This window comes from Glaciimonas sp. GNP009, assembly GCF_054343755.1.
Genome location: NZ_JBTGUV010000004.1, coordinates 3,517,488 through 3,575,158, shown reverse-complemented (window position 1 = coordinate 3,575,158; position 57,671 = coordinate 3,517,488). Strand labels below are relative to the sequence as shown.

The window sequence follows — 57,671 nt, the reverse complement described above, 5'->3', positions numbered from 1 at the left end:
TACAACGGCAGCTTTAACGGCGGCTTTAACGGCAATCGGCTTGGCAACTTTGGTTTTCGCAGCAACTGGCTTTGGCGATATAGGCGCAGCAACCGCAGCAACCGTCTTTGCCGCTGCAGTTTTTCTGGCAACTGGCTTGGCAGCGACTGGCTCGGCAACCGCGGCCACAACCTTTGCCTTCGGGCTCGCTGCTTTCGCAGCGGAAGTTTTCTTGATGGCCGGTTTCGCGGCTGTTGATTTAGCGGTTACCTCCACCGTCGATGGTGCCTCAATGGGCGCCACTTTGCGCGCTCTCGGCTTTTTAGCCGGCTTCGACTCGGGGGTGGTAGCGGTAGCGTCGTTCATCGGCGCATCATTGGAACTAGGTGGATTCATTATTTAGATCGTCGTTGTACGGACCGGGCTTGACATCATCAGCTGACTCAGGCGTTGGGTCGTTGGTAAAAACTTCATTAGGTGCAACTGATAATTCAGCCGGCTGTATATGTGCGAGTTCATCTGAGATAACTTCCGTAACGCCCGCTTCTGCCGCATGTTTAGGAGTTGCTTCTTGTATTTCTATGACTGCCGCAATGTGGTTGCCAGACGCCTCGATCGGATCAATCAGTGCTATTGAGATGCTGTTCTGCTCAATATCGTTCACTAGATCATGCGAAAAGTTGTCTTGGTCGCCCTTAACTTCCGCAGATTCGACCACGCTCCCAGGCGCGCTGTTAATAACTGATTCAACGGTTTCAGCACGCACCGGTGCATCGCGGTTTGCTGCCAGATTTGCTTCAAGATCCGCTTCTAATGCCTGCAGTTCCAGCAAAGTGCCTTCCTGCATATCATTTTTAGCGACTTGTTGCAAAGGCGGCAATTGATCCAGGGATGTCAGCCCCAGATCATCCAAAAACTGTTTAGTCGTGGCAAATAAGCCGGGGCGGCCCGGTACATCACGGTAACCGATTGGCTCAATCCAACCACGCTCTTCGAGCATTTTCACAGTCTGAGAATTTACCGTCACTCCGCGAATCTCTTCAATATCGCCACGCGTCACTGGCTGACGATAGGCAATAATAGCTAGGGTTTCAAGGGCAGCACGTGAGTATTTGGGTGGCTTCTCCGGATTCATACGCTCCAGATAAATCTTCATCTCTGGTCGGCTTTGAAAACGCCAACCGGTTGACAGTGAAACTACTTCAATACCTTTATCAGACCAATCTGTGCGCAGTTCTTCCAGCATCAATTTGATCGTGTTTGCATCGACTTCACCGTCAACGTCGTCATGCACCACATAGAGCTTCTTCAAGTCATTAATTGACAAGGGCTCATGGGCACAGAGTAGCGCTGTCTCGAGGACTTTCTTGGCCTCAACAATATCCATGTACGACGTGTATTCGTTAAATTTGTTAATAAATGTGCAGAATGTAGGCTCAAAGACGGCAATGTGCCGTCTGCGTCCTGATCAAATCGAAACTCGTTGATACTGCCGTCCGGCGCCCGTTAGAGGAGGTACAGAATTGGGCGGGACTAGAAACTTGATGGTGAGGCGAGATCATCGCTTGCCTTGCATCAGTCTACTCTTTTCTTTCGGGTAGTCGGCAATTTTAAAACCTGCGGGACTATTTTTCCAAAAGATATTGCGCAGAGTTTAACACAAGCTTTTGTAAGAGGGTTGTTGAATTGCAGATGTTATTGGTTATTAGCATTGGTGACCACCCGCCTGAGCTAACATAGCAGGCAGAGAAAGCGGAATTGATATCGATGAAAGGCCTGATTCAATACCATGTACGCCCAAATATCAGGCATACATGGTCAATTCAATCAACTACCACGATAAGTTGAGTAGGACCACGGCGACACCACCAACGGTACGTGATAATTCTCATCAGGATTCGCAATCCCGAATGCCAACGTGACACGATCAACAAAGCGTGGAGTCGGCACAGTCACTCCTTGGGCGGCAAAGTAATCACCTGCTGAAAAAATTAACTCATATTGTCCAACTTGCATTTCTTCACCCTGCAACAACGGCACATCGCAGCGGCCATCGGTATTCGTGACGACATTTTTCAACAGTGTTTTATCATTATCGTTTACGAAATACAACGCAATGCTGACTCCTGCGCCGGGCTTTCCCTGTGTAATGTCCAAAACATGCGTGCTCAACTTCCCCATTATTTTTCCTTAGGTCGACGACGAAATATAAATTCAGATTAAATGATATACCGCAGGATGAAGGTCAATATACTATCCCGCATATATTAATCATGACATCAGGCCACATAATTCAAAATATTGTCTTCCATCGCTAACGAGCAATGGGACCGCCGTGCAACAATTGACGGGCGCGTGCAATAGAAGTGTAAAAAAAATTCGTCCAGGTTATTACAGGCCACCTAATAAAAGATATTTACAAAAAAACGCTATGAGTATGCCTAATAATTATCCTCGTGATCTGACCGGCTATGGTCGCACTCCCCCACACCCGCAATGGCCCGGTCAAGCCCGCGTCGCTTTGCAATTTGTTCTCAACTATGAAGAGGGCAGCGAAAATTGCGTACTGGACGGCGACGCAGGATCGGAAACGTTCCTCTCGGAAATCATTGGCGCACAAAGCTTTCCGGCGCGCCATATGAGCATGGAGTCTCTCTATGAATACGGTTCGCGCGCTGGATTATGGCGTTTGCTACGGTTATTTGAGGAGCGTAAGTTACCACTGACAATTTTTGGTGTCGCGCGTGCGCTACAGCGCAATCTGGAAGCAACCGCGGCTTTTCAAGAACTTGGCCATGAAATAGCCTGTCACGGCCTACGCTGGATCAGCTATCAAAATATGGATGAAGTCACTGAACGTGCCCATATAGCCGAAGCAGTCACCATCATCAAACAGTTGACCGGCGAAGCACCGCTGGGATGGTATACCGGACGCGACTCACCCAATACCCGTAGATTGGTCATAGAACATGGCGGTTTTAGCTATGACTCAGACAACTATGGCGATGATCTGCCCTTTTGGGAGCAAGTTACCATCGGCGGCCATGCTGGCGAAGCGACGACAAAACCTCAGCTCATCATTCCTTATACGTTGGATACCAACGACATGCGTTTTGCTGCCGCTCAAGGTTTTAATTCCGGAACGCAATTTTTTGACTATCTGAAGGACGCGTTCGACGTTCTCTATAGAGAAGGCGATCCTGAAGGATTAAACCAGCCCAAAATGCTATCAATCGGTTTACATTGCCGCATGGTTGGGCGCCCGGCTCGGGCTGCAGCGCTGGCACGTTTTTTAGATTATGTGCAATCCCACGACAAGGTCTGGATCACACGCCGCATTGACATCGCCAATCACTGGCGCGCTACACACCCCTTCTGAAGGCCACTTTTACAGGGCATTTAAATAGCCGAGCCCTTTCGCTCGTGGTCAGAAATATCCGCCATCGCTTCTGATCGCAGAATTTTTAGATAGCAACAAAGTAAAAAATCGTTATCGCACAGCGTTGTAAAACGCCATGCGGTAACGATTTTCTTGCTGGGTAGCTACACAAACGCCCCAATTTTCTCCACCACGGCATTACGTACCGATCCGGTGACCACAAACGACTGCGCCATCAGAATATCGTCATGGAACCAGCGGTCACCGTCCAGGCAGGCCGGAATCTGGCGGCGGATTTCCTCGTAGGCGGCTTGCGTGCCTTGGCCCAATACAAAGTCTGGAAGCAACGTTTCGGTCATCGTCAGGGCTTGTGCGGCTAACAACATTTCAACGCCGATAATATATTGCGTGTTTGCCACGACTGTGGCGGCCTTGCGGGCACACCAGGTTGAATTGGAAACGTGGTCTTCGCTGTTGCCTTTGGCCGGAATACTATCAACGCTGCCGGGCATGCACAAGGTGCGGTTTTCCATCACCAACGAACTCAACGAGCATTGCACCACCGGATAGCCGGTATTAACGCCACGCACGCCGCTCATCAGATTGCGCGGCAAGCCCCATGACAAGGTCGGATCGATCAGGCGGGCGACGCGACGTTCGCAAATACTACCCAAATCCGTCATCACCATCGCCATCAAATCCATCGCCTGCGCCAGATATTGGCCATGGAAATTGCCGCCGGAAATGATTTCAAAGCCGCCACCTTCTTTGCCGAATATCAAGGGATTATCGGTGGCCGAATTGATTTCCTTGTCGACGATGTTATCGATGTAATCGAGCGCATCGAACACCGGTCCGTACACTTGCGGTGCACAACGCAGTGAGTAGACATCCTGAATCCGCGCCGTGTACGGAATGTCAGTGCGGCGGGATTCTTCGGGAAACTGTACGGCGCGGGCTTCATGCGTGGTGCGGGTTGAACCTTTGAGTAATTTGCGCACGACCGCTGCCGTTTTGATTTGACCGGCATGGGGACGTGCCTGCTGAATACGTGGATCAAAGGCGGCCATTTCGGCCCGCATTGCTTCCAATGTCAGGCCTAATGACAGGCAGGCATCGGTTAAGAGATGACGGGCATCGTGGGCCACCAATACGGCAACAGCCAGCGAAGCGGTGCAACCATTAATGAGCGCCGACGCATCCTTGGCTTGCAAATCAAATTTGACCGGCGCGATACCCGCTGCGGTAATGGCTTGCGGTGCGCGCATGCGCTGGCCCTGATACATGACTTCGGCTTCATCGAAACCGGCAATGGCCGCCGCCAGATACGATAGCGGTGCCAGATCGCCGGACGCGCCGACCGATCCTTTTTGCGGCATGATCGGGTGAATACCGGCGTTCAGAAAAGCCAGCAGACGATCCACCACTTCAACCCGCGGGGCCGAATAATTACTCGCAAAAGCATTGGCGCGTAGCAACATCGTGGCGCGGCTGACTTCTTCCGAGAACGGTTCGCCGATCCCGGCGCAATGGGCCTTGATCAACTGGGTCTGAAACAAGGCGATATGTTCCACCTTGATACGGGTGTCTTTGAGCAAACCGACGCCGGTGTTGAAGCTATACATCATGGGCGCATCATCGTGCATCCAGGTCGCCTCGATAAAATCGCGGCTTTCTTTTAATGCCGTGCGGGAAGACTGCGCCAGCGTCACAGGCAGATGCGGCGCACGCGCCACGCTGACGACTTGCGCCGCGGTGAGGGTGAAACCGTCGATGGTGAGAGTGGTGGTGTTCGCCATAGTAAGCTTTCTAAAATGTGTTTTATCTGGGCAAAAGATCAACCACAACGGCGCGCAGCAGACAGCAGGAAGCCAGCAACGTCACAGTCGCTATGCTTCTTATTTACATCGCTGTTGAAGGTAATCTGGTGAAAAGCGCCATGAGATTTTCAGGCGCTGCTGAGCAGTTAATTTGTCGTTACGTGTGGCTTGTCAGCGCTCAACAGATGAACGCTGACAAGCCAACGATCAATTATTTCGCACCAGCTTGATACCACGCACCGATCAATGCACGCTCGGCATCGGTGATATTGGTCATATTTCCAAGTGGCATAGCTCTCAACTGTACTGCTTGCTGAAAGATTTTGTCAGCATGTTGACGAATCAAATCAGGCGTTTGCAGCATGACACCGGCAGGTGCCGTAGCGAAACCGGGCTGCGTTGGCTGTGCTGCATGACACTCAACACAACGCTGAGTAATGATCGCTTGCACGTGCGCCATATCTGCCACTGGTACATCGACCGCTGCGGTTGCCGTTGTGGAACCGGTAACGGCTTGCGCCACGGGAGCCTGGATCGGACGTGGTGCAATCGCGATCGCCACCACGACGAGGATTGCCACACCTGCTGCTGGATAACCCCAGGAAACACGACCAGCATGACGCAGGTTAAAAAAGTGACGAATCAACGCGCCAGCGGCAATAATTGCTGCCAACACCAACCAGTTATACGAATGACTGTAGGTCATTGCATAGTGATTGCTGATCATGATGAACAGCACTGGCAACGTGAAATAGTTATTGTGAACGCTACGTTGTTTGGCTTTTTTCCCGTAAATAGGATCCGGTGATTTACCGAGGCGCATGGCTTCCACCAATTTACGCTGGCCCGGAATAATGACCATCAATACGTTACCGACCATCATCGTACCGATCATGGCACCAATGTGGATATAAGCAGCACGACCGCTTAATAAATGACTCAACACATATGCCGCAGCGACGATGAACAGATACATAACAAGACCGAGCAACCCGTCGCGCTTACCAATTGGCGAGCGGCACAACAAATCATACACGGTCCAGCCAATCACCAGCGTGCCGAGGCCAACGCCAATTGCCTGCCATGAACTTAAATCGGCAACGTCTTTGTTGATCATCATCGCCGAGGCGTTGAAATAATAAACGATGAAAAGCATCGCAAAGCCGCTCAACCAGGTGGCGTAGGCTTCCCATTTAAACCAGTGCAGTTCTTCCGGCAACTCTGCCGGTGCGACCAGATATTTTTGAGGATTATAGAAGCCGCCGCCATGGACCGCCCACAATTCGCCAGAGACGCCTTTATTGGCCAGATCAGAACCTGGCTTTGGCGGACGGATTGAGTTGTCCAGCCAAACAAAGTAAAAGGACGCACCAATCCAGGCAATCCCGACAATCAGGTGAAGCCAGCGCACCAGCAGATTGAGCCATTCCACGCCATACGACACTAACATTGAATCCATGTCTTCCTCACGATTACACTCGTCCGCCACCGCGGGCACTGCAGACGAGAGAGGGCCACCCCCTCAAAACTAAGTCGCGAACTTAATAGTTAAAGCTCCGCTACGACCGCTGTGACTTTCGTCTTCTTTTTGTCTACGTTTTTTGCCTACGATTTTGCCTACGACTTGCATTCACTTTATGCGTACCGTCATGCCTTACATCGAGTATGCATCGACGCTTTTTATCTTATTACAACTGTATTTTGCATGGCATTTTGCACTATAGGCTGACGAAGTCACATTCTTTTGCCCTACGCAGTTTTGACCCTCAGTGCTGCAAGCTTGCAACACTGAAATTTAAAACAACTCGCATTTAAGAAAGATAAACGTGTTTGGCTTTAAAAATATTGAAATTGAAGTATATTTGACATATGACTATTCATATATAAAAATCGAATAAAAGTTATTTATCCTTAGATTTATACACAATAAGAGACATTAAGAGACTTATAAAATCATTGCCCGCAACGAAGCGTCGCTTCCTCTGACTCAATACTACGAGAGTGTTAACAGCGAGCGCTAACAGCAAACGAGGATGACCAGCACCGTCGGTCCGACAAAGTGCGGATGGCGACGCTAACTTACGGGCCACAATTCACGAAGAGACAAACCATTATGTCCAAGCTGCCAGACCATCTTGATATCCATTTGATCCGCATACTGTATCTTTTACTCTGTGAAAAGAACGTATCCCGCGTAGCACTCAAGTTAAATCAGCCACAACCCTCAATATCGGCATCATTACGTAAATTGCGCGAATTGACCGGCGATCCTCTTTTGGTGCGTGGCGCACGCGGTATGGTGCCGACCCAGCATGGCGAAAGTCTGTTGAAGCCAGCTAAACGGATACTGGATGAGACCGAACGTCTGTTCGTCCATAAGACGGCCTTTGTGCCGCAAGCCGAAGCCCGCACTTTTCATATTGCAGCGCCAGATTATATGAACACACCATTTTTTTTAGAAATCGTGGCAAGAATGCGACGCGAATCACCTAAAAGTCGCATCGTAATTCATGCGCTGGGACCTGAAACGGATTACGTACGCCAACTTTCCGATGGTGACCTCGATCTCGTCATTGCGAATTGGGACGAACCACCGCAGCATTTGCATTTATCGAAATTGTTTGATGACCCAATCGTCTGTCTGATGCGTGCCGATAGTGCGTATGCCAAGCGCACGGCACCGGATGCCATGACGGTGGAAGATTATTTGAGCTTGCCACACCTTGCTCCATGGCAAGTTCTTCCCGGCTATCACGGGATTATTGACTCCTTCCTTGATCGCCAAAATATGCGCCGTAACGTGGTGGTGGAATCAGCCTATTTTGGTATGCTTCCCTATATGGCAGCGCAAACCGATCTGGTACTCACTACCGGACGACAGTTTGCGCAGTTTTATGAAAAAACACTCGCGCTAAAAAGTTTTACGCTGCCGATCAAATTCCCACCAATGCGGTTTTATCAGCTGTGGCATGAACGCGTACATCAGGCAACGGAGCATAAATGGTTGCGCGAACAGGTCAGCCAGGTTGTCAAATCTATGATTGTTAAATAACATCCGTTATATGCATAGGCTGAAATCAACTATCAATTGATGCATATATACCTATCGATGGTTTTCTATAGTATCGGACATCACACACGACATACCGCACGCGGCGTTAAGAGAACGGTCAAAAACCCTTTCTTAACCTCGCTGGCATGAATTGTGCAAGACAAAATAATATCTAAAAATCCCAGACTCTGGAGACGCACAATGAACACCGCCACCGCCACAACAGCCACAACAACCGATCCCGTCGATGAAAAACTACCGATAGGCAAACTCGCCGCACTGGGCATGCAGCACGTCCTGGTCATGTACGCGGGCGCAATCGCCGTTCCATTGATCGTTGGAGGCGCGCTCCATCTGGCTAAAAGTGATATCGCCTTTCTGATTAGTGCCGATCTCTTCTGTTGCGGATTGGTGACACTTATCCAAAGCCTTGGCTTCTGGAACTTCGGTATCAAAATGCCCGTGATGATGGGCGTCACCTTTGCGGCAGTCGGGCCTATGGTTGCGATGGCTGGTAATCCAGAACTCAGCATCGTACATATTTACGGGGCCGTGATTGTTGCCGGTATTTTCTGCATGTTGGCCGCACCTTATATGAGCCGCCTGATGCGATTCTTCCCACCAGTAGTCACCGGAACCGTGATTACCGTGATCGGTATTTCGTTGATGGGTATCGGCATCAACTGGGCTGCTGGCGGCCAACCTGTCATCGGGAAACTGGTCGACGGCGTATTCATCAAGATACCGAATCCGGATTACGGCTCGCCAACCAGCCTTGGCATAGCATTGATCGTCTTAATATCGATTCTGCTGATTACCAAATACGTTAAAGGATTTATTGCCAATATCTCAGTGTTGGTCGGCATGATCATTGGCTTCATCATCGCTTTAGCAATGGGTAAAATTAGCTTCTACGGTCTCGGCGACGCTGATTGGTTTGCGCTCATTCGACCATTTCACTACGGCTGGCCCAAGTTTGACCTTGGCTCGATTATCAGTCTGTGTCTGGTCATGATCGTGACCATGATTGAATCGACCGGAATGTTTATTGCCTTAGGTGAAATCGTCGGTAAGAAAATCGATGACAAAACGCTTGCAAGAGGTCTGCGGGTCGACGGCCTTGGATCCATCATAGGCGGTGTCTTTAATACTTTTCCTTACACCTCTTTCTCGCAAAATATCGGCTTGGTCGGCGTCACGGGTGTACGGAGCCGGTATGTCTGCGCCACCGCTGGCGTGATTTTGATGGCATTTGGTTTATTTCCAAAAATGGCAAATGTTGCCGCTTCGATTCCGCAATTCGTATTGGGAGGCGCTGGTTTGGTGATGTTTGGTATGGTGGCTGCAACCGGTATCAAAATACTCGCCAAAGTTGATTTTGTTGGTAATCGGAATAATCTTTTCATCGTCGCAGTCAGTATCGGCGCCGGGATGATTCCCATTGTAGCTCCGAGTTTTTTCGACAAAATGCCCGCGTTCCTATCAACTATTTTACATAGCGGCATTCTCTTGGCGTCAGCGATGGCGGTATTACTCAATTTGTTCTTTAATGGCAAAGGCGATGCCCATCACGCACGCGAATATGCCGTTGCCGCGGCGCAAAGTTCTGATCATTAATGCCGTTGTACTTCGGCGGCATTGGGCTGCAATGAGTTGCCACTGAGTTGCTAATGAGTTGCCATTGAATATAGGCATGTAAAGGGCATTGAAGCCCAGGCGGGTCCCACCCGTTACTGAAATCATCTTTAAGGAGTACGCGGGTGGGACCCGCTGATACAGCAAATGACCACTTTGGAACAACTCAACGGCTGCGAAGCCACTACCTTCGTCTCGGCACTACAAGGCATCTACGAGCACTCGTCCTGGATACCTGAACGCGCGGCCCTCAATCGTCCTTTTTTAAATATTACTGCACTCAAATTAGCGCTTGAAGCGACCGTACGAGATGCGACCAGCGACGAGCAACTCGGCTTAATCCGCGCCCATCCCGAGTTGGCGGGGAAAGCCGCCATCTCGGGGCAACTAACGGCCGAGTCCACCGGCGAACAAGCCAAAGCGGGACTGAACAATTGCAGTCCGGAAGAATTTACCACGCTGCAAAATTTGAATGCGGCTTACAACGCTAGATTTACTTTCCCGTTCATCCTCGCAGTGAAAGGTGCAGACGGTCAGGGTTTATCACGCGAAGCAATCATCGCTGCTTTTAGCCGGCGTCTCAAAAATCAAATTGCTGACGAAAAAGCAGAGGCCCTGCGTCAGATCGGTCGTATCGCCGAAATGCGCATCAACGCGTTGCTCGACTACACCCCACAACTCGGCGAAACGATCATGCGTTGGGCGCAAATCATCGGCGCGTGGAGCGACGACGATACCGGCCTTACTTGCGCTTACATGACCGATGCCCATCGCCGCACCGCCGCGCAACTCGCCGCATGGATGCGCGAGGCTGGCATGGTCGCCGATATCGATGCAGTCGGTAATGTGGTTGGCCGTTATTTATCAGATAATCCGCATGCTAAGACACTCATTACCGGCTCCCATTACGACACCGTCCGCAATGGTGGCAAATACGATGGCCGTGAAGGTATCCTGCTACCAATCGCCATTAGTAAACTTTTGCATGAACGCGGCGAGAAGTTACCGTTCCATTTGGAAGTGATCGGTTTTTCAGAAGAAGAAGGCGTGCGTTTCAAAAGCACTTTCCTTGGCAGTAACGCAGTCATCGGTCAGTTCGACCTAGACTTATTGGATAATATTGACCGTGATGGCATCAGCATGCGTGACGCCTTAAAAAGCGCTGGCCATGACGCTAAGACCATTCCATCGCTGGCACGCAATCCGAATGACTTGCTAGGCTATGTCGAAGTCCATATCGAACAAGGACCGGTGTTGCTGCAGCGCGATCTGCCAGTTGGCATTGTGACGTCCATTGCGGGCAGTTGCCGCTATATGGTGCAGCTAAAAGGCGTGGCCAGTCACTCCGGCACCACACCGATGACTATGCGTAAAGATGCTGCCACCGCTGCCGCTGAGATATTGCTGTATGTCGAGCAACGCTGTGCACAAGATCAACAAGCGTCACTAGTCGGCACTGTCGGCCAACTACAAGTACCAAACGGCTCTACCAACGTGATTCCCGGTGCCTGCGTATTCTCGTTAGATATCCGCGCTGCCGATGACACAATCCGCGATGCGGCGGTGAATGATGTATTGCAATTTATTGACACCGTCTGCCAACGTCGTACCATCGAAAGCACCGTCGAAAAGATGGTCTCCGCGCCAGCTGTACCATGCGCGCCGTGGTTGATGGAGCAACTGACCGCGGCCACTGAACGCGCTGGCGTCCGTCCATTTAAACTTGCGTCCGGTGCTGGTCACGATGCGATGGCGGTTGCCAAGGTAACCGATGTCGCAATGTTATTTACGCGTTGCGGTAATGGTGGTATCAGCCACAATCCATTGGAGACAATGACCGCCGACGATGCTGAAGTATCCGCGCAAATCTTACTGGATTTCCTGCGCAACTTTACACCAAAGTACTGAACCAGAGCTGGTGATTCGTTAGGACTGCTTTGATGCGTCCGGAAAGCCGCACCTACTCCCGTGGTACTGATGAAAAACTTTTTGATATAAACACGATGACCAACACCTTACTAATAAAAAATGCCCGCGTACTAGTTACCATGGATGACCAGCGTCGCGAAATCAGCGACGGTGCCGTTTTCATTCGTGACAATGTTATCGAGCAAGTCGGCAATAGCGTCGATCTGCCACAAACTGCCGATGACGTCATCGATGCGACCGATCACGTCGTCATCCCCGGTCTGGTGAATACGCATCACCACATGTATCAAAGTCTGACGAGGGTGATTCCAGCGGCGCAGAATGGCGAACTGTTTAACTGGCTCACCAATCTCTATCCAATATGGGCCAATCTGACGCCGGAAATGATACAGGTTTCAACCCTGACGGCGATGGCAGAATTGATCCTGTCCGGCTGCACCACCAGCAGCGATCATTTGTATATTTATCCCAATGGATGCCGGTTGGATGACAGCATCGAAGCCGCCGGTCAAATCGGTATGCGTTTTCATGCAGCGCGGGGTTCGATGAGCGTCGGTCAATCCAAAGGTGGACTGCCACCCGACTGCGTGGTAGAAGACGAACAAGCCATCCTGAAGGATACGCAGCGCCTGATCGAGACGTATCACGATCATGAGCGCCATGCGATGCAGCGTATCGTGGTAGCGCCCTGCTCACCCTTTTCAGTATCACGCGACCTGATGCGCGAGTCGGCGATTTTGGCCCGTCATTATGGTGTCTCATTGCACACCCATCTGGCAGAAAATGTCAACGATATCGCTTATAGTCGTGAAAAATTTAATATGACGCCAGCACAATATGCAGAAGATTGCGGCTGGGTCGGGCACGATGTCTGGCACGCCCACTGCGTGCAGCTCGACGACGACGGTATTTATATGTTTGCGCGCACCGGCACTGGCATTGCGCACTGTCCCTGTTCAAACATGCGCCTTGCATCTGGTATCGCGCCTGTTCGCAAAATGATTGATGCCGGTGTTTCAGTTGGGCTTGGCGTCGATGGCTCTGCGTCTAATGACGGTGCTCACATGCTGGGTGAGACTCGACAAGCCATGCTATTACAACGGGTAGGTTTTGGCCCAGACGCCATGACTGCGCGACAGGCATTGGAAATTGCCACCATTGGCGGTGCCAAAGTATTGAATCGCGACGACATCGGCGCGCTGAAACCGGGCATGTCAGCCGACCTCGTTATGTTTGATCTGAACCAGGTTGGCTACGCTGGCGCGTGGCACGACCCGGTTGCTGCACTGGTATTCTGCACGCCTTCAAATGTTGCTTACAGCGTCATCAATGGTCGCGTTGTCGTGCGTAACGGTCAGTTGACGACGGTAAATTTGAGGAATGTGCTGGCGCGGCATAACAAGCTGGCCCAGAGTCTGGCCGAAGCTGCACGCTAAATGAGATCTTATAAATGAAGATGGCGCTCGAAAAACGAACGCCATCGTTGCACTCACTTCTTACTGCATGCTTTACCTTAATTTCACCTAACAATTTGGCCTGTTGCGGTATACCTTTCGATGCCTAAATAAAGAAGTACATTTCAGTCATTATCAAGGCAATCCATATAAAACTCGAACGCTGCTGCTTCCGGTGTCATCTGTCTAAAACGATGAAACAATAGCTCTGCCGCTTCCTTGGTCGTCTTGTCGTCCGCCTGCCCTGTCACATTTCGTTGCGATGCGATAACCTCCTCCATCGACTTCCCCTGATCCCGCGCCGCCGCAATCGCCTGCGCTCTCGCGCCCACGCTCCGACAAACGACCTCTTTGGTTTCAGTGCCCGTCGCACTGCCGCAGATAGTCATAACAAGAAACAAAAAAAGGCAACAGCGCCCTAATGTGGGCGCCGCTGCCTTGGTTCGATAAGAATGTTTCAATGAAACCTTCACTGCTTCTTAACAACGATTTCGATACCACTAAAATACGCTGCCAGTTGATCAATTTCCGCATCCGAAAGGTTCTTCGCCATCAGCGACATCACTTCATGTATGCGCGCACCGGAGCGATAATCCTTGAGAGCCTTGACCAGATACATCTCGTTTTGGCCCGCAAGATTTGGCGCATCCGGCACTTTAGAAATACCGTCGCTACCATGACATGCGAAACATTGCCCTGCTTTCGCCGGGACAGCGTGAACATCGGCTGCCAGCACTGGCGCGCTGGCAAATCCAACGGCCAGCGCGGCAATACCTAACCGCATACGCAAAAACAATTTATTGCGCGGCATAAGAAACGCGATAGATGGCACCGGCATAATCATCCGAGACCAACAAAGAACCATCCGGTAGTGTAGCGATATCGACCGGACGCCCCAGGTATTCATGATTAGGCGTCAACCAACCATCAGCAAACACTTCAGTCTTAGCAGCATTACCATCAGCCTTCAGCGACGTAAACATCACACGTGCACCGACCGGCGTAGTGCGGTTCCATGAGCCATGTTGCGCGCTAAAAATCCCACCCTGATATTTTGCTGGGAACATCTTGCCAGAATAAAAATTCATGCCAAGATCTGCAGCATGCGCGGCCATTTCAATCTGTGGGAATACCACGTCTTTAGGTATGGTGTCGTTTTTGTATTCAACCGTACGGACGTTGCCGCCGCCGTACCAAGGGAAACCAAAGTTTTGTCCGATTTTGGTGGCACGATTGAGTTCGCCCGGCGGGATATCATCACCCATGCCATCAACCTGATTATCGGTAAACCAAAGCGTCTTGTCTTTTGGATTGAAATCCATACCGACCGAATTGCGTACGCCATGCGCATAGACTTCACGATTTTTACCATCGCGGTCCATACGGATGATGCCCATCATGCCGATCTTGTTATACAGCGCAATTTTTTCCTTGGCAGGAACGTTGAAAGGATTGCCCAGCGTGATGTAGAGCTTGTTATCCGGTCCAATGCGGCAAGTACGCGCACCGTGATTGTAGCTTTCTTCATCAACCGGAATCAGCTGGCCTTGCGGGACAACCTGGCCTGCAGCGACGTCTGGGCCTTCATAGAAAAATTCGGCCGCAGGATAACTCATCACGCGGTTTTGCTCGACGACATACAACACACCGTCCGGGGAGAAACAGACGCCGTTAGGCACTTTTTGATTGACGGATGGAGCGAAGACTGTGACCTCATCAGCAACACGGGTTTTGGTGCGATCAGTGACAGCCCATATGCGCGTCTTGCGCGTACCGACAAACACAATCCCGGTCGATGGACCTACTGCCATGTGGCGTGCGTCCGGAACAATCGCGTACAGCTCAATCTTAAAGCCGGGCGGCAGTTTGACACTTTTCAGGTTGGATCTGATCGCATCGGCTTTAGTACCAGTTTGCGCCACGGACTCCAGTTTCAGTGAGGCACCCGTAGTCTGCGCATTTTCAAGCCTTGTTACAGCATCTTCAGTGGCTGCGGATGCGGCTAGCGGATAAGCAATTACGAGCGTCATTAAGGTTAACACTGTCAGATTTTTCAATTGCATCATTTCTCAATCTCCCTGTTTATATGTATTTTTTGTTTTTGATTATTTGTTGCAACAACGCTGGCCGTACCTGATTACTCTCTTTTTACATCTGGTAAATATTGTGTGGTGAGACCACTTTACATTTTTCTATCATGCAAAACGACTGACTGCGACCGTCCTGCTCACGGAGGCATTAACGCCATAAACGAAAGACTTTTTTTACATCTAAACAGCTCACAAATGCAAGATTGCTGATTTTGTCTGGGTTCGCTCTTTACCGTATCATTTGCAGCACGACTGCGTCCGGTTGACGCACTTTGCGGCCCGCCTTCGGTTGATCCTCTAGAGGCGCATCCACCACATCGCGCCTACCCAACAACAGCGATTCCTTATCCTGCTGCAACGCAACACTGGACAGATAGCGCATACAACTAACCCGCAGAAAAGCACAAAAATTACCGATTTTTCCTTGCTGCTGGATAACTTCCGAATATAACTGACTAATCAATTGATTAGTCGTCATATCGTCTTTGCGTGCAATTCGCGCCAAAATATCCCAACAAAGATTTTCTAGTCGGACGCTCGTAACAACACCATGGATACGGATTGATCGGGTCCGTAGTTCATACTGAATAGGATCGGCCTTCAAATAGATTTCGCACATGCTTCGTCTCCTTCTTTTTTGTAGTCTTACCATTCCATACTACCCGGAATGTTGTTTAGTTGGTAGCACGCCTCCTAATGTAACGTTTTTAGGTAATTTATGATTGCCTGACGCTTTTCTGGATCATCCTGTTTGTACATCATGAGCGTATCCGGCACCACGTTTTGCGGATCTTCCAGCCATTTATTCAAAAGCGTCTCAGTCCATGGCTTGCCGTCGAGCACCTTTCTAAACGCCGCAGAATACGCCATACCGGGTGCTGCTCCGGCTGGCCTTCCCACAACGCCGTAAAGGTTGGGACCTTGACGATTTGGACTACCCTCCGCGGCGGAATGGCAGGTTGCACATTGCGACTTGAATAGTTGCTCTCCGGACAGCGTCTCGGCAGCAACGCCGCGCCCGCTTAAGAGACACACCAGTGTCGTGGCAGATAAAACCAGGCTTAGTGTGCGACATTGCATTACAGCTCCTTCCTCGACATTGATTGCGCGATGAAATCTGCCTGACGGATCGCCAATGCAACGATCGTCAGAGTCGGATTTTCCGATGCACCGCTCGTGAATTGACTACCATCCGAAACAAACAGGTTCTTTATATCATGCGTCTGGCCCCATTTGTTGACGACGCCATCTTTCGCTTTGGCGCTCATCCGGTTAGTACCAAGGTTATGTGTTGACGGATACGGTGGCGTCAAGACGGTGCGTTTTGCACCGATCGACGTGTATAGCGCGGCACCTTGCTGAAAGGCGTGTTTGCGCATCGCCAGATCATTTTCATGGTCGCTGAATTGCACGTTTGGAATAGGTAATCCAAATTGGTCTTTTTCAGTCGCATGGAGCGTGACGCCATTAGATTCTTGCGCCAAATCCTCACCAATCACCCACATTCCCGCCATGTTGTCGTATGACTCCATGGCCGAAGAAAAGTCACGTCCCCAAGCGCCGGGATCAAGAAATGCCGCCATGAACGGCACGCCAAGAGACAACGTTTCCATTTCATAACCCCCAACAAAACCGCGTTTGGTGTCATGCCGTGACTCATCGCGCACAATCCCCGCCATAGTAGTACCGCGGAACATATGCACCGGCTTATCGAATACGGCGTACACAGAACCAGTCATGTGGCGCATATAATTTTGTCCGACCTGACGCGATGAATTCGCCAGACCATTCGGGAACATTGAAGAGGCCGAATTGAGCAGAAGACGCGGTGATTCGATTGAATTGCCAGCGACACACACAACGCGTGCTTTCTGAAAACTGCGATTGCCCTTTGAATCGCTATACAGGACACCGGTTACCAGGCCCGCAGCGTTATGCTCAATCTTCAATACCTGCGCATCAGAACGCACTTCAAGATGACCGGTACGTTCACCCTTCGGAATTTCAGTGTATAGCGTCGACCATTTCGCGCCAGACTTACAACCCTGAAAACAAAATCCGATCTGTTGGCATGAGCCACGACCGTCCCGTGGCTGGGAATTGATTGCCATATTACCGCTATGGAATTCTTTATATCCCATTTTTTTGGCACCGGCTGCCAATACTTTATAGTTATTATTACCCGGCAGACGCGGGATACCATTCGTACCTGTTACACCCATTTTGAACTCGGCACGTTCATAATACGGCGTCAGATCCTTCAGGGTAATTGGCCAGTCAAGTATATTCGCTCCCTTGATATCGCCATACACAGTCCGCGTTTTGAATTCATGCTCCTGAAAGCGCAACGATGCCCCAGCCCAGTGTACGGTAGACCCACCGACCGCCTTGACGATCCATGTCGGCAAGTTCGGAAAATCCTTGGCAACGCGCCAAGTACCGGAAGTTGTACGCTTGTCGAGCCACGAAATTTTGTTGAACATCGGCCATTCATCATTTTCGAAGTCGCTGATTTCATGCCGTTTACCGGCCTCCAATATCACCACGTTGATGCCTTTTTGGGCCAGTTCATTACCAAGCGTACCGCCACCGGCACCAGAACCAACGATCACTACCAATTCTTCATTCAGATTAAATTTTGCAGCCACGACAGTCTCCTCATTATTTTTCTAAGAGTGTATTTTTTGTGCAGCAACGAGTCTTCGACTTTTTATGACTGGCTTTAAGTCAATTCCATCCAGTTCTGATCATTGAAACCGCGACTGATGTAACCACCGAGCTCAGCCGAAGGTCCCTGATAACCTAACTTTCCCCAGACCGCAGGTTGGTTGTAAAGGCTTACCACCAGATCACCACGAATCTTCAGGAAGAAAGGCGTAGTCTGCATTGCCGTCAAAATCACCACCCGGGATTTTTCATCCGGTATCTGTGCATAGGGTTTGCCAAATTGTTTCTTTGCGGCCTCATCTGCGGCGGCAACGCCATTGATCAGCAGCATACGAAGGTTTGGATCAGCCTTAACCTGGTCGCCGTAGATAGCGACGGCTTTGGTATACAGGCCATCGTCGAAACCATCATGCGGAAAGATATCGCGCGCTATTTTGGTCAACGTAACAAAGGTATCGTTGCCCAGCATTTCCTCTGCCGCAGCCTGATTGGATACAAATAAGCTTGGAATGCCGCCAGCGACACCGGCAATGGAACCGGCAGAGGCGATCTTGAGGAATTTCCGACGTTTCGGTTGTTCAGGTAATTGCATTTTGTCTCCTATAATTATTTTGGGAAAGACGCTTTCAAGCAAGTAAATAACAATGCCAACAATGCGGGAGAAAATTAGTGATAGTGACCCCACTTCTCCAAAACTTCGATCTTGTAACCATCCGGATCGACCACAAAGAAAAACCGCGCCAGCAGCGCCTCATCTTGCTTGAATTCTTTAATTGCCGCAGGCGCATGGCCCAATGCGGTTAATTTTGCGTGCATCGACGCAAGGTCGTCCGTCACAAACGCATAATGCCCGTAGCCATCCCCGTGGGTATAAGGTTCCGTGCGGTCATGATTGTGCGTTAGCTCAATCTCAAAATCATTTTCCGGACTACGCAGATAGACCAACGTGAAATCGGGGAAATCAAGCTGATGCGATACCGCGAATCCAAAACCTTCGCGATAGAAATTCTTGGAGCGTTCGGGATCGAGAACCCGAATCATCGTATGGATAATTTTTGGCATCTGCGGACCAGTATTTTATTGTAATAAAACCTTATTATTCCCCTCCGCGCCGCTGCCGTGGTAACACTACAATACTACTTTTAATGCTGCCAAACGATGTATCGCTAAGCCTATTGCGAAATTAATCGTCCCCGTTCAATCACTCCCGAACACAATATGGACATGTTGCGCTGCCGCAAAATTTGCGGTCCACGAAATCATTCAAGCCACCCTCCAACGTTTAACAATTACTTTTTTTAAAGCGCGATTCAAATCGTCGCTGCATTTATTTTTCAAATTGGCCTTCACTTTAAGAATGTTCCTACATCTTTTTTTCCGTAAGACGTTTAGTATTTAGGCAGAGTTTTTCACCTCCACGATTGCATTAAATCGTCCTCACGTTCGTAGCGGAAGGTCTTTCCCCCATGTCCAGCAGTCGCACTCTCAGCGCATCTAGCAGCGCTATTCCAACACGCTTGAACCAACCTGCGCTGGTGCCGATTAGTCTCTCTGGCACGGAAGGCATGAACGCATTATTCGATTACACCGTCGTACTGATGACACCCGAATCCTTGATCCATCTGAGTGAAGATATCGGCAATGTCAATCTTGACGATTTCATTGGTCGCGAGTTAACCATCATGATTGCATTGGATGGCAGCGGTGGATTTATCGACAGCGCATTTGCTGACAATCTGCTTGGCAACATCGGTGCTGGGACGCGTGAAATCTCCGGCTTGATTACCGCTGCCCGCGTGCTGCGTCAGGAAGGACGTCACGCGCTGTACGAAGTGACATTGCGCCCGTGGTTGCATCTGGCCACGTTGACCACCGACTGCAAGATATTTCAGGATCAAAGCGTGATCGAGATCATTGATCTGCTGTTTGCCGACTACGCCTTTCCGCTCGACAAGCGTCTCATCGAGACTTATCCCAAACGCGACTATCAGACCCAATACAACGAAAGCGACTTTACGTTCTTTAGCCGATTGTGCGAAGAATGGGGAATCAACTATTTCTTCAAGCATGATAATGGCGTCCATCGACTGGTCTTAATCGACAGCATCGGCGCGCATAAGAATTCGCCCAGCAGCGCCTATCACGTGGTGCAGTTTCATACGGAAGGCAAACATATCGATGAAGCGTGTATTCATGCCTTTTCACCCGTACATCAACTTACCTCCGGCCAGTACACCACGCGGGATTATGACTACACAAGGCCCAAGGCCAATCTCACCGCCAACCGCTACGATCCCCGCCCCACCGCACACAATCAGCAAGCCGTCTATCAATGGCATGCCGACGCGCATTATAGCCAGCCGAAGGCAGGTTCCGGTTCAGCAAGCACCAACCCGGAAAGCCAGAATGATCCGTTTGCCGAAGGCGATTTCATCGCCCGTTTGCGCATGCAAGCCTTACACAGCGTCGGCCAACGAGCGCAAGGCCAAGGCCATCTACGCGGCATGGTGCCCGGCTGCATCTTTACGCTGGCGCGTCATCCGCATACCGCCGCCAATGCCGAGTATGTGATCCTATCGACCACACTGAGGATCGACGAAGCCGCGCAAGAAACACAGGCCTCCGATAATGCACACCGGCAACGGTATCGCGTCCACGTCGACTTTACCGTCCAACCGACGAGCCAGAACGGGCGACCGGAACGGTCCACACCCAAACCGTTGACCCACGGCCCCGCCACCGCCATCGTGGTCGGTCCGCAGGGACAAAATATCTGGACCGATGCACTCGGCCGCATCAAGATCCAGTTTCCATGGGACCGCCTCGGCCAACACAATCATCAGAGCAGTTGCTGGGTCCGCGTCGTCGCACCGTGGGCTGGCAATCAACTGGGCGGTATGCATATTCCGCGCATCGGTCAGGAAGTCATCGTCGACTTTCTCGGTGGCGACCCCGACTTGCCGCTATGTACCGGACGGGTGTACAACCAACTCAATACGCCACCGTGGGCATTGCCGAGCCAGAGTGCGCTATCCGGATTTCGCTCACGGGAACTGACACCTGACGGCGGCAATGCGGCCAGCGGACGCAGCAACCATCTGGTCATGGATGACACCGCTGGCAAAATCCAGAGCCAGCTCAAAAGCGATCATCAGCATAGCCAATTAAGTTTAGGCCACATTACACGCATCGAAGACCACGCCGGTCGCAAGGAAGCCCGCGGACAAGGATTTGAACTGCGCACTGACGGACATGGCGCAATCCGTGCTAAAAACGGTCTGCTGATCAGCACCGAAAGCCGTACTCATGCCAGTCACCACATCACCGATCTGGGCGAGACGGCACAGCGCCTGATCGATGCGCACGGTCAACAGCAAAGCTTTGGTGAACTGGCGCAGCAACATGGTGCGCTTGAAGCCGATGAGCACAAAGCGGTCACCACTTCACTCACCGATCAGAACGATGCGATTCAAGGGACCGTTGGCGAGGCCAAAGACGGCAGCTTTCCCGAATTAACCTCACCGCATCTAGTACTCGCCAGTCCGGCGGGAATCGCTACCACGACGCCGCAATCGACCCATATTGCCAGCGGTGAACATGTGGCGATCACTAGCGGACAGGATATGAGTTTGTCGGTAGGACAACGGCTTATAGCCAATGTGCGTAACGGCATCCGCCTGTTTGCCTACAACGCGGGTATAAAATGATCGCCAGCAGCGCCGACATCGATGTGAAGGCATTAAAGAGCAGCCTCAACATTTTAGCCAAACTCAACATTACCCACACCGCCAATACCATCTCCATCAATGCCACCGAAGAAGTCATGATCAATGGCGGCGGTAGTTATACCAAATACAACGCCGATAGCATTGAGAGCGGAACCAAGGGTGAACATCTGATACGGACGGCGAGCAGCGATGTGGCCGGGCCAAAAGGCTTACCAGTAGTAACGCCATCTTTCCTGCAATCCGATTTCAAACGTGAACTGGATGTGGCATATCACGATAACGATGCTGTGCAAGATGGCTCTTTCAGTATCAATTTTGACAGCGGAAAAAACTATCAGGGTCAACTCGATCATTCGGGAAAGGCAAATCTACCCGACGCACCCGATGGCGTCGGCCAGCTCATACTTGGCGAAGATCAGCGTGCGTTTATCGGCAAAGCGATCCATCAGAAATCTTCAGCATATGAAATGCTTTGGACACAGGGCGACATGCACGATTCCATTAAAAAAAGGGGAGATGCGCCATGAGTGCAGAAATCGAACTGACCGTATTCGAGGTCGCCGATGATATCTGGGAGCGCGCGCATCGGGTAGGCAATCAGGCCGTGAACCAGATCGGCAACGGTGCACAGTGGATCGGCGGGGCATTAAAAGGAGAGTTTAAAACCAAGCCAACGGTGGGCCAAATTGTCGTCGACGCAGTGGTCAGCATGTTTCCTGTAGCGGGCGAAATCACGGCTGCCCGCGATGCCATTGCGATTAGCTTGCGCATGGCCGATAGCGATAAAGAGGCGAAAGACATCTGGAACTGGGTCGCATTGGTATTGTGTTTGCTCGCTGTGATACCAGTGTTGGGTGGCATCTTGAAAGGTGTCGGCAGATTGTTGCTACAGGCGGCATATGACTCCGCCAAACTATCACACATAGGCGAACAGATATTAGCCTTCCTGCGCAAAATGGGCTACGGAAATACACGCGTTTTTTTTAACACGCTGGACTTTACAGCGTATCAGGCACCCGTCACGTCAGCTTATTATGTCTTGATGCGCCGTCTACGCGACACGAGTATTTTTACGGCCCGTGAGTTGGGCGCGGTATTGCCCGCCCCGGTCAAAAGCTGGTTGCAAGCCTTGCCGCCAAAGCTCGACAAATTGCAGCTTCTGGCCGACAAAATGATTCCACAAGCTTTTAAAGAACTGAACGCTTTACTCAATAAAGTGCGCAGCAATTTGATTGAGGGTAATGTTTTTCCCATCACAGTCGGTGCGGGTCCAATCAAAATTCGCACCACCGAGGCGCGGATTGGCGAGGTGTCACCTATTCATATTGCGAGTAAAGGGCATACAGCGGCGACGCGGGCGCATTACAAGCATAAGGAAGGATGGCCTCGGTTGGATGGGTATAAAAAGGAAATTGACGAAGTTAATACTATTTATCCGAATTTATATTCCTTCAGTAGTAAAGCATCAATAGAGCCGGTATTGCTTCCCGCCGGAAAGAAGGTCTATCTACCAAGAATCATTGACACTGAAGAGCCCAGAAAAACTGGAAATTTTTGGGCAGAAAAAATTCCGGTAAATGGCAAAGCATGGCGGTTGGATTACGCGGTCAAGCAAGATTGGAGTAAAAACGGCGCTTATCTGGTGCTGGAACACATACCATCGGCAGACGACATGCGCAAATTAGGTATTCATGTCGATGACAGTTGGGAAGGTATTCGTGCATGGCGCGGGAAAGTAGCCGAGCAAGTCGATTCTCAAGGCGCGAAAGCCACCGGTATCTTATTGCCAGGTGGCGAAATCCAGCTGTATATCGACTTCCATGATGCCTATCATAAACCGCTGCGTGAATACGTTGAAAAACATGTACCGGTAAAGCCGACCAACTGGACCGACGCAAACATTCCACATCATGTGCGGCCAACCGCCGTCTTTTTGGCCCCTAACGAACGCTCCGCCAAGATCGTCCAGGAAGGTTATCTATTACGCGGTGCGGCCACGGCGGGTAAGCAAACAAATAACTAACAGATAGGGAAATAATATGCAAAACCGACAAACCATGACACCAGAGCAGGAACAGCAAGCACGGAATCAGGCGTTTTACTTACTTAAAAAATATACCAGTTTTACTTTTCTGGATCAGGTCAGATTGCGGTATCAAGGTTTTTTGGATGCGTTTGTTAACCAACTGAAGACCCCCCCGCTTGCTGTACAAAACTATCGCTACGCCGTTCATGCTCAGACCCGGCATGAAGAAGAATACAAAGAATTCCTGCGCCAGATGATATCAATGGAGCAAGGACTGGCGCTGCTTCGTTCTACGCACCATAAGCAAGAGGCATACAACACGATTTCCCGGACAGATTTTATGGAGCAATTATTTGGCCGATATGCAGATGAAAAGGGGGTGTGTATTGACCCTTTTTATATTGCTTTAGGGATTGTCTACGAACATCCCGGAAATAGCATTCATCCAAGTAATCATACCGCCTTCATCAAGGACGTCATCATCGCTGCGGCGATGAACTCTACTCGGCGGATCACGACGTCGAACTTGAAGGATTACGACCCTTTTCGTTTAGTGGATTGGAATAGCCTACGTCAGTCCCAAAAATGGACCTATGAAACCCTCTTCTTCGAACCCGAATGGCCGATCCCCAGGATCTTCCCGGATTACCTTCCGTCTTGTCCATCCTATAACCGCAACCATCAGGATCAAATCTTCACCGGTGGGACCATTCCCACTGACGGTATCTGGGAACCGTGGTTTATCACGCCGATCTTCAAAAATACTGATCCGGCAAAGATGGCTGCAAAAGTCGGTTGCCCTAATTATTTTTTAGCCGGCGCGGTTGCCACCGAATATCAATTAGAAGGCATGGACACGTGGGAGGAAGTCTGGTGGCGTTTGCTGTGGGAAGACAAGCGCTATCTGGACGGCACGATTCCCGCTGAAGAAGCGGACTATCTGAAAACCAGACCGCCGGTCGCGCCGCAGATATTTACAGATCATAAAGCTTATCCGGGTGATGTGTGTCCAATAACAGGCAACTGGCATGCGCCGCATATGCAAGGCAAAACGGTGCGAGTGGAGGCAGGGAATATCATGCCAGGGTCAAAAATTAACGCGGCAGGGAATGCTGTCACCTGGTATCTCAAAGTGTAAAGCGAACCCCATTACCAGCGAAGGCTGGTTAGGTTTAGTTTTGCTGATAAATTTACATAGCTGTAAAGTTATCTATTGCCGATCTCTGTATCAAGGGCATTAAAGTCCTGATCGAAATTAAAAAAACGATCAGGCTTGCACTTTTCTAACAAAAGAAAATAACTTGTTGAAAATTTAGCTAATGCGCAATTTTAGCAACCTCCGATATTACGCATTACCTCAATTCAACCCATTCTTTCCTTCAATTTCGATCGCTTTCAATCCACCCAAACGTGCATGCAGACGACCGCGCGTTGCTACTGCGAATGCTACGACGATTTCGTCCGCATTGGGTGCATCGGTGAACTGGGTCGTCACCGTATCGTAATGCGATGGCACGTATAACGCGTCTTTATGCGCCAACGGAATATCAAGATTGGTGCCCGGTACACCACGCTTTCCTGATGATGGAATCCATGCTTTGCCTCCGCCAATCGCTTCGCGAATTGGCATGACAAATGCCGGCGTTAAGAACGCATTACCATGCTCATATTCGCCGCCGATGCCGACGATGCAGGCTTTGCCGTAACTTTCAACTTTATCTGTGCCTAGCGCCAAATTGAGTCGGCGACCGAATTCCGCTCCCAGCGCAGGAGAATTAGCGAGAATTTTTTCCAGGCTTTGATTGAATTGTCCTGCGTACGGATTATGGATGGCGACCGCTATTACAATCTTTCGCAAGGCCGCACCATCGGCTAGTACACCGCTTTCATTTGCCAGCGTGTCATCAATTTGGGTGTACCACTTACGGATATGATAGTTTTCGAAATTTGCAGGTTTTGTCATTTGTTATATCTCATCCATCATTTAAAAGAGGTTGCTGAAGACGACTTATTGCGGCCAAATTTCTGCAAGACGCAACAGGTTGGTACTACCGGGTTGACCAAAAGGCATACCAGCAGTGATTGCGATCTGATCTCCAGCAATAGCAAAACCTTCTTTGACGACCGTTTCACAAGCTGCTTTGACCATCTCGCTTTCGTTATGAACCTGGTCGCTGATCGTCGAATGAACGCCCCACACCAGCGCCAGTCGACGTGCCGTTGCAAGCTTTGGTGTGATGCTGACAATCGGTGCAATCGGCCGTTCACGGGCGGCGCGTAAACTGGTATGCCCAGAACTAGTGTAAGTCACGGTGGCTTTGGCGCCAACGATGCGCGTAACGTCACGGAGTGCGGAACAAATTGCGTCGCTGCGATTAGGTAACGGCGTCTCTTGTTGTGCATCAAGCAGATTGCGGTAAAGTGGATCTTGCTCGACTTCAGCGATAATCCGATTCATCATTTCTACCGCTTCCAGCGGATAAGCGCCGCTAGCTGATTCTGCAGACAGCATCACTGCATCGGAACCATCATAAATCGCACTCGCGACATCTGACGCTTCAGCCCGCGTAGGAACCGGCATCGTAATCATCGACTCAAGCATTTGGGTGGCGATGACTACCGGTTTTCCCTGTTGACGGCACACACGCAAGATACGCTTTTGTACGCCCGGAACACGCTCTGGCGGAAGCTCAACACCAAGATCACCGCGGGCCACCATAATCGCATCTGACACATGGACGATTGCATCAAGTTGATCTAGGGCGGCCGGCTTTTCCAATTTGGACAGCACCCATGCGCGGTCACCGATCAACGCTTTGGCTTCGAGCACATCTTCGGGACGCTGAACAAATGACAGCGCGACCCAATCAACCCCCAACTCCAGTGCGAACGCCAGATCACGCTTATCTTTTTCGGTTAATGCGGGAATGGGCAACACGGCGTCCGGCACATTGACGCCTTTACGGTCAGATAACGCTCCACCATTAACCACGCATGTACGGATACGCTGACCATCACTATCAAGTACTTTAAGACGTAATTTTCCGTCATCCAGCAACAATGATTGACCACCAGCGATGACTTCAAATAGCTCCGGATGCGGGAGACAAACCCGGTCACTATTTCCGGGAGTGGTGTCCCGATCGAGCGTAAATTCCTGACCAGCGGTTAACGTAATTTTGCCATCGACGAACTGACCAATACGGAGTTTAGGTCCTTGCAGATCAGCAAGAATAGCAATAGGACGACCAACAGTTCGCTCTACTTCGCGCACTAGACGATAACGCTCATGGTGATCGGCGTGACTGCCATGACTGAAGTTAAATCGGAAGACATCTGCGCCGGCTTCGAATAGCGCCTGGATCATTTCCTGACTGGAACTGGTGGGGCCTAGTGTGGCGACGATTTTTGCTTTTCGTTGGCGGCGCATGGAGGGCTTTCTTTTGCGAGTTGTGAGAGGGGAATTCAGTTAGACTTATTAGCGGTCTAAGCGGTTTCGGGGTAACATTTTTAAATTGGTACTGGATTAAGTTGGCGTTATATTATTCTTGCCTCGGCTCGGCCTTTGTCGAAGCTAACGCGTCACCGAGTAGCAGTGACGGCATTAAGTAAAATTACCCAAACTCTACAAAATCAACATAGCCCGAAAATCATTAACATTTGTCCTCGTCGGCCCACTAACAACCAAATCCCCCAACGCCTCAAAAAATCCATACCCATCGTTGTTATCCAGCATCGCCTTAGGTCGCAAACCCAGCTCCTCCGCCTTTCGCATCGACTGCGGTTGGTAGATCGCACCAGCGTTGTCTTCGGACCCATCAATGCCATCCGTATCGCAAGCGATGGCGTGGATATCGGGATAGCCGTCAAGCGCAGTCGCCAGGCTCAACAAGAATTCTGCATTGCGCCCGCCTCGCCCATGCCCCCGTACAGTGACCGTTGTTTCACCGCCCGATATAACAACGCAAGGCTTCGCGAATGGCTGACCGCGGCGTGTAATTTGGCGCGCCAGAGCCGCGTGGGCGAGACCGATATCTCGGGCTTCGCCTTCCATTTCATCCGATAAAATATACGGGGTCAGACCAGCCGCCAACGCTGTCGCGGCGGCGGCCTCTAAGGCATCCTGCGCGGTAGCAATAACGTAATGCTGATTCCGTGCCAGTTTTGGATCACCAGGTTTTGGGCTCTCGCCGTCGCCGGATTCAAGGTGCTGCAAGATTGCCGCAGGAATCTCAATCTGATACTTTTTTAAGACTGCCAATGCTTCGGCGCAGGTCGTTGGATCGGCTAGTGTCGGACCGCTGGCAATAACGCCCGGATCGTCGCCAGGAATATCGGAAATCATCAGCGTCACAACCCGCGCTGGCGCACACGCCAACGCTAGCCGACCGCCTTTGATGGCGGATAAATGCTTACGCACGCAATTCATTTCAAAAATATTTGCGCCGCTTTTTAATAATGCTTTGTTGATTGCTTGTTTTTGCTCAAGCGAGACACCTTGCGCCGGCAGGGCCAATAATGACGATCCGCCGCCGGAGATGAGGCAGAGCACCAAATCGTCTTCAGTCAATCCTTGCACCATTTCCAATATCCGCGCAGCGGCTTGACGTCCCGCCTCGTCTGGCACTGGATGGGATGCTTCAACCACTTCGATGCGCTTGCAATCAGCGCCGTGACCGTAGCGGGTCACCACCAATCCTCCTAGTTCACCTTGCCAATGATCCTCTACCGCTTTTGCCATGGCAGCCGCTCCTTTGCCAGCGCCAATGACTAGCGTTCGACCTTTGCCGGTTGGGGCGGGAATTTTGGCTAAATAAGCTGGTAGACATTTGGTGGCGCTGACAGCATCGACGGCGCTTTGGTACATGTCTAATAATAGTTGGCGAGGATTAATTGCGGCGGTTTGGATAGTCATGCTGAGTGGCCTTGAGTGGTGAATAGCAAAATTTAATTAAACGTTTTCATCGTCTGGCAATTGTATTCGATCGTCTGTATTAAACAGAGTTTATGCTCCGTAGATACGAGTGGAGTAGCCCGCCAAATAGCTACTCTTTCTTGATACGGTTCGTTGCCCCGCAAAAAAGACTAACCAAAAAGAACGTGACTGAAGAGCTAAGGCCCGCCGCAGGCGGGTCCTCAATTGTGTCGACGTTATTCATAAAACCGGCGGCTACGAATATAATTTTGCACCCAATTTACCACTTATGCAGAAGCAATTTGATGATTCGACATAATTTCGATTGCCCTGCATAGCGCAGAATGATCCAATCCGCTCATACCATTTGCAGCGCAGGTATTCATGAGCTCTTGCGCCATAGCAGTATTTGGTAATGAAATACCAAGTGCCTTGGCGCCTTGCAACGCTAGATTTAGATCTTTTTGATGCAACTCAATACGGAAACCTGGATTAAAAGTACGTTTAACCATTCGCTCACCGTGAACTTCCAAAATGCGCGATGCCGCAAAACCACCCATCAGTGCTTGTCGAACCCGTGCTGGATCGGCTCCTGCTTTTGAAGCGAATAATAATGCCTCTGCAACAGCTTGAATATTCAGGGCAACAATGATTTGATTAGCCACTTTGGTGGTCTGACCGTCACCATTGCCGCCAACCAACGTTATGTTCTTACCCAACAATTCGAACAACGGTTTAACGTCGTTGAAGGTAGTTTCAGAACCGCCGACCATAATCGTCAATGAGGCGGCTTTGGCACCGACTTCACCGCCAGAAACTGGCGCATCCAAATATTCACAACCGAGTGCGTTGATTTTTTTTGCGAAGCCTTTGGTGGCAATCGGTGAAATTGAACTCATGTCGACGACAACTTTACCTGCGGTCAAACCCTCGGCTACGCCTTTATCGTCGAACAATACGGCTTCCACGTGTGGGGTATCCGGTACCATGACGATAATGATATCAGCGCGTTTGGCAACTTCTGCACCGGACGTACAGACTGTTGCGCCGCCGTCTATCAATGCTGCTGGTGGATTTTTTTGATCATGGAGATATAACTTGTGGCCACCGCGTTGTAGATTTTCCGCCATCGGCGCGCCCATGATACCTAATCCAATAAAGCCTACTTTTGCCATGATAAATCTCCTAGATGTGGTAAAAATTGTCTGTCATTACTTTGCGATCTAATGAATCAGCTACATACATAAATGCCTTGCTTATAGGCCGTGCGCTGTGCGCCAACCCAATCCATCCACTGTTCCCGCCTTAGGCTTGTACTCACAACCGATCCAGCCGTCGTAACCGATTTCATCCAAAAACGAAAATAGGAAGCGATAGTTGATTTCGCCAGTACCGGGTTCAAAACGGCCTGGATTGTCGGCCAGTTGTATATGTGCGATGCGGGGAAGATTGGCTTTGATGGTGTTTGCCAATTCGCCTTCCATTCGTTGCATGTGATAAATGTCGTATTGCACAAAAATATTGCCCGACCCAGTCGCCGCAATAAGATCGAGCGCTTGCTGGGTTCCGCTGAGGTAGAAGCCGGGAATATCGAATGTGTTGATCGGTTCAATCAACAAACGAATTCCTGCTGCCTGAAATTTATCTGCAGCGAATGTCAAATTGCTGACAACGGTGGCTTTTAGTTCTTCCGCACTGACGCCGGATGGTGCGATGCCGACCAGACAGTTCAATTGCTTCACACCGAGTATCTTGGCATAACGCAGCGCCTCATCTATGCCTTCCTTGAATTCACTGATGCGATCCGGATGACAGGCAATCCCGCGTTCGCCAGCTTCCCAGTTACCCGCTGGCAAATTGTGAAGAACTAATTCCAAGCCATTGGTCTGCAATTTATCGCTTATTTCCTCTGCTCGAAATGCATACGGAAACAGAAACTCAACACCTTTGAAACCGGCTGTGGCTGCTGCGCCAAAACGTTCAAGAAATGGTAACTCCGTAAACAGCATTGTGAGATTGGCAGCTAGTTTGGTCATATTTTTTCCCCTTCTATTCAATGATGCGGAAATGATTTCAGCGCAGATTAAAGTGACTTAGTCCAACAAACTAACCGCGGTGGGCGCATCTTCACGACTAGTCGCCAAATCTTCAAACTCGTTGATGTTGTCAATTTCGTTACCCATGGCGACGTTAGTGACGCGCTCCAAAATAATTTCCACCACTACCGGCACGCGGAACTCGGCCATCCAGCGCTTTGCTTGCGCAAATGCGTCCTGAATCTGATTCGGATTGCTGACCCGTATGGCTTTGCAACCAAGACCTTCAACTACGGCAACATGATCCACGCCATAGCCGTTCAACTCTGGCGCATTGATATTCTCAAATGCAAGTTGTACGCAGTAATCCATTTCAAAGCCGCGTTGCGCCTGACGTATCAAACCAAGGTAAGAGTTGTTAACTACCACGTGGATGTACGGCAAATTAAACTGCGCGCCGACGGCCAACTCTTCAATCATGAATTGAAAATCATAGTCGCCAGAAATCGCGACTACTTCACGCTTCGGATCCGCGACGCAGACGCCGAGTGCCGCCGAAATAGTCCAGCCCAATGGACCGGCCTGACCGCAGTTGATCCAATGCCGCGGATGGTATACGTGCAGGAATTGGGCCGCTGCGATTTGCGACAAACCAATCGTGCTGATGTAGCAAGTATCGCGACCGAATGCGCGGTTCATTTCTTCATACACGCGTTGCGGTTTGACCGGTACGTTTTCAAAATGCGTCCGGCGCTGCATAGTGCGTTTGCGCTCCTGGCATTCGCGCAACCAAGCTGACCGATCAGGTAATTTACCCGCTGCTTTTAATTCTTTTGCGACCTCAATAAACAGGATCAATGCGGCTTTTGCATCCGAAACAATGCCATAGTCAGGACCGAAGACGCGACCGATCTGCGTCGGCTCAATATCCACGTGCACAAATTTACGGCCTTTGGTAAATACTTCGACTGAACCGGTATGGCGATTGGCCCAACGATTGCCGATACCTAGTACAAAGTCCGATGCCAACATAGTGGCATTGCCATAACGATGGCTGGTTTGCAAGCCGACCATTCCCGCCATTTGCGGATGATCATCGGGGATTGCGCCCCATGCCATCAATGTTGGAATCACCGGAACGCCGGTCAATTCAGCAAACTCGACAGCCAGTTCAGCAGCATCCGCATTGATAACGCCGCCACCAATTGTCAGCAACGGACGCTCGGACTCACCTAACATGGTCAACGCTTTTTCAATCTGTGCCCGGGAAGCTTTCGGCTTGTAGACTGACAACGATTCATACGTATCAGGATCAAATTCGATCTCTGCCACCTGCACATCAAACGGCAAATCAATGAGTACGGGACCCGGGCGACCTGAGCGCATTAAATGGAAAGCTTGCTGGAACACGCGTGGCACCAATGCTGGCTCACGCACGGTTACCGCCCATTTAGTGACTGGTTTAGCGATTGACTCAATATCGACCGCTTGAAAATCTTCTTTGTACAAACGTGAACGCGGTGCCTGACCGGTAATGCACAAAATAGGAATCGAATCCGCCTGGGCTGAATATAAGCCGGTAATCATGTCGGTACCGGCTGGTCCCGAAGTGCCGATACAGACGCCGATATTACCAGCGGTAGCGCGGGTATAGCCTTCGGCCATATGCGATGCGCCTTCAACGTGACGGGCCAGTACGTGTTTGATGCCGCCGTGCTTTTTCATCGCTGAATAAAGCGGGTTAATGGCTGCACCTGGAACACCGAACACTTGCAAACAGCCTTCTTTTTCCAATACATATACCGCTGCGTCAATTGCTCTCATCTTTGCCATATTGCCTCCAGATTGTTAATTGTTTTGTTACCGCTTAAACATCGCTATCAAGGTGTTACCAAACGAAAATTTATCCAACTCTCACCACAATGAGCAACACAATGAGCAACACAATGAGCGCGGTGTTTGATTGGGATAAGGACTTACGCAAAACTAGCCTCACATTGAATTTGCCCACCCCTCAGACAAAACCAATACGTCGTATCGCGGCGCGTGGGCGGCTAAGAAAGCACAATGCAGTTTTGGCGATTTTGCGTAAATCCTAAAGGATTGAAGTCGATAAAGCACATCGTAATAGCAAACTTTATGTTTGATAAGAAGACAATTCGTCTTCTTATTCCATACTTTTAGTACGGAATCCGCGGTAAAGTAGACAATCGGAGGAAGATATGGACAAGCTGAAACAAATCGAAGCGCTCGTCAGTGTGGTCGAAAAAGGGAGTCTGGCCGGTGCGGCGCTGGAGCAAAACATCACACCCGTCATGTTAGGACGGCGTATTGATGCGCTAGAGAAGCGACTCGGTACCAAGCTCATGCATCGCACCACGCGTCATCTGACACTAACTGAACAAGGAACAGTGTTTCTGGATCATTGCCGTAAGCTACTGACAGATCTTGATTTTGCCGAAAAAATTATTTCCGAAGGGCGCCATAAAGCCACCGGACATTTAGTGGTGTCGGCGCCAGCAGCGTTTGGACGTAAGCACGTCGCGCCGCATGCACCGGATTTTATTGCAGCTAACCCGGAAGTGAGAATTTCGTTCAATCTCACTGATCGTGTGGTCGATCTGGTACGCGAAGGCTACGACATCAGCATTCGTATCGGCGGCGTAATTGACCCCAATTTCGTTGCGGTAAAACTAGCGAGCAATCGGCGCGTAGTGTGCGCTACTCCAGATTATCTGCGTCGCAACGGCACGCCTGCTACTTTAGACGATATAGCAGATCACAATTGCTTATCGTTTAACCTGCAAGGCGGCCAGCAACGTGGATGGTATTTCCAACAGGGTGGTAGGCCGATTGTGATTAAGGCAGAAGGAAATTTGGATTGTAACGATGGCGAGTTGCTACATCGATGGGTGAGCGAAAGCCTCGGCTTGGCGTGGCGATCTACCTGGGAAATTCAGTCACAGTTAGCCAGCGGCGAACTCATTACCGTTCTCGATGAGTTTGCACTGCCACACTACGACATCATGGCTGTATATCCGCAGCAAAGACATCTCCCTGCTAAAACACGATTTTTCATCGATCGCTTGAAAGAAACCTTCGCTAAACCTGGTTACTGGACTCAAAGCGTGGCATGAAATATTTAGTCAAAGCGGTTTAAATAACCACCTGTTTAACACCCGTTTACCTGTTACCCATCATTTAGGACAAGGGCGTAAACCAGAGTGAGAGGGGAGTGGTAAAGCCTGACTGCGAGCGCATCACAATAGATGCCAGATCAGGCCGCAACGCACACGCACACGCACAAACATGCACACAACAAACCGCGCCTGCGCGTTTAACGACCAGATTTGAGTAAGACTGAATAAAAGCTAACGAATAAGCTGACGAAATTTTCCCGGAAGAAGAATTCTTTGTCACCCCTAACACGCGATTATCTACTCCGCCCGACCATGTCTCTCGGGAAGATTTCCACCCTCGCCTTCCCAGGTAGTAATCGCTTTTTTCTGTAAATTTTGCTCCGAATTAGCTCGGGCTAGTCTTTGCTTCGCCATCAACAACAATGCGGTCAAACTAGAAACGGCTAGCATCAATAAAGCACTTTTGCTGTTCATCATTTAGAACTCCTTTTAACCTTGCAATCATCCGTTCGAAATTTCTTTCTGGCAACCTTCAAAATGATCAACGTTACGCAGCAGAATTTAAGAGAGTTTAAGTCCAATTAAGCTATCTTGAATACTCATAATAGACCGCTCTTACTTCTCGCCGTATAGGACAGCCTCCTACCCTTAAGTAGGACGAACGGTAATAACGGTAACGCTATAAGTATTCGAGATAATCATAATGCGTAGCCAACGGCTGACGTTCGGCTAGGTTACTTCGCGTAGTCCTACAGCATTAAGAGCCCCCGTCCGATAGAGTTAGAAATCCTTTTTCTTTATAATTAACTAGCTCGTTGAGGCGATCTAGTAGCTCCTTATCCCTAAAACTTACTCTAAAACTTAATTCGTGATGTTATTTTTTTCGCCAACCGATTCGAGAGGATTACGTCATGGGTAAGTATTTTTTAGCATGGCTGCTCGGCGTACCGGCAGTCATCGTAGTACTCATCTATATTTTTATGCATTGACCTTCAGGGCAGCATATTTAGAAAAAGTGTTTTTAGTTTTCACTAACGTTGAAGAAGGTTGGTAACGACCAATCCACACTGAGATTCCGTACTCATCTATCACGACTAGTCAATGGATTTAGGAGATGCCATGAAATACAACAATATATCCCGCACTTTTTTAGTTTCGACGGTGATCGGCGGGACCCTTCTTCTTGCATCTTGCGCCAGCCCATACGATGGACAGCAATACCGCAATCCTCCAAATCAATCTTATCAATCAAATCAATATAATCCGCCCAATCAAAACATTCCATCGAGCCGACAATCCTATAACGGCCGCGGCGTCGTTGATGCCATCGATGTCGTTCAAGGAGAAAACCAAAGCCGCGGAATTGCAGGCGCACTAGTCGGTGGCCTACTAGGCGGCGTCTTGGGGCATCAAATCGGTCATGGAACTGGTAATACAGTCGCCACAGTTGGCGGTGCGGTCGGCGGCGCGGTAGTCGGAAACCAGCTGGAGCAACGCAATAATCAAACTCCTTCCTCTTACGACGTGCGCGTTCGTATGAACGACAACGGTTACCAGACCATCAATCTCAGCAATCCAGGGGATTTACGCGTAGGTGATCGAGTAAGGATCGATAACGGCCAAATTTCACGTTATTAATCGATTGCGCTAAAAGGATAGACACAATCACATCCGACAAAATCGACTTGTCCGCAAGTTTAAAAAACAGGTCGAAGCTGCATCACATGCTTGGCGTTACATCTTTTTTTGCAACAACTAACCAAAGAGGAGTAAAGCATGGGAACGATCCTTCTAATTATTTTGATTCTATTACTGGTGGGCGCGCTACCAACCTGGTCGCATAGCCGCAGTTGGGGCTATGGACCAAGTGGCATCACAGGCGTCATCGTCATCGTGCTCATTGTGTTATTGCTCACCGGACGGCTGTAAGGTCACGCTTAACATAAGCCTGACGTGCATTGTGACCCTAATGGGTAATGACTCTTTAGACAATAGCACTATGCCGCAACAAAACTCTCACCTGAGACAAATGTTTATCGGTGGACTCAAGCTAAGTTGAACCACTTTTCTTGCATCTCATAAACCGCTGCGCAGCAACATTACCGCAGCAAGGAGTAATAACCATGCACCGCAAAATTCACGCTGCTTTCCTAACCGCTCTGATAGCGACTGGAAGTTACGCGATGCACGCTTTCGCCGCCGAAGAAAATGTACAAATGAAAGACCCGCCTCGCTGGCATAGCGAGGACATGTCCCCGCGTGCGCGCTTCAATAACATGACAAAGGAAGCCAACGCGGCTTATCAACAGTCACTAAATGAGTGCCGTAGTTTACGCAATAGGGAACTGGCTGCTTGTCGTAATGAGGCGAAGAGCAATTTAGCGAGCGATATGCAACGTGCGCATCGCGTGTTAGCACGCCAACGTGCTGATTCTGATATGGAATGAAAATGTGAACTTTTAAAGTTGATGCAGATCATTCAAAAACAATATCCATCATCACACCACCATTGTGGATTTAATACAACAATATAATTACATCTTTGATCACACTCTTAAAATCTATCTGTAGAGAGTGTTTATTTAGTGATTTTTTATTAATGATCGATATACGGTGATATTTCCAACAATGCAAAAAGCCCGCATCAACCGATGCGGGCTTTTTATCTTGGTGTCCCCAAGGGGATTCGAACCCCTGTACTCACCGTGAAAGGGTGATGTCCTAGGCCTCTAGACGATGGGGACAGAAATCTGTCCTTACTACTTTGCTGTACATACACAGCTTTGCTCGCGTGGCCTTGCTTCGCTTACAATTTACACTAAATCTGCAATGCTCGACCTATTCGGTCTTAATACAAAAAGTCGCATCACGCAGATGCGACTTTTTTATCTGGTGTCCCCAAGGGGATTCGAACCCCTGTACTCACCGTGAAAGGGTGATGTCCTAGGCCTCTAGACGATGGGGACAATAATCTGTCCGTACTGCTAGTGGTATTACTTTGCTACTTTACTCTTTTTTACTCCACCTGCTTACGCTGGTGGAGGTAAGCGGGATCGAACCGCTGACCTCTTGCATGCCATGCAAGCGCTCTCCCAGCTGAGCTATACCCCCTTGCGAAGAAGCGAAATTATAGCAAAGTAATGACCTCCCTGACAATCCCGTTTTGAAGATTTATCAAAGATATTTCTGTAGGCGGTTTAATACAGTTTCGCGACCAAACAATTCCAGCACCAAATCGATCGCCGGTGTCTGTAACTGACCGGTCAGCATCAAGCGCATTGGCATCGCAATTTGAGGCATTTTCAGCGCATGCGCTGCCAACACTTCCTTAATCATCGGGGCCAATGCCGCTTTATTCCACTCAACCGTTTTGCAGCGCTCAGCGAAATCGGCCAGTGCTGGCTTAATAGTCGCTGCGACAGCGTTGAAATGCTGGTCAAGTAATGCTGCATCTGGCGCAGGCTGACGATAAAACAGCATCGCAGCCGTGGCTATCTCATGCGTGGTGTTGGCGCGCTCTTTCATCAGGCCGATGACTTTTGCCAGATCCGGTGCTTTGAATAACCCGTCAGCGCTATCTGAGAAATCGGCACCATTTTTTTCCATCAATGGCCGTACCAATTCAGCCAAGCGGTTATTGTCTGCTAACTTAATGTAGTGATTGTTCACCCAAGCCAGCTTTTCCGGATTGAACTGTGCTGGCGATTTCGATAGATGATCCAAGTCGAACCACTCACAAAACTGCGCAATCGAGAACACTTCTTCGTTACCATGGCTCCAACCCAGACGCGCCAGATAATTCAGCATCGCCTCCGGCAGATAACCTTGCGCCGGATAATCCATCACGCTCACGGCGCCATGGCGCTTAGAGAGCTTTTCGCCATCCGCGCCAAGAATCATCGGCACGTGACCGTACAAAGGCAAAGTCGCGCCGAGTGCTTTCAAAATATTAATTTGGCGCGGTGTGTTATTTACATGGTCGTCACCACGGATGACATGCGTAATCTTCATATCCCAGTCATCAACTACCACGCAAAAATTGTAAGTCGGCGTGCCATCAGGCCGAGCGATAACGAGGTCATCCATCTCACGATTGGAAATGGTAATCGTGCCTTTGATGACATCATCCCAACTCACGTCACCATCCAGAGGATTTTTGAAGCGCACGACCGGCGTACGATCAGCAGGAATCGCAGGCAAAGTCTTGCCCGGTTCCGGGCGCCAGGTTCCGTCGTAGCGCGGCTTCTCACCCGCAGCGCGCATTTTTTCGCGCATGGCTTCGACTTCTTCAGGCGACGAATAGCAATAGTAGACGCTGCCGTCAGCCAGCATTTGTGCAATCACTTCACGATAACGGTCCATGCGCTGCATCTGAAAAAAGGGACCTTCGTCGTGCTCAAGACCAAGCCATTGCATCCCTTCGATGATGGCCTCCACCGCTTCCGGCGTTGAACGCTCAAGATCGGTATCTTCGACGCGCAATACAAACGTACCGCCAAAGTGACGAGCGTAAGCCCAGGAAAACAATGCTGTGCGCGCACCACCCAAATGCAAATAGCCGGTTGGACTTGGCGCAAATCGGGTGCGAACAGGAGATAAAGGAGGAGTTACTGCTGAAGTAGTGGCGGTCATGATAAATAAAAACGGCCTTGGATTGCCAAAGCCGCTATCAATGAAAACCACATTTTACCGCGTTGCACCGGCAGAGGGAACATCTGCGCCGATTGCGCCCTTGATCACTTGCTGTGCTAGTCCGGGCAACGCAAAGGGTTTATTTAACGGTGACGTTAATTGTTTTGCTTAATTCGGGACCATACGACTGATGTAAGCCGTTACCGAGTTGCATCGTCAAACTGTACTTGCCCGGTGGCAGAGTAACCATCGTCTCAGTCTGGCCCTTGCCAAAATGCAGATGCTGCGCATCAGCAGGAATTACCTCTCCCGCCTTAATTGGCCCTTGGTTGATCAATAGATGATGATGCCCTGTACTTGGCGTCATATCACCCGCTGGTTTAATCTCCATTCCCGTGACACTAAACTTGACAGGGAAGGGGCTGGTGAGCACTGCACCATCGGCGGGTGACACAAAATTAACAGACGCAGCGTGTGCCATTTGCGGCATAAAACCTGCGGCCAACATCGAAACGCTAAAAAGTACGGTAAATAATCGTGATTTCATCGTATGACCCTTTTTCAATGAGAACGAACGGCTCGTTAAGCGAGCCAGCCAATTGGAACCAGCCAAAGGATCATAGCATCTGAGCGTGTCAGCCAGTCCAATTGACCTGACACGCTCTGCGTTACCATACTGCGATCAATCGTTCTTGATCACAATTGTCGGAAACTTGCTCGACATATCTTTAGCCTTCTCCGCCACCTTGATTGCCACCTTCCGCGCAATCTCTTTGTAGATATGCGCTATCGGCCCATCGGGCTCTGCAATCACTGTCGGCTTGCCAGAGTCCGTCTGCTCACGAATCGACATCGTCAGCGGCAGCGCACCCAGAAAATCAACACCGTATTCGCTGCACATTTTTTCGCCACCTCCAGCCCCAAAGATGGCTTCAGCATGACCGCAATTTGAGCAGATATGCGTACTCATATTCTCTACAATACCGAGAATTGGAACGCCGACTTTTTCAAACATTTTCAAGCCCTTGCGCGCATCCAGCAACGCAATGTCTTGCGGAGTTGTAACGATGACTGCGCCGGTGACCGGAACTTTTTGTGACAACGTTAATTGAATATCACCAGTTCCCGGCGGCATATCAACAATCAGATAATCCAGATCGCGCCAGTTGGTTTGGTCCAGCAACTGTTGTAGCGCTTGGGTGACGATCGGACCACGCCACACCATCGGCTCATCCTGATCCACCATAAAACCGATGCTGGAAACCTGTAAGCCGTGATTCTCCATCGGCTCCATCGTTTTGCCGTCCTTGGTTTCAGGGCGACCACTGATACCCATCATCATCGGCAGCGACGGACCATAAATATCCGCATCCAAAATACCGACTTGTGCACCCTCCGCGGCCAAGGCCAACGCGAGGTTTACCGCTGTTGTTGATTTGCCGACGCCGCCTTTGCCCGAAGCGACGGCGATGATGTTCTTGACGTTAGACATCAACTTGATACCACGCTGCACCGAATGCGCTTGAATTTTTGAGTAGACATTCGCACTGACATTGCCCGCGATACCGCTAAGCGCAGCAATTGCGGCACTACGAATCAAACTAAATTGACTTTTCGCTGGATAACCCAGTTCGACATCAAACGCAACATTCGCGCCGTCTAACTGAATATTTTTTATACATTTGCTGGAAATCAAATCCTTGCCGGTGTTAGGGTCAATAACATTGGACAATGCGGTCTTAACCGCTTCAATCGTGACGCTCATTATTTCTCCTCTATATGATTGCGCCAAGTCTAAACTAAATCGTCTGATCGGCGCAGATCAGATGCCAAAATCGGACAGAAAACTCGGTCACACTAAAGTTTTCCAAATAACAACAATGGCACACCGGAAGGTGTAACGATGCCCTACTTTGCACGAGATAGGCGCTGGCACTGCTAAAATCACTGTTTTACTTAAACCAGCATCGCTAAATGAGCACCAATTTGAGCACTTCACCTTTGCAACCTCCGCGCAAGCTATTCGTTACGACCGCCCTGCCCTACGCCAACGGCGCATTCCACATCGGCCACATCATGGAATACATCCAGGCCGATATCTGGGTACGGTTCCAACGAATGCTGGGCAATGAGGTACATTTTGTCGGTGCCGACGATGCCCATGGCGCACCAATCATGATCGCCGCTGAAAAAGCCGGGATCACGCCGCAACAATTTGTCGCCAATATTGCGGCCGGTCGCAAAGAGTATCTGGACGGGTTCCATATCGCGTTTGACAATTGGCATTCGACTGACGGCCCTGAAAATCACGCCTTGTCGCAAGAAATCTATCGCAGCCTGCGCGACGATGCCGAACTGGTCACAACCAAGACCATCGAACAATTTTTCGATCCGGTCAAAAATATGTTCTTGCCGGACCGCTACATTAAGGGCGAGTGTCCAAAATGCGGCACCAAAGACCAATACGGCGACTCTTGCGAAAATTGCAGCGCCGTGTATGCGCCCACCGATCTAAAGAATCCGTACTCCACATTGTCGGGCGCCACCCCGATCATGAAATCGTCAGAACATTTCTTCTTCAAACTGTCAGATCAACGTTGCGTAGACTTCTTGCGCCAATGGGCGCTCGAAGACAATCGTCTGCAACCTGAAGTCGCCAACAAGGCCAAAGAATGGTTAGAGGGCGACGGTGGTCTGGGTGACTGGGACATCAGCCGCGATGCGCCGTACTTTGGTATTGAAATTCCTGATGCACCGGGCAAGTATTTTTATGTCTGGCTGGACGCGCCAATTGGCTATCTGGCATCACTCAAAAATTATTTCGACAAAACCGGTCGTGACTTTGATGCCTTCATGGCTGATCCTAGCACTGAGCAATACCACTTTATTGGTAAAGACATTACATATTTCCACACGTTGTTCTGGCCAGCAATGCTCAAGTTTGCCGGGCGCAAAGTGCCGAATAACATCTTCGTGCACGGTTTTATCACTGTTAGCGGTGAAAAGATGTCGAAGTCCCGTGGCACGGGTATCTCGCCATTGCGCTATCTCGACATCGGCATGAACCCAGAGTGGTTGCGTTATTACATCGCTGCCAAATTGAGCGCCAAAGTCGAAGACGTTGATTTTAATCCAGATGATTTTGTTGCCCGGGTGAACTCTGATTTGATTGGCAAATACATCAATATCGCCAGTCGTGCAGCTGGTTTCATTGCCAAAAAATTCGATGGTAAGGTCAGCACGCTTTGGGCCACCGATGGCGATCCGTTTCTGGCAAATCTCCGCGCCGTTTCCGCCGATATCAAAAACCTGTATGAAGGACGCGAATACGGCAAAGCACTCCGCGCCATCATGGATCAGGCCGATATCATCAACGCCTACGTCGACGTTAATAAGCCTTGGGAACTAGCCAAAGACCCGAGCAAGTCAGCCGCCTTGCATGAAGTCTGCAGCCGCCTTCTCGAAGCGTTCCGAATATTGACGATCTATTTAAAGCCCGTCTTGCCGGTACTAGCGAAGCAAGTCGAAGCCTTCTTGCAGATCGCGCCGTTGCAGTGGGGTGATATTAATTTGCCGATTGGTAATGGTCACCAAATTAATGCCTACACGCATTTGATGACTCGGGTTGAGCCTAAAATGCTGGAAGCTTTGTTCGAACCGCCAGAAGGCAAAGAGGATGGACTCGCCATTGAAGCGGCTCCAGTTACTGGCGCGGAAGATAACGTGGCTATCGAAGAACTGGCACCGGAAATCAAAATTGATGACTTCACTAAAATCGATTTACGAATTGCTAAAATAGTTAACTGTGAGCACGTTGAAGGATCCGACAAACTGTTGCGACTAACACTTGACGTCGGTGAAGGTCGCTTACGGAATGTATTCTCTGGCATCAAGTCCGTTTATAAGCCAGAGGAATTGGTTGGCAAGATGACCGTCATGGTTGCCAATCTTGCACCGCGCAAAATGAAATTCGGCATATCCGAAGGCATGGTATTAGCGGCTTCAGCGGCGGATGAAAAAGCCAATCCAGGTATTTATATTCTCACTCCGTGGCCAGGCGCTGCGCCGGGAATGCGGATTCGCTAATAACCTATAAATAGCAGTAAATGTGACGGCCAGCCTATTCGTAAAGAGTCGCTGGTCGACATTGGTTTTTTTGATTCTACTTCCGTAACAAATAATAGAACAATAGAAAAGTTATCCATAAAGCAACTATCGATTCATCACTGCAAGAAATGACATAAAATAGCGCTTAACTTTTATGTGCTTCTAAATAAGTAAAACAGGTAAATATAATGAAATTTTCCAAGCAATTTTCTGGATACCAGTCCGAAATCACCCAGTTCATCAGCGAACTGAAGGTAAAGAACCCTGCATTGGAACAAGAACAACTGGCCGGTCGGGCACTTTTATGGGACAAAACACCTATCGATCTTGATAGTCAACTGCGCTCAAATGACTCCCGCGTTCCACAACAGCCCTACGTTTATCAAAACGAGCACTAATATTGCGACGGCTTTCTCCCGCAAACATAAGACGATTAACAGCGGTGTCAAAAGATCACTATGACGCAGAATTCGTCAGACGCCGCTGAAATCACCGTTGAGGGACAGCCAGACTCGACACCGAACGTAGTCGACGGTGTCGCGTTTGCACGTCTGTATGGCGAACCGCTATTTCGCATGCCGAGCGATTTATACATTCCACCGGATGCGCTGGAAGTCTTTCTCGAAGCATTCGAAGGGCCGCTTGATCTGTTGCTCTACTTAATCCGCAAGCAAAACTTCAATATTCTTGATATTCCGATGGCGCAAGTTACATTGCAATATCTGGAATACGTTGATCAGATTCGTATTACTAACCTTGAACTAGCCGCTGAATATCTGCTCATGGCGGCGATGCTGATTGAAATTAAATCGCGGATGTTGTTGCCTTCCAGAAAAACCGACAGCGAAGAGGCAGAAGATCCTCGGGCAGAGTTAGTGCGTCGCTTGCTGGAATACGAGCAAATGAAATTAGCGGCACGTGAAATCAACGAGCTGCCGCAATTGGGGCGTGATTTTGTCCGCACCCAAATTTATATTGAACAAAGCATCGTCACACGCTGGCCAGAAGTCGCTGTCATCGACCTGCAATCCGCCTGGGCCGATGTCATCAAACGCGCCAAACTTACACAACATCACATCATTAGTCGCGAAGAACTATCAGTCCGCGAACACATGACGGGTATTTTACGACGTTTGCAGTCCGCCAGATTCGTCGAATTTGCCGAGTTGTTCGATCCCGCACGCGGCGTCCCCGTACTAGTCGTGAATTTCATCGCCCTGCTGGAACTTGCCAAAGAAACATTGATCGAAATCACGCAAGCCGAACCCTTTGCACCGATCTACGTGCGTCTGGCTTATTCCCCGTCCTGATGATGACTCTTTTACTTCGGCCGATTCTTAAAGCGTGATTCCGCAGCGCGATCGGCGACGAAAAACTCCCAAATAAATTAACCAAACATTTTTTATACCGTGTTATGCCGCTGCAGTCCGTTGCTGTATTCGACTTTTATCACCTGATCAATTTCATGAAAATTATTTCCTCTATCGAAGAATTGCGTGACCACATGCGCGGCCAGCTACGTACAGCCTTCGTGCCAACTATGGGCAACTTGCATGATGGCCATCTATCACTGATGCGGCTGGCCAAACGTCACGGCGATCCTATTGTGGCGTCGATTTTTGTCAACCGTCTGCAATTTGGGCCCAATGAAGACTTCGATAAATATCCGCGTACTTTTGCCGCAGACGTGGCAAAACTGGAGAAGGAAGGCGTATACGTCCTGTTTGCACCAACGGAAAAAGATCTTTATCCAGAACCACAGGAATTTCGCATTAGTCCACCGGACGATCTCGGCAATACACTAGAGGGCGAATTCCGTCCCGGCTTTTTTGCCGGCGTCACCACCGTAGTAATGAAGCTATTTTCATGCGTTCAACCGCGCGTGGCGGTCTTCGGCAAGAAAGATTATCAGCAATTAATGATCATTCGGAACATGGCAAAACAGTTTGCGCTACCTACCGACATCATCGCTGCAGAAACCTTTCGGGCTGACGATGGCTTGGCGCTCTCTTCCCGCAATATGTATTTATCTGCGGAGGACCGTGCTGAAGCGCCGAATTTGTTCAAGATGCTGACGCAAGTGGCGGAAGGTGTCCGTAGCGGTCAGAAAACGATCGACGCGCTGGAACAAGATGCAATCGCTCAACTCCGTGAAGCTGGCTGGCAGCCCGATTACATTTCAGTTCGTAAGCGGAGCAACCTGCAACCAGCATCGGCCAGCGAAGTAGCAAAGGGCGAACCACTGGTTGTTTTGGCCGCAGCAAAAATAGGCATCACGCGGCTGATCGACAATCTGGAAATTTAATTGGCGTGAGGGATAGACCAATCCGGTGCAATAGTTCTGACATTGCACCGATTTTACAAAGAAAACATCAGGCAACGTCCACTAAGTAAATAATCCTGCATTTAATGTTGTGCTACATTGCTCGATCATTAAGTTAATATTTTAATAAAAATTGGATCATCGGCTCCACAACACATCCCTCATCCTCCGTAAGCATAAGTGAATTTATTTCCCACAATACGCCCCATCACTCGGGAGCGCTGATCAAGACCAACGTGATCGATAGGGCTCATGTTGATCACACCTTGCGGAACGGTCAGATTGTGCGTTTGCTCCAACGCATCACGGAGCGCAGCTCGAAATTGTTTAGTACCGGGTTTGGCTTTGGTCAATGCTTGCGGTATCGCGTTCGCAATTAACATATACGCGCCCCAAGCATCGGCGGCAAACTGGGTCATGGTATCTGGACCATACGCCGCTTCATAGCGAGTCGTAAAGTCTAATGCTGTCTTCTTGACGGGATTGCTATTCGGCAATTGTCTGGCGACCACCGCGGGTCCGGTTGGGAAAAAAGTCCCCTCAACATCCTTGCCACCGACTCTTAGAAAATCAAGCGTAGCAATACCGTGAGTCTGATAGATGCGTCCTTTATAGCCACGATCGACCAACGTTCTTTGTGGCAACACTGCAGGCGTGGCCGCTGCCGCAATCAACACTGCATCAGGCTGGGCCGACATAATTTTAAGTGTCTGTCCAACGACACTCGTATCAGTCCGATTGTAACGCTCACTGGCAACAATCTTTATCTTCCGCAGCTCTGCCAGCCTTGAAAATTCACGCCACCAACTATCGCCGTAAGCATCCGCAAATCCGATAAAAGCGACTGTCTTAATGTGATTGTCGGCCATGTGCTGTGTCAGTATCGTCGCCATATGCGAGTCATTTTGTGGCATTTTGAACGCCCACGCCCGCTTGGCATCCAGAGGCGAAACTATTGACGCGGACGCCGCCAATGCAATCATCGGCGTTTCGCCCTCAGCGATGACATCCAGCAAAGCTAACGCATTCGGCGTGGTATTCGGGCCAACGATCAAATCAACTTTATCTTCGCTAATGAGTTTATGCGCATTACGTACCGCGTTACTCGGATCGGAACCATCATCGAGAATAATGTACTCGACGCGTTGCCCGCCAATCTGCTTTGGCCACAATAGGACGGTGTTTTTAGTGGGCGCACCTATCGCAGCCGCTGGGCCCGTCAAGGCGAGATCGACGCCGATTTTTATCTGCGCGAAGGCAATCTGAGTGAATAAAGAAAAACACAGAAAAACAATACCGGTGCAACCATGTTGCAACCCAAGTGTGTCGATTTTTTTCATATAGCCATTAACCAAAAGAAAACGAAAGGAAACCATCCAAAACCCGTACAAAGCCCATATCAATCGACCACAGTGCAGTTTGCCTGAAGTTTCCATATTGCTCAGCTTATTGCGTGATGCAATCTACTTGACATATGACGATCCCAATATAATTAATTGTTAAACAATAATTTTAGATTGGAAGTGCACTGAAATTCGCCATAATATTTTTATAAGAAATAGTTGAAAGAGCCATCATAGGAACCAGAACCAAGTCAAACGGTAACGCAAAAACACAACGACGACGTTAAACGGCATAACGCATGCGTTGCGTTGCCGTCGCTGCGGTAAGATCACTTCTTTATGTTTTTTTTACGTCATTATGCCTACTATGAGCTCCACTCGACTTGGCGCGCTGGCGCTGTCCTCTGCGCAGTTGCTGCTCATCATTTGCTTGTTATTGCATATCGTCCCAGCCTGGTCGGCTTCAGATAGCAAGGTAGTACCTGCCACTTCGACGACGACAACAACCACAACAACGACCACGCCAGCATCGAATGCAGCGGCTGCCACATCATCGTCCACACTCAATGCATTAGCTAAAACATTACAAGCAAATCCCGCTGCTACTGCTTTAGTGGCTGCACTTCAGCAAGCGGAACAGCAAACCAAAGCACCGATACCGGCTGAAAAGGGATTGATCGGATTAATTTCTGACAGCCTTGATGCCGTCCAGACAAACTACGGCAATGTTGCCGCACCACAAAAATATTGGAAGCTGCAGTTTGCCCGCGCAGCCGATGAACTCTCGACCCTCTTTTCACGACAAAAGGGCGAAACACCGCTTTACGTATTGGTGCATTTCGTCGAAATGCTGGCTTTGTTTGGTTTTGTTGTTTTCACTCTTCAGTACTTAGGCAAGCGCGTGCGTGAGCACTTCGACATGCAGGAAACACTCTCCACCGATCCTGGAATCAAAGAATTACTGATCTATATCTTGCGTCATATCATGCCGTTGGTACTGGCTCTTCTGGTAGAGATCGCTGTCGTCTTGAGCTTACCGGCGGCGCTTGGTCGCGCACTTGCCACACTTTTGCTGTACACCATGATTGGCGCAAGCGTATTCAGAGCAGTGTGCGCGATCATTTTTTCACTTTCCTACAGCGGTCATCGCAATGTCGCCATCCACATTTTGTATCGACGCGCCTGGAGATTGTTGTACTTCATTGGCTTCGCTGGCTGGTTTGGCGACGCGATCAACAATCCCAAACTGTACTCAATTATCGGTGGTGCACTATCCAGTTTGGTAGCGACGTCAGCCAACCTGATTGCTGCTATTTTATGTGTGGTTTTTGCGCTGCGCTTTCGACGCCCAATCGCCCACTTGATCCGTAACCGATCCTTAGAAGTGCGTAGCACCCACCGCGCACGTATGGAAACATTGGAAATTGTGGCGTCCTTGTGGCACTACCCAATCTTGCTTTTAGCAGGCGGCGTGAGTCTCGCTACAGTATTCGGTCCCGCCAGCAGCGGCGCGGCGCTAGATCACGCGCTCAGCAGTGCCGCGTTATTGGTTGGTATGTTTTTTATCGGCACTCTGCTAAAGCGAATTGGCCGCGGAAAAAAACGGACATCACTGCGTCGGCAATCTCCTTACATTCTGCGTTTAAAAGCAGCCATTTTCAGTTTGCTGCAAATTGTAATGTGGATTGGTTTTATAGAATTACTCACCAGAATTTGGGATCGTTCGTTGCTAGACTATGCCAACACGACCCAAATTGGCCATTTGATTCTCGCCGCAGTGGGCAAGATCGGGCTGACGTTAGCCATGGCATGGCTTGCGTGGATATTATTGGACACGGCAATTCAGGAAGCAATTACACCAAGCCGCAGCGGGCGCTACGGCCGCAACCCAAGTATACGTATGCGCACCATCTTGCCGCTCCTACGCAATGCTTCGCTGCTGATCATCTTGACCGCGACGGTCATCACCACACTGGCAAATCTGGGCCTGAATGTCACCCCGCTTTTGGCGTCGGCAGGCGTGGTCGGCCTTGCCATCGGATTTGGCTCCCAATCACTGGTAAAAGATGTCATTACCGGGATTTTTATTCTGATCGAAGACTCGATGTCGGTCGGTGATTGGGTTGACGTAGGAAACGGCCATATCGGAACGGTGGAGCATTTATCCATTCGCACCGTACGTTTACGCGACGGCAGCGGATCGGTGCATAGCGTGCCATTTTCACAAATTCTTGCCGTAAAAAACGATTCGAGAGAATACGCTTATGCAGCGCTAAAATTACACGTAACCCTGGAGTCAAGCATCGTAGATGCGCTTAACCTGATGCAGGAAACCGGCAACGAGATGATGAACGACCTGCATTTGCGCCGTTTGCTACTGGCCCCCATCGACATCTATGGCCTGAACGGTTTTGACCTGCATGGTGCCATTTTGACGGGTGCCTTCCGCACCAGACCTCAAGCGCAATGGGAGGTTGGTCGCGCTTTTAACCTGCGCATCAAAGCAAAAATTGACGCGACAACCACAGTCACATTTGCCAATGAATGGGCAAATTTTCCAGCCCCCGCAGCTCCGCCCGAAAATCAAGAAGCGTTAATTCAACCTATTGCTTGATGAGAGTAGTTGCCGACGATCTAAAAAAGTTTATTTCAACCGGCAATTCAACAACCAATAATGCTCTAACCTCAAAATACGCAAATCCCGCGTATCAGACGCCAACCGCTTGCGCAAATTACTGTCACTAGGAAAATTCTTCAAAATCTCATAGCGGTCGCCATGTGGTGCGCCCGGCAAGCGGCGATGCTGAAAAGTATTTCCCAGCAAGTCGGTACGCGCAATCGTCGTACTACTACCTTCCACATAGCTATTGTCCAACATCACCATCAACGTGTTCGATCCAATCTTTTCGCGCAAATGCAGCAAAAACCTGTTTTGATCTTCACGCGCAATATGCGACCACAGAAACCCAAAAAACACCGCCGTGTACGTGCGATCCAGCTGAAGGTCAAAGGCATCGGCTATCGCAAAGCGAACCTTATCTGCGGGAAACTCTTTGGCCTGCGCCAGCTTCATGACTTCCGGATTGATATCGGTAGCAGTAACCGATTTTGCCGAAGCAGCAAGCTCTTTAGTCCAAAAGCCGGTTCCGCAGCCTAATTCCAATACATCGTGACCTTCCAGCAATTCTTGCACGCGCACTTGCAGCGTTAACAGTTCATCCTCGCGCTCTGGACGGGTATAAATTTCTTCGTAAGTTTCGGCACGTTTGGCGTAATACTCCGCCATATCTTTTTTAAGCATTTTCTGACTTTCTTAAATCCGGTGAAACAATCTGCGACGCACATGACAGCCGGTATCGCTCTGACAGTGCATCATAAAGTGGAGGCGCAAAAAACCGTGATATCCGGCTGGCGATCAGTGCCGTTGCCATCAATGAAATCACTAAAGCGTGGCCGTTAATCATTTCCATCACGATCACGAAAGCAGTAATCGGCGACTGCGTCACTGCCGCCAGATATCCCACCATCGCCAAAGCGATCAACATCTGCAACGACGTATTATCGAATAACAGATGCAATAAATTACCGAAACCGGCACCGATAGACAACGATGGCGCAAAAATGCCGCCCGGGATGCCTGGTAAATAAGAACCAACCATCGATGCCATCTTCAAAAAGGGATATAACACGGGCAAATGACCGCCGGCCAGCAAACTTTGCGCTTCCACATAACCGCTTCCAAAGGTTGCGCCAGCGGCAACGACACCAATGAGCGCTACTATCAATCCGCATAAAGCGCCGAAAACAACGGGGCGATCACGACGTAAAACTTGCACTTTTTTCGGTATCCAACGCTCAGTGTTGAGTAACAACCAACAAAAAATACCACCAGCAATACCCGTCACAATGCCTGTTACAACGACCGCCAACGCAAGCATATTAGTCAGACCGCCAGCAATCTGGATCGTACCGAAATAAGTGTAGTTCCCATTTAAACCGAGTGCCACGACACCGGCAAAAATAATCACAGTAATCACCACGCCACTGGCGCGATGCTCAAAACTGCGCGTCAATTCTTCAATCGCAAACACGATTCCTGCCAAGGGCGTGTTAAATGCAGCAGACAGACCGGCAGCCGCACCCGCCAATATCAGACGTCGCTCAAGCGCGGCACTGGCGCGTGGATAAAGGCGTCGCAAATTGAACATGAGCGCCGCACCAACTTGCACCGTCGGGCCTTCCCGACCAATAGTAAAACCGCCCAGGATCGCTAAAAATGAAATAGCGATTTTGCCAAACAACAGTTTGATCGACAGTAACGACAGTCCACGCTGCGTGGTGTCTTCTTCCAACGTCGCGATTACCTGGGGAATCCCGCTTCCCTCCGCGCCCGGAAAAAACCGCCGTGTCAGCCACACACAAAGTGCACCGGCCAATGGCGTAATAATGATCGGGAGCAAAAAATGGGCTTGCTGGAACATGCGAAAAATGCCAAACCCGGCATCTATCAGGCGCGCATACAAGACCGCGACCAACCCTACCAATACCGCTCCCAGCCATAAAATGCCGTATTTACGCCAAACTCGTCGTAAATGACGCTGCGTTTGACCAGATATATTCGATGGAAGCAGGTTCATTTAATTGGGTGCAAAAGCGGCATTATAAATTAATGTAGTGCGGGTATCGTCATATGGACGTTATTCCATGCAGTTTGATCGATTAACGAGGCATTTTTTGTTACTTTGACATCAAAAATACTGGAGTGAATGGTTTTCAGCGGAAACTGGAGAACCGGCGTATCATGATGAATATACAAATAAATCCCGCTGTTGCCACTAACTAAGTGATTTACCTGCATTAACGTGGCTTTTTTCCGCAACGTGAATGCAGTGAATAACATTCAGTAGCCTCATCAAACTCTACTTCAATGGCCCTTCATTCTGCCGCCGCTCACTCAAGCGACCAAATACTTCCTTTTCGTGAATCACTGTTGGCGATGCTAGGTATTGCATTTGTCATCATGCTGGTCGGATTAGACTCTACCATCGTCGGCACAGCCCTTCCGACTATCGTCGCTGAACTAAAAGGTTTTGATTTATACGCTTGGGTTGCGACCTCTTACTTGCTCACTTCTGTCATCACAGTTCCTATTTTCGGACGCCTGGGTGACTATTATGGACGCAAGCCTTTTGTGATTGTCTCCATCATATTATTCACGGGTGCCTCAATTTTATGTGGCCTCGCCGACAGTATGCTCTGGCTGGTAATCGGACGTGGCGTCCAGGGAATCGGCGGCGGCATGCTGGTTGGTACCGCTTTTGCCTGTATTCCCGACTTATTCCCCGGCGCTCACACCCGCTTGCGCTGGCAAGTCATGATGAGTACCGCGTTCGGTATTTCGACAGCGGTTGGACCATCATTAGGTGGTTTTTTGACCCAATACTGGGGCTGGCGCTGGGTATTCTTTGTGAATTTCCCGGTCGGATTGCTGTCACTATTTTTCGTCTGGAAATACCTTCCGCACTTGCGGCACTCTGATCCTGACGCCAAAATTCGACTTGACTGGCCCGGCGCACTTCTTATCACAGCCGCGCTAGGCTGCTTGCAACTATTTGTGGAAATGCTACCGAAGCACGGTCTGTCGCTCGGCATGTTGACGTTGTTAGTCGCAAGCATTGCGTCCTTTTACGCGCTATGGAAATGGGAGCATCATGCGCCGCAGCCTATACTGCCCTTTGATCTGCTATTCCACCCAAAACTTGCGACTTTATTTCTACTCTCACTGCTGAGCGGCTTTTCCATGTTTTCGTTAATGTTTTTTGCACCGCTGTTATACCAAGGCGGTTTCGGCCTGCCTCCGCAAGAGGCTGGTCTTCTGATCACTCCCTTGGTGGCCTTCATAATGGTTGGCAGTATTGCTAACGGCCGTATTATTACGCGGATCAAAAATCCGATCGTTATGCTGTATATCGGCTTTATCTTGTTAGCACTGTCCTGTTTCGGCGTCGTCATATCGAACCGCTGGACCTCACACAATGTTATCGCAAGCTTCATGCTGATGGGCGGTCTCGGTCTCGGCTTTATTTTGCCTAATCTGACTGTTTTTATTCAACAAGAGGCAGGCCGTGAACATCTTGGAATCGCTACCGCGCTGATGCAATCGCTCCGTATGATCGGCAGCATGATCGGAACTGCGATTATTGGCACCTTGATTAATCACATGTACGCCAGCAGTGTTCAGCAAGCGTTAGAGAGTGATAATGCAGGGAAATGGCTTCCGAGTTTTGCCGATCCCCAAATTTTGATCAGCCATGAAACGCAAACATTGGTGTTAAAGCAATTGGCTGACGCAGGGCATAACGGACAACTTCTGTTAGAAGCCGCGCGCGATGGCCTGATTGGCTCCATTCACATGGGCGTCGGTCTCGCTGTGATTGTGACGGTCATCGGTGTCGGCCTCGTACGTCGGGTGCCAAAGGTATCGTTAAATGCACAGTCACCAGCGACTATTGTAAGTGAATAACAACTTGTCGCTACGCACTCACTTAACATGAATTACCAGGAGATGACTTCCAGAGTCGTCTCCTCCTTCGCTTCTGCACTGCACCTTCGTAATTCTTCGTTTTTTACGCAAAACTTCCTCCACCTCCCATCAAATCCGCGCCTAACATGCGCTTACAAATCACACACCTTGGTTGCACCTTCACAGGTTAACGAGTGGCATCCTGATTATCTGGAAATTTAATTAGGAAGGATGGAAAATGAAAAAGCTCATTCAACTCGTGGTACTAGGCACAATTCTCAGCTCAGTGTTATCTGGCTGCATCATCGTTCCAGCCCATCGCGGCTATTACGATCGCCCATATGCTGCGTACCGCTATTAATCCCCCTTATCTTTTACAGCGCGTCCAACCGATGCGCTGCTTTACCACCACCCCACTTCAACTAACCGGACAAACCCTATGAAACTTAGCCATAAACTCGTTCTCTCCATGATTGCCATGTCTGGGGTGATGGCGACCCTCGCCCATGCTGACGAGCCAGGGCGGCATGCTTCTTACATCCATGCACTGCAAGACCTCGATACCGCCAATTGGTTAATCGCCCATCGCGGCGGCGACAATTGGGTAATGGGTCACAACGAGCAAGTTGCCCTAACTGAAATCAACGCCGCCAAAAATCTGGTCGTTCAATCAGGGCGAGATGTTGGAAAAGATTTTCAGAGCGCGCAACGCCCCGACATCCATAGAGACCATAACGGTCGCCTGCATGATGCAGTTGAAGCCTTAAGCAAGGCGCGTCAGGACGTGAGCCAAGAAGAGGACGATCCGCGCATTCGCGGTATGCAGCACGAAGCGGTAAGACATATTGACATTGCCTTGCATGCGACTAAAGATGCAATCAGGGATGCAGGCTATTGACTATTAATGCTGGATTAACGCCAGATACTCTTTAAAACGACAACCTTAGACGCAGCCGCAAACGCGGTTTGCCGTAATTCACATAGCTGGATTTTGTGCAGTGTCTCTTCGATAAGGCGTGTGCCGGGTATTTATCCTGCCGACCTTGGTCAGCGCACAACGCCGCATCGAAGGAGGCCGTTTTAACAACTGCCTATCGAACTCGCCGCAAAGCAGACTCGCTCGGACTTTTTGTTCAATCCCAAACGGGCAAGGCTACAACTCGTACATGTCTTTTTCACCACTCATTACTTGCTCGATGAGTTTTCTGTTCATCGTCGGTGCCAGCAATTCAATGAACGTGTAGACGTAACTACGCAGGTAAGCACCTTGCTTGACGGCTGCACGCGATACATTCGTACCAAACAGATGACCAACTTTGATCGCGCGAAGGCCGGTATCTCGCTCCGAATCAAATGCCATTCCGGCAATAATTCCCACACCCATTCCCAGCTCAACATAAGTTTTAATGACATCGGCATCAATCGCCTCCAGCAAAACGTCTGGCTTAAGATTCCGTAGCGAAAACGCATGATCGATTTTGCTGCGGCCTGCGAATGCGCTGTCATAGGTAATCAAAGGATAGGCGGCGATTTCTTCGAGCGTAAGCGACTTTGACTGCAACAAAGGATGATCGGGCGGCACCACAACCATATGTTCCCATTGATAACATGGCAAGGTAATTAATCCCTCCGCGTTAGCGATGGCCTCAGTTGCCAAGGCCAGATCAGCCTGATCATTGCGTACCATGTCGGCAACTTGCTTTGGATTTCCTTGCAACAAAGACAATCTCACCTTCGGAAATTTTAGCGTAAATGCTTGTACTACTTTAGGCAGCGAGTAACGCGCCTGGGTATGCGTGGTGGCAATCGTAAAACTGCCGCTATCATGGGCGGCATACTCTTGACCGATGCGTTTTAGCCCTTCGATCTCCTGCATGATGGCCTCGACCGACTTCAAGACCTGGCGCCCAGGCTCGGTCAGACCACGTATGCGCTTGCCGTGGCGGGTAAAAATATCGACGCCAAGCTCTTCCTCTAATTCAATGATTGCCTTCGACACGCCGGGCTGAGACGTATATAAAGCCTTCGCAGCTTCGGTCAGGTTAAAGTTTTGTCGGACCGCCTCGCGCACAAAGCGAAACTGATGGAGATTCATAGGCCTGCCCTTTTTTTTTCTAGCGCTGTGATTAAAACGTGATGTCGTATTGTCTATTAAGACTTTCGCAAAATTTCCCAGCAACAGGCTTGCCAACTCTCCCGATATAGACAGACGCCTATATAGTTAAGAGAATAACAAGCTGGCTACCTAGGCGACCTCGCATAATCCCACATCATTTTTCTATATACCAAATACGCATATAAGCAAATAAATACTCTGTAGTTGGTAATAAAGAAGAAGTTTATTACGATTCAGACTGTTTCGTACGAGGCTTTATGACTCTTTCTTATGTAGTAAGCGGCTTTGCCGTCGGATTATTGGTTGGATTGACCGGAGTCGGAGGTGGTTCTCTGATGACGCCACTCCTCACGCTGCTTTTCGGCATCCACCCAAGCGTGGCCGTGGGGACCGATCTGGCGTTCGCTTCTGCCACCAAGGTCGCTGGCACATTTGCCCATCGCTACAGTGGCAATGTCCGTTGGGATATTGTCCGCCATTTATGTTTAGGCGCACTGCCGGCGGCAGTTATTACTGCCCTCGCCTTAAAATATTTCGGCACGGTCAGCCCTGAAATGGGCCAAATTATTCGTTATTCAATTGCCGGATCGGTGTTTCTAACTGTCATCGCCTTGCTATTTAAAGGTAAACTGCAAAACTGGTTAAATGCGCATCCTGAAAAACAACTTCAGGGCGCAAAGTTGACGGCTGCCACGATTGTTGCGGGATTAGTACTTGGTACGTTAGTCACAATATCATCAATTGGCGCTGGTGCCGTTGGCGCTACCTTACTAGTTTTGTTGTATCCTCGCCTGACGCCCGCTGAAGTCGCCGGTACCGATATCGCCTACGCGGTGCCACTCACTGCGATTGCCGCGGCCGGACATTGGTGGTTAGGGTCGATTGACTGGGCATTATTAAGCGCCCTGTTACTCGGTTCTCTTCCAGGTATTACACTGGGGTCGTTGGCCGCACGCAAAGTACCAGAGAAAATTTTACGTGCTTTATTAGCAGTGACGCTTACTAGCGTAGCAATTAAATTGGTTTTTTAGAAACCGTTTTTTAGAAATCTTAAATACGAGACGTGGTCACGGCCACACAGATTAGGAATAAAAGATGTATCGCTACGACGAATACGATCACCAGATTGTCAAAGAACGCATTGCCCAATATCGCGGTCAGGTAGAACGCCGCCTGTCCGATGAATTGGCCGAAGATGAGTTCCGCATCTTGCGTCTCCAAAACGGTTTGTACATGCAACGCCACGCCTACATGCTGCGGGTTGCCGTTCCTTATGGTCTGCTGGCTTCAGCGCAAGTGCGTAAGTTTGCTTATATCGCCCGCAAGTATGATCGCGGTTATGGCCATTTCACAACGCGTCAAAACATTCAGTACAACTGGATCAAGCTGGAAGAATCCCCAGACATTCTGGCGGACCTGGCAACGGTAGAAATGCACGCTATCCAGACTTCCGGTAACTGTATCCGTAATATTACGTCGGATGAATTAGCTGGCGTAGCCGCCGATGAAGTGATTGATCCACGTCCTTACGCAGAAATTCTGCGTGAGTGGAGCACGTTCCATCCAGAATTTGCGTATCTGCCGCGTAAGTTTAAATTTGCGATCAATGGCTCGGAAGAAGACCGTGCAGCAACTGCCGTGCATGACATCGGATTGACCATGGTCAAAGATGCGTCCGGCGAAGTCGGCTTTAAAGTCATGGTCGGCGGCGGCATGGGTCGTACACCGATTATCGGCAGCGTGATCCGCGAATACTTACCTTGGCAACATGCTTTGACCTACATGGAAGCAATCCTGCGCGTCTATAACCAACACGGTCGTCGCGACAATATTTACAAAGCCCGTATCAAAATTTTAGTCAAGGCCATTGGACCGCAAGAGTTTGCGCGTCAGGTCGAAGCTGAATGGCTGGACATCAAAGATGGTCCGGGTACGCTGACGGTCGAAGAATTGCAACGCGTCGCACAATATTTCACGGCACCGGCCTACGAAACATTGCCAGCCACCGATGCAGAATTTGAAGCATTGAAAGCTAGCGACAAAGCTTTTGGTAACTGGCTAAAACGCAACGTCAAAGCGCACAAAGTGAGCGGCTACGCTGCGGTCATTCTGTCATTGAAGAAAACTGGCGTACCACCCGGCGACATCACCGCAGACCAGCTTGACTTTGTTGCCGATCTGTCTGACCGCTACAGTTTCGGCGAAGTGCGCGTGACGCACGAACAAAATCTGGTGCTGGCGGACGTCAAGATTTCAGAGTTATTCACATTCTGGCAAGCCGTGAAGGCGCAAGGGCTGGCAACGCCAAATATTGGCTTGCTGACCGATATCATTTGCTGCCCTGGCGGTGATTTTTGCTCGCTGGCGAACGCGAAATCGATTCCGATTGCACAAGCGATTGCTGAGAAATTCGACAATATCGACTTTCAACATGACATCGGTGAGATTGAATTAAACATCTCAGGTTGCATTAACGCCTGCGGTCATCATCACGTCGGCAATATCGGTATTTTAGGTGTCGATAAAGATGGCGCAGAATGGTACCAAGTCTCGATCGGTGGTGCGCAAGGTAACAGCACTAGCATTGGTAAAATCATCGGCCCTTCGTTCTCGGCACATCAAATGCCGACCGTGATTGAGCGTCTGCTCAGCGTGTATGTCAAACAGCGCACCGAAGATGAACGCTTTATTGACACGGTACAACGCCTTGGCGTCGCACCGTTCAAAGAATACGTCTATGCCACACCGATCAAAGCCGCACAACCGACTGGGGAGGA

The 57,671-nt window shown here is 49.8% G+C and carries 48 protein-coding genes, 3 tRNA genes and 1 pseudogene (1 of these 52 only partly in view); 22 read left to right on the top strand and 30 right to left on the bottom strand.

All coding sequences use genetic code 11. The features are described from left to right. Positions 1–361: 361 nt before the first annotated feature. Together scpB and uraH are read right to left on the bottom strand one after the other, a co-directional pair. Positions 362–1,366: an SMC-Scp complex subunit ScpB gene (gene scpB / locus ACXX82_RS16550; protein WP_458563279.1), complete on the bottom strand. Its 1,005-nt coding sequence runs from the start codon at positions 1,364–1,366 to the stop codon at positions 362–364. 440 nt (positions 1,367–1,806) lie between these two features. Continuing rightward, positions 1,807–2,160 (bottom strand): hydroxyisourate hydrolase, encoded by a 354-nt coding sequence (uraH, locus tag ACXX82_RS16545; RefSeq protein ID WP_322236678.1) that lies wholly within the window; start codon positions 2,158–2,160, stop codon positions 1,807–1,809. Between the two features lie 250 nt (positions 2,161–2,410). Between uraH and puuE the strand changes: the two genes are divergently transcribed. Then, complete coding sequence (gene puuE, locus ACXX82_RS16540) at positions 2,411–3,358, top strand: allantoinase PuuE (protein ID WP_458563278.1); 948 nt, start codon at positions 2,411–2,413, stop codon at positions 3,356–3,358. 164 nt (positions 3,359–3,522) lie between these two features. On the opposite strand, the gene ACXX82_RS16535 is transcribed toward puuE, so the two are convergent. Together ACXX82_RS16535 and ACXX82_RS16530 are read right to left on the bottom strand one after the other, a co-directional pair. Beyond that, the gene (locus ACXX82_RS16535; protein WP_458563277.1) at positions 3,523–5,157 is read right to left on the bottom strand and encodes an HAL/PAL/TAL family ammonia-lyase; all 1,635 of its coding nucleotides are present in this window, start codon (positions 5,155–5,157) and stop codon (positions 3,523–3,525) included. A gap of 232 nt (positions 5,158–5,389) precedes the next feature. After that, positions 5,390–6,637: a urate hydroxylase PuuD gene (locus ACXX82_RS16530; protein ID WP_458563276.1), complete on the bottom strand. Its 1,248-nt coding sequence runs from the start codon at positions 6,635–6,637 to the stop codon at positions 5,390–5,392. A 654-nt stretch (positions 6,638–7,291) separates the two neighbouring features. Between ACXX82_RS16530 and ACXX82_RS16525 the strand changes: the two genes are divergently transcribed. The 4 genes from ACXX82_RS16525 to ACXX82_RS16510 all read left to right on the top strand — a co-directional run bounded on the left by ACXX82_RS16525 (position 7,292) and on the right by ACXX82_RS16510 (position 13,230). Further along, entirely contained in the window at positions 7,292–8,230 is a 939-nt protein-coding gene (locus tag ACXX82_RS16525; RefSeq protein WP_458563275.1) for a LysR substrate-binding domain-containing protein, read from the top strand. Between the two features lie 201 nt (positions 8,231–8,431). After that, positions 8,432–9,847, top strand: coding sequence for a nucleobase:cation symporter-2 family protein (locus ACXX82_RS16520; RefSeq protein WP_458563274.1), 1,416 nt, complete (start codon positions 8,432–8,434; stop codon positions 9,845–9,847). A gap of 165 nt (positions 9,848–10,012) precedes the next feature. Further along, positions 10,013–11,773 carry an allantoate amidohydrolase gene (locus tag ACXX82_RS16515; RefSeq protein ID WP_458563273.1) on the top strand — a complete coding sequence of 587 codons (1,761 nt, stop codon included), beginning with the start codon at positions 10,013–10,015 and terminating at the stop codon, positions 11,771–11,773. Positions 11,774–11,868: 95 nt separating this feature from the next. Further along, positions 11,869–13,230, top strand: a complete 1,362-nt coding sequence (locus ACXX82_RS16510; protein ID WP_458564009.1) for an 8-oxoguanine deaminase — start codon at positions 11,869–11,871, stop codon at positions 13,228–13,230. Between the two features lie 143 nt (positions 13,231–13,373). On the opposite strand, the gene ACXX82_RS16505 is transcribed toward ACXX82_RS16510, so the two are convergent. The 8 genes from ACXX82_RS16505 to ACXX82_RS16470 form a co-directional block, all read right to left on the bottom strand. Next, the gene (locus ACXX82_RS16505) at positions 13,374–13,637 is read right to left on the bottom strand and encodes a hypothetical protein (protein ID WP_322236664.1); all 264 of its coding nucleotides are present in this window, start codon (positions 13,635–13,637) and stop codon (positions 13,374–13,376) included. A gap of 80 nt (positions 13,638–13,717) precedes the next feature. Then, positions 13,718–14,059: a c-type cytochrome gene (locus ACXX82_RS16500; RefSeq protein ID WP_322236662.1), complete on the bottom strand. Its 342-nt coding sequence runs from the start codon at positions 14,057–14,059 to the stop codon at positions 13,718–13,720. Further along, positions 14,046–15,311: a PQQ-dependent sugar dehydrogenase gene (locus ACXX82_RS16495; RefSeq protein WP_416186867.1), complete on the bottom strand. Its 1,266-nt coding sequence runs from the start codon at positions 15,309–15,311 to the stop codon at positions 14,046–14,048. The genes ACXX82_RS16500 and ACXX82_RS16495 overlap by 14 nt, the downstream gene beginning before the upstream one ends. Positions 15,312–15,567: 256 nt before the next feature. Beyond that, a complete protein-coding gene (locus ACXX82_RS16490; protein ID WP_322236660.1) occupies positions 15,568–15,957 on the bottom strand; it encodes a ribbon-helix-helix domain-containing protein in 390 nt (129 codons plus the stop codon). A 74-nt stretch (positions 15,958–16,031) separates the two neighbouring features. Beyond that, a complete protein-coding gene (locus ACXX82_RS16485) occupies positions 16,032–16,418 on the bottom strand; it encodes a c-type cytochrome (protein WP_322236658.1) in 387 nt (128 codons plus the stop codon). After that, entirely contained in the window at positions 16,418–17,986 is a 1,569-nt protein-coding gene (locus tag ACXX82_RS16480; RefSeq protein WP_323507590.1) for a GMC family oxidoreductase, read from the bottom strand. The genes ACXX82_RS16485 and ACXX82_RS16480 overlap by 1 nt, the downstream gene beginning before the upstream one ends. Positions 17,987–18,060: 74 nt before the next feature. Continuing rightward, positions 18,061–18,597 (bottom strand): gluconate 2-dehydrogenase subunit 3 family protein, encoded by a 537-nt coding sequence (locus tag ACXX82_RS16475; RefSeq protein WP_322236654.1) that lies wholly within the window; start codon positions 18,595–18,597, stop codon positions 18,061–18,063. A 74-nt stretch (positions 18,598–18,671) separates the two neighbouring features. Beyond that, complete coding sequence (locus tag ACXX82_RS16470; protein ID WP_323507589.1) at positions 18,672–19,067, bottom strand: VOC family protein; 396 nt, start codon at positions 19,065–19,067, stop codon at positions 18,672–18,674. Between the two features lie 404 nt (positions 19,068–19,471). Between ACXX82_RS16470 and ACXX82_RS16465 the strand changes: the two are divergent. The 3 genes and pseudogenes from ACXX82_RS16465 (at position 19,472) to ACXX82_RS16455 (ending at position 24,897) form a co-directional block, all read left to right on the top strand. Then, positions 19,472–22,260, top strand: a pseudogene (locus ACXX82_RS16465) (type VI secretion system Vgr family protein). Beyond that, the gene (locus ACXX82_RS16460; RefSeq protein WP_458563272.1) at positions 22,257–23,756 is read left to right on the top strand and encodes a hypothetical protein; all 1,500 of its coding nucleotides are present in this window, start codon (positions 22,257–22,259) and stop codon (positions 23,754–23,756) included. The pseudogene ACXX82_RS16465 and the gene ACXX82_RS16460 overlap by 4 nt, the downstream one beginning before the upstream one ends. A gap of 34 nt (positions 23,757–23,790) precedes the next feature. Beyond that, positions 23,791–24,897 (top strand): Imm72 family immunity protein, encoded by a 1,107-nt coding sequence (locus tag ACXX82_RS16455; RefSeq protein WP_458563271.1) that lies wholly within the window; start codon positions 23,791–23,793, stop codon positions 24,895–24,897. A 219-nt stretch (positions 24,898–25,116) separates the two neighbouring features. Here the strand turns inward: ACXX82_RS16455 and ACXX82_RS16450 are convergent, their stop codons facing one another. The 6 genes from ACXX82_RS16450 to gcl form a co-directional block, all read right to left on the bottom strand. Further along, positions 25,117–25,722, bottom strand: a complete 606-nt coding sequence (locus ACXX82_RS16450) for an amino acid synthesis family protein (RefSeq protein ID WP_323506988.1) — start codon at positions 25,720–25,722, stop codon at positions 25,117–25,119. Positions 25,723–25,767: 45 nt separating this feature from the next. After that, positions 25,768–27,189: a pyruvate kinase gene (gene pyk / locus ACXX82_RS16445; protein WP_323506987.1), complete on the bottom strand. Its 1,422-nt coding sequence runs from the start codon at positions 27,187–27,189 to the stop codon at positions 25,768–25,770. A gap of 195 nt (positions 27,190–27,384) precedes the next feature. After that, the gene (locus ACXX82_RS16440; RefSeq protein WP_323506986.1) at positions 27,385–28,674 is read right to left on the bottom strand and encodes a glycerate kinase type-2 family protein; all 1,290 of its coding nucleotides are present in this window, start codon (positions 28,672–28,674) and stop codon (positions 27,385–27,387) included. Positions 28,675–28,961: 287 nt separating this feature from the next. Continuing rightward, positions 28,962–29,849 carry a 2-hydroxy-3-oxopropionate reductase gene (gene glxR / locus ACXX82_RS16435; protein WP_322236638.1) on the bottom strand — a complete coding sequence of 296 codons (888 nt, stop codon included), beginning with the start codon at positions 29,847–29,849 and terminating at the stop codon, positions 28,962–28,964. 81 nt (positions 29,850–29,930) lie between these two features. Beyond that, a complete protein-coding gene (gene hyi / locus ACXX82_RS16430) occupies positions 29,931–30,710 on the bottom strand; it encodes a hydroxypyruvate isomerase (RefSeq protein WP_322236636.1) in 780 nt (259 codons plus the stop codon). Between the two features lie 57 nt (positions 30,711–30,767). After that, complete coding sequence (gene gcl / locus ACXX82_RS16425) at positions 30,768–32,543, bottom strand: glyoxylate carboligase (RefSeq protein ID WP_323506985.1); 1,776 nt, start codon at positions 32,541–32,543, stop codon at positions 30,768–30,770. Positions 32,544–32,932: 389 nt separating this feature from the next. Between gcl and ACXX82_RS16420 the strand changes: the two genes are divergently transcribed. Next, positions 32,933–33,847, top strand: coding sequence for a LysR family transcriptional regulator (locus ACXX82_RS16420; protein WP_323506984.1), 915 nt, complete (start codon positions 32,933–32,935; stop codon positions 33,845–33,847). Between the two features lie 300 nt (positions 33,848–34,147). Here ACXX82_RS16420 and ACXX82_RS16415 read toward each other — a convergent pair whose 3' ends face one another. After that, positions 34,148–34,327, bottom strand: a complete 180-nt coding sequence (locus tag ACXX82_RS16415; protein WP_322236630.1) for a hypothetical protein — start codon at positions 34,325–34,327, stop codon at positions 34,148–34,150. Positions 34,328–34,969: 642 nt separating this feature from the next. Between ACXX82_RS16415 and ACXX82_RS16410 the strand changes: the two genes are divergently transcribed. The 3 genes from ACXX82_RS16410 to ACXX82_RS16400 all read left to right on the top strand — a co-directional run bounded on the left by ACXX82_RS16410 (position 34,970) and on the right by ACXX82_RS16400 (position 36,297). After that, positions 34,970–35,488, top strand: coding sequence for a glycine zipper 2TM domain-containing protein (locus tag ACXX82_RS16410; RefSeq protein ID WP_322236628.1), 519 nt, complete (start codon positions 34,970–34,972; stop codon positions 35,486–35,488). Positions 35,489–35,626: 138 nt separating this feature from the next. Next, the gene (locus ACXX82_RS16405) at positions 35,627–35,779 is read left to right on the top strand and encodes a DUF3309 family protein (protein ID WP_322236626.1); all 153 of its coding nucleotides are present in this window, start codon (positions 35,627–35,629) and stop codon (positions 35,777–35,779) included. A 194-nt stretch (positions 35,780–35,973) separates the two neighbouring features. Beyond that, a complete protein-coding gene (locus ACXX82_RS16400; RefSeq protein WP_322236624.1) occupies positions 35,974–36,297 on the top strand; it encodes a hypothetical protein in 324 nt (107 codons plus the stop codon). A 221-nt stretch (positions 36,298–36,518) separates the two neighbouring features. On the opposite strand, the gene ACXX82_RS16395 is transcribed toward ACXX82_RS16400, so the two are convergent. The 6 genes from ACXX82_RS16395 to apbC all read right to left on the bottom strand — a co-directional run bounded on the left by ACXX82_RS16395 (position 36,519) and on the right by apbC (position 40,247). Then, positions 36,519–36,594: transfer RNA gene (locus ACXX82_RS16395), tRNA-Glu, on the bottom strand. Positions 36,595–36,740: 146 nt separating this feature from the next. Continuing rightward, positions 36,741–36,816 (bottom strand) — tRNA-Glu (locus ACXX82_RS16390). Positions 36,817–36,885: 69 nt separating this feature from the next. Then, positions 36,886–36,961: transfer RNA gene (locus ACXX82_RS16385), tRNA-Ala, on the bottom strand. Between the two features lie 63 nt (positions 36,962–37,024). Next, positions 37,025–38,482 carry a glutamate--tRNA ligase gene (gene gltX / locus ACXX82_RS16380; protein WP_322236622.1) on the bottom strand — a complete coding sequence of 486 codons (1,458 nt, stop codon included), beginning with the start codon at positions 38,480–38,482 and terminating at the stop codon, positions 37,025–37,027. Positions 38,483–38,621: 139 nt separating this feature from the next. Then, entirely contained in the window at positions 38,622–38,990 is a 369-nt protein-coding gene (locus ACXX82_RS16375) for a DUF4399 domain-containing protein (RefSeq protein ID WP_322240508.1), read from the bottom strand. Between the two features lie 174 nt (positions 38,991–39,164). Then, positions 39,165–40,247: an iron-sulfur cluster carrier protein ApbC gene (apbC, locus tag ACXX82_RS16370; RefSeq protein WP_322236621.1), complete on the bottom strand. Its 1,083-nt coding sequence runs from the start codon at positions 40,245–40,247 to the stop codon at positions 39,165–39,167. 209 nt (positions 40,248–40,456) lie between these two features. Between apbC and metG the strand changes: the two genes are divergently transcribed. The 4 genes from metG to panC all read left to right on the top strand — a co-directional run bounded on the left by metG (position 40,457) and on the right by panC (position 44,894). Beyond that, positions 40,457–42,568, top strand: a complete 2,112-nt coding sequence (gene metG, locus ACXX82_RS16365) for a methionine--tRNA ligase (RefSeq protein WP_323506983.1) — start codon at positions 40,457–40,459, stop codon at positions 42,566–42,568. A 209-nt stretch (positions 42,569–42,777) separates the two neighbouring features. Further along, positions 42,778–42,987 (top strand): DUF3460 family protein, encoded by a 210-nt coding sequence (locus ACXX82_RS16360; RefSeq protein ID WP_322236618.1) that lies wholly within the window; start codon positions 42,778–42,780, stop codon positions 42,985–42,987. A 60-nt stretch (positions 42,988–43,047) separates the two neighbouring features. Beyond that, entirely contained in the window at positions 43,048–43,899 is an 852-nt protein-coding gene (locus ACXX82_RS16355) for a segregation and condensation protein A (RefSeq protein WP_322236616.1), read from the top strand. 155 nt (positions 43,900–44,054) lie between these two features. Continuing rightward, positions 44,055–44,894, top strand: coding sequence for a pantoate--beta-alanine ligase (panC, locus tag ACXX82_RS16350; RefSeq protein ID WP_322236614.1), 840 nt, complete (start codon positions 44,055–44,057; stop codon positions 44,892–44,894). A gap of 179 nt (positions 44,895–45,073) precedes the next feature. Here the strand turns inward: panC and ACXX82_RS16345 are convergent, their stop codons facing one another. Next, entirely contained in the window at positions 45,074–46,252 is a 1,179-nt protein-coding gene (locus tag ACXX82_RS16345; RefSeq protein ID WP_322236613.1) for an ABC transporter substrate-binding protein, read from the bottom strand. A gap of 370 nt (positions 46,253–46,622) precedes the next feature. Here ACXX82_RS16345 and ACXX82_RS16340 point away from each other — a divergent pair, with 370 nt between their 5' ends. Further along, on the top strand, positions 46,623–48,869 hold the full coding sequence (locus tag ACXX82_RS16340) for a mechanosensitive ion channel family protein (RefSeq protein ID WP_323506982.1): 2,247 nt from the start codon (positions 46,623–46,625) through the stop codon (positions 48,867–48,869). Positions 48,870–48,899: 30 nt separating this feature from the next. Here ACXX82_RS16340 and ACXX82_RS16335 read toward each other — a convergent pair whose 3' ends face one another. From ACXX82_RS16335 to ACXX82_RS16325, 3 genes are read right to left on the bottom strand one after another with little or no spacing between them, the layout of a single operon-like run. After that, the gene (locus ACXX82_RS16335) at positions 48,900–49,556 is read right to left on the bottom strand and encodes a class I SAM-dependent methyltransferase (protein WP_322236609.1); all 657 of its coding nucleotides are present in this window, start codon (positions 49,554–49,556) and stop codon (positions 48,900–48,902) included. After that, positions 49,549–50,892 carry a chloride channel protein gene (locus ACXX82_RS16330; protein ID WP_458563270.1) on the bottom strand — a complete coding sequence of 448 codons (1,344 nt, stop codon included), beginning with the start codon at positions 50,890–50,892 and terminating at the stop codon, positions 49,549–49,551. Before ACXX82_RS16330 ends, ACXX82_RS16335 begins: the two co-directional genes overlap by 8 nt. Positions 50,893–50,921: 29 nt before the next feature. After that, positions 50,922–51,155, bottom strand: coding sequence for a hypothetical protein (locus ACXX82_RS16325; RefSeq protein ID WP_322236605.1), 234 nt, complete (start codon positions 51,153–51,155; stop codon positions 50,922–50,924). Between the two features lie 27 nt (positions 51,156–51,182). Between ACXX82_RS16325 and ACXX82_RS16320 the strand changes: the two genes are divergently transcribed. The 3 genes from ACXX82_RS16320 to ACXX82_RS16310 all read left to right on the top strand — a co-directional run bounded on the left by ACXX82_RS16320 (position 51,183) and on the right by ACXX82_RS16310 (position 53,676). Then, positions 51,183–52,778: an MFS transporter gene (locus ACXX82_RS16320; protein WP_458563269.1), complete on the top strand. Its 1,596-nt coding sequence runs from the start codon at positions 51,183–51,185 to the stop codon at positions 52,776–52,778. 238 nt (positions 52,779–53,016) lie between these two features. Further along, complete coding sequence (locus ACXX82_RS16315) at positions 53,017–53,139, top strand: hypothetical protein (RefSeq protein WP_323506979.1); 123 nt, start codon at positions 53,017–53,019, stop codon at positions 53,137–53,139. A gap of 78 nt (positions 53,140–53,217) precedes the next feature. After that, complete coding sequence (locus tag ACXX82_RS16310) at positions 53,218–53,676, top strand: hypothetical protein (protein ID WP_323506978.1); 459 nt, start codon at positions 53,218–53,220, stop codon at positions 53,674–53,676. A gap of 255 nt (positions 53,677–53,931) precedes the next feature. Here ACXX82_RS16310 and ACXX82_RS16305 read toward each other — a convergent pair whose 3' ends face one another. Continuing rightward, entirely contained in the window at positions 53,932–54,873 is a 942-nt protein-coding gene (locus ACXX82_RS16305) for a CysB family HTH-type transcriptional regulator (RefSeq protein ID WP_322236599.1), read from the bottom strand. 278 nt (positions 54,874–55,151) lie between these two features. Between ACXX82_RS16305 and ACXX82_RS16300 the strand changes: the two genes are divergently transcribed. Together ACXX82_RS16300 and ACXX82_RS16295 are read left to right on the top strand one after the other, a co-directional pair. Next, complete coding sequence (locus ACXX82_RS16300; RefSeq protein ID WP_322236597.1) at positions 55,152–55,925, top strand: sulfite exporter TauE/SafE family protein; 774 nt, start codon at positions 55,152–55,154, stop codon at positions 55,923–55,925. A 64-nt stretch (positions 55,926–55,989) separates the two neighbouring features. Further along, on the top strand, positions 55,990–57,671 hold the 5' portion of the coding sequence (locus ACXX82_RS16295; RefSeq protein WP_322236596.1) for a nitrite/sulfite reductase. It continues 13 nt past the right edge of the window; 1,682 of the gene's 1,695 nt are visible here — the first part of the coding sequence; it begins with the start codon at positions 55,990–55,992; its stop codon lies beyond the right edge, outside the window.

Bases quoted from the DNA above. Each gene is read 5' to 3' on its own strand.
- ACXX82_RS16500 (WP_322236662.1), bottom strand. From the start codon at position 14,059: ATGCCGCGCAATAAATTGTTTTTGCGTATGCGGTTAGGTATTGCCGCG.
- gltX (WP_322236622.1), bottom strand. From the start codon at position 38,482: ATGACCGCCACTACTTCAGCAGTAACTCCTCCTTTATCTCCTGTTCGC.
- ACXX82_RS16490 (WP_322236660.1), bottom strand. From the start codon at position 15,957: ATGTGCGAAATCTATTTGAAGGCCGATCCTATTCAGTATGAACTACGG.
- pyk (WP_323506987.1), bottom strand. From the start codon at position 27,189: ATGCGCCGCCAACGAAAAGCAAAAATCGTCGCCACACTAGGCCCCACC.
- panC (WP_322236614.1), top strand. From the start codon at position 44,055: ATGAAAATTATTTCCTCTATCGAAGAATTGCGTGACCACATGCGCGGC.
- ACXX82_RS16340 (WP_323506982.1), top strand. From the start codon at position 46,623: ATGAGCTCCACTCGACTTGGCGCGCTGGCGCTGTCCTCTGCGCAGTTG.
- ACXX82_RS16400 (WP_322236624.1), top strand. From the start codon at position 35,974: ATGCACCGCAAAATTCACGCTGCTTTCCTAACCGCTCTGATAGCGACT.
- scpB (WP_458563279.1), bottom strand. From the start codon at position 1,366: ATGGATATTGTTGAGGCCAAGAAAGTCCTCGAGACAGCGCTACTCTGT.
- ACXX82_RS16330 (WP_458563270.1), bottom strand. From the start codon at position 50,892: ATGAACCTGCTTCCATCGAATATATCTGGTCAAACGCAGCGTCATTTA.
- uraH (WP_322236678.1), bottom strand. From the start codon at position 2,160: ATGGGGAAGTTGAGCACGCATGTTTTGGACATTACACAGGGAAAGCCC.
- apbC (WP_322236621.1), bottom strand. From the start codon at position 40,247: ATGAGCGTCACGATTGAAGCGGTTAAGACCGCATTGTCCAATGTTATT.
- ACXX82_RS16410 (WP_322236628.1), top strand. From the start codon at position 34,970: ATGAAATACAACAATATATCCCGCACTTTTTTAGTTTCGACGGTGATC.
- ACXX82_RS16375 (WP_322240508.1), bottom strand. From the start codon at position 38,990: ATGTTGGCCGCAGGTTTTATGCCGCAAATGGCACACGCTGCGTCTGTT.
- gcl (WP_323506985.1), bottom strand. From the start codon at position 32,543: ATGGCAAAGATGAGAGCAATTGACGCAGCGGTATATGTATTGGAAAAA.
- ACXX82_RS16360 (WP_322236618.1), top strand. From the start codon at position 42,778: ATGAAATTTTCCAAGCAATTTTCTGGATACCAGTCCGAAATCACCCAG.
- ACXX82_RS16315 (WP_323506979.1), top strand. From the start codon at position 53,017: ATGAAAAAGCTCATTCAACTCGTGGTACTAGGCACAATTCTCAGCTCA.
- ACXX82_RS16450 (WP_323506988.1), bottom strand. From the start codon at position 25,722: ATGACAAAACCTGCAAATTTCGAAAACTATCATATCCGTAAGTGGTAC.
- ACXX82_RS16460 (WP_458563272.1), top strand. From the start codon at position 22,257: ATGAGTGCAGAAATCGAACTGACCGTATTCGAGGTCGCCGATGATATC.
- ACXX82_RS16440 (WP_323506986.1), bottom strand. From the start codon at position 28,674: ATGACTATCCAAACCGCCGCAATTAATCCTCGCCAACTATTATTAGAC.
- ACXX82_RS16535 (WP_458563277.1), bottom strand. From the start codon at position 5,157: ATGGCGAACACCACCACTCTCACCATCGACGGTTTCACCCTCACCGCG.
- ACXX82_RS16305 (WP_322236599.1), bottom strand. From the start codon at position 54,873: ATGAATCTCCATCAGTTTCGCTTTGTGCGCGAGGCGGTCCGACAAAAC.
- ACXX82_RS16525 (WP_458563275.1), top strand. From the start codon at position 7,292: ATGTCCAAGCTGCCAGACCATCTTGATATCCATTTGATCCGCATACTG.
- ACXX82_RS16515 (WP_458563273.1), top strand. From the start codon at position 10,013: ATGACCACTTTGGAACAACTCAACGGCTGCGAAGCCACTACCTTCGTC.
- ACXX82_RS16510 (WP_458564009.1), top strand. From the start codon at position 11,869: ATGACCAACACCTTACTAATAAAAAATGCCCGCGTACTAGTTACCATG.
- ACXX82_RS16475 (WP_322236654.1), bottom strand. From the start codon at position 18,597: ATGCAATTACCTGAACAACCGAAACGTCGGAAATTCCTCAAGATCGCC.
- hyi (WP_322236636.1), bottom strand. From the start codon at position 30,710: ATGACCAAACTAGCTGCCAATCTCACAATGCTGTTTACGGAGTTACCA.
- ACXX82_RS16520 (WP_458563274.1), top strand. From the start codon at position 8,432: ATGAACACCGCCACCGCCACAACAGCCACAACAACCGATCCCGTCGAT.
- ACXX82_RS16505 (WP_322236664.1), bottom strand. From the start codon at position 13,637: ATGACTATCTGCGGCAGTGCGACGGGCACTGAAACCAAAGAGGTCGTT.
- ACXX82_RS16345 (WP_322236613.1), bottom strand. From the start codon at position 46,252: ATGAAAAAAATCGACACACTTGGGTTGCAACATGGTTGCACCGGTATT.
- ACXX82_RS16405 (WP_322236626.1), top strand. From the start codon at position 35,627: ATGGGAACGATCCTTCTAATTATTTTGATTCTATTACTGGTGGGCGCG.
- ACXX82_RS16495 (WP_416186867.1), bottom strand. From the start codon at position 15,311: ATGCAATTGAAAAATCTGACAGTGTTAACCTTAATGACGCTCGTAATT.
- ACXX82_RS16455 (WP_458563271.1), top strand. From the start codon at position 23,791: ATGACACCAGAGCAGGAACAGCAAGCACGGAATCAGGCGTTTTACTTA.
- glxR (WP_322236638.1), bottom strand. From the start codon at position 29,849: ATGGCAAAAGTAGGCTTTATTGGATTAGGTATCATGGGCGCGCCGATG.
- puuE (WP_458563278.1), top strand. From the start codon at position 2,411: ATGAGTATGCCTAATAATTATCCTCGTGATCTGACCGGCTATGGTCGC.
- ACXX82_RS16415 (WP_322236630.1), bottom strand. From the start codon at position 34,327: ATGATGAACAGCAAAAGTGCTTTATTGATGCTAGCCGTTTCTAGTTTG.
- ACXX82_RS16485 (WP_322236658.1), bottom strand. From the start codon at position 16,418: ATGCAATGTCGCACACTAAGCCTGGTTTTATCTGCCACGACACTGGTG.
- ACXX82_RS16470 (WP_323507589.1), bottom strand. From the start codon at position 19,067: ATGCCAAAAATTATCCATACGATGATTCGGGTTCTCGATCCCGAACGC.
- ACXX82_RS16530 (WP_458563276.1), bottom strand. From the start codon at position 6,637: ATGGATTCAATGTTAGTGTCGTATGGCGTGGAATGGCTCAATCTGCTG.
- ACXX82_RS16335 (WP_322236609.1), bottom strand. From the start codon at position 49,556: ATGCTTAAAAAAGATATGGCGGAGTATTACGCCAAACGTGCCGAAACT.
- ACXX82_RS16300 (WP_322236597.1), top strand. From the start codon at position 55,152: ATGACTCTTTCTTATGTAGTAAGCGGCTTTGCCGTCGGATTATTGGTT.
- ACXX82_RS16420 (WP_323506984.1), top strand. From the start codon at position 32,933: ATGGACAAGCTGAAACAAATCGAAGCGCTCGTCAGTGTGGTCGAAAAA.
- metG (WP_323506983.1), top strand. From the start codon at position 40,457: ATGAGCACCAATTTGAGCACTTCACCTTTGCAACCTCCGCGCAAGCTA.
- ACXX82_RS16355 (WP_322236616.1), top strand. From the start codon at position 43,048: ATGACGCAGAATTCGTCAGACGCCGCTGAAATCACCGTTGAGGGACAG.
- ACXX82_RS16320 (WP_458563269.1), top strand. From the start codon at position 51,183: ATGGCCCTTCATTCTGCCGCCGCTCACTCAAGCGACCAAATACTTCCT.
- ACXX82_RS16310 (WP_323506978.1), top strand. From the start codon at position 53,218: ATGAAACTTAGCCATAAACTCGTTCTCTCCATGATTGCCATGTCTGGG.
- ACXX82_RS16325 (WP_322236605.1), bottom strand. From the start codon at position 51,155: ATGTTATTCACTGCATTCACGTTGCGGAAAAAAGCCACGTTAATGCAG.